Origin of the sequence: Flavobacterium succinicans (assembly GCF_001662485.1) — a bacterium.
Lineage (GTDB): Bacteria > Bacteroidota > Bacteroidia > Flavobacteriales > Flavobacteriaceae > Flavobacterium > Flavobacterium succinicans_A.
On the sequence record NZ_JMTM01000053.1, the window covers coordinates 230687 to 288357 of the forward strand.

General features: G+C 36.5%; 53 protein-coding genes (2 of these 53 running past the window's edge). 21 read left to right on the plus strand and 32 right to left on the minus strand.

Going from position 1 to position 57671, the window contains the following annotated elements; translation table 11 throughout:
* Positions 1 to 127, minus strand: the 5' portion of a protein-coding gene (locus FLB_RS09935; RefSeq protein ID WP_064715797.1) for a 2-hydroxyacid dehydrogenase. It extends 821 nt beyond the left edge of the window; 127 of the gene's 948 nt are visible here — the first part of the coding sequence; its start codon is at positions 125 to 127; its stop codon lies beyond the left edge, outside the window.
* A 208-nt stretch (positions 128 to 335) separates the two neighbouring features.
* Between FLB_RS09935 and nhaA the strand changes: the two genes are divergently transcribed.
* Both nhaA and FLB_RS09945 read left to right on the plus strand, forming a co-directional pair.
* Positions 336 to 1502 carry a Na+/H+ antiporter NhaA gene (nhaA, locus tag FLB_RS09940; protein WP_064715798.1) on the plus strand — a complete coding sequence of 389 codons (1167 nt, stop codon included), beginning with the start codon at positions 336 to 338 and terminating at the stop codon, positions 1500 to 1502.
* 55 nt (positions 1503 to 1557) lie between these two features.
* Positions 1558 to 2427: a DUF4349 domain-containing protein gene (locus FLB_RS09945; RefSeq protein ID WP_064715799.1), complete on the plus strand. Its 870-nt coding sequence runs from the start codon at positions 1558 to 1560 to the stop codon at positions 2425 to 2427.
* A 129-nt stretch (positions 2428 to 2556) separates the two neighbouring features.
* On the opposite strand, the gene proC is transcribed toward FLB_RS09945, so the two are convergent.
* From proC to FLB_RS09990, 10 genes are all read right to left on the minus strand, one after another.
* On the minus strand, positions 2557 to 3333 hold the full coding sequence (gene proC / locus FLB_RS09950) for a pyrroline-5-carboxylate reductase (RefSeq protein WP_064715800.1): 777 nt from the start codon (positions 3331 to 3333) through the stop codon (positions 2557 to 2559).
* Between the two features lie 77 nt (positions 3334 to 3410).
* Positions 3411 to 4763, minus strand: a complete 1353-nt coding sequence (gene mgtE / locus FLB_RS09955) for a magnesium transporter (RefSeq protein ID WP_064715801.1) — start codon at positions 4761 to 4763, stop codon at positions 3411 to 3413.
* A complete protein-coding gene (rsmA, locus tag FLB_RS09960; RefSeq protein ID WP_064715802.1) occupies positions 4753 to 5532 on the minus strand; it encodes a 16S rRNA (adenine(1518)-N(6)/adenine(1519)-N(6))-dimethyltransferase RsmA in 780 nt (259 codons plus the stop codon). Before rsmA ends, mgtE begins: the two co-directional genes overlap by 11 nt.
* Before the next feature lie 126 nt (positions 5533 to 5658).
* Positions 5659 to 5970 (minus strand): DUF4286 family protein, encoded by a 312-nt coding sequence (locus FLB_RS09965; protein ID WP_064715803.1) that lies wholly within the window; start codon positions 5968 to 5970, stop codon positions 5659 to 5661.
* A gap of 142 nt (positions 5971 to 6112) precedes the next feature.
* On the minus strand, positions 6113 to 7894 hold the full coding sequence (locus tag FLB_RS09970) for a tetratricopeptide repeat protein (RefSeq protein ID WP_064715804.1): 1782 nt from the start codon (positions 7892 to 7894) through the stop codon (positions 6113 to 6115).
* Between the two features lie 123 nt (positions 7895 to 8017).
* A complete protein-coding gene (gene serS, locus FLB_RS09975) occupies positions 8018 to 9289 on the minus strand; it encodes a serine--tRNA ligase (protein ID WP_064715873.1) in 1272 nt (423 codons plus the stop codon).
* A 171-nt stretch (positions 9290 to 9460) separates the two neighbouring features.
* Positions 9461 to 10591 carry a DUF664 domain-containing protein gene (locus tag FLB_RS09980; RefSeq protein ID WP_064715805.1) on the minus strand — a complete coding sequence of 377 codons (1131 nt, stop codon included), beginning with the start codon at positions 10589 to 10591 and terminating at the stop codon, positions 9461 to 9463.
* A 119-nt stretch (positions 10592 to 10710) separates the two neighbouring features.
* On the minus strand, positions 10711 to 11250 hold the full coding sequence (locus tag FLB_RS09985) for a hypothetical protein (RefSeq protein ID WP_064715806.1): 540 nt from the start codon (positions 11248 to 11250) through the stop codon (positions 10711 to 10713).
* 82 nt (positions 11251 to 11332) lie between these two features.
* A complete protein-coding gene (locus FLB_RS14390; RefSeq protein WP_197488954.1) occupies positions 11333 to 11503 on the minus strand; it encodes a hypothetical protein in 171 nt (56 codons plus the stop codon).
* Between the two features lie 21 nt (positions 11504 to 11524).
* Entirely contained in the window at positions 11525 to 11752 is a 228-nt protein-coding gene (locus FLB_RS09990; RefSeq protein ID WP_064715807.1) for a CDGSH iron-sulfur domain-containing protein, read from the minus strand.
* Positions 11753 to 11909: 157 nt separating this feature from the next.
* Between FLB_RS09990 and metG the strand changes: the two genes are divergently transcribed.
* Entirely contained in the window at positions 11910 to 13964 is a 2055-nt protein-coding gene (gene metG / locus FLB_RS09995) for a methionine--tRNA ligase (RefSeq protein WP_064715808.1), read from the plus strand.
* A 99-nt stretch (positions 13965 to 14063) separates the two neighbouring features.
* On the plus strand, positions 14064 to 14474 hold the full coding sequence (locus FLB_RS10000; RefSeq protein WP_064715809.1) for a BrxA/BrxB family bacilliredoxin: 411 nt from the start codon (positions 14064 to 14066) through the stop codon (positions 14472 to 14474).
* Positions 14475 to 14541: 67 nt separating this feature from the next.
* On the opposite strand, the gene FLB_RS10005 is transcribed toward FLB_RS10000, so the two are convergent.
* Genes FLB_RS10005 through FLB_RS10015 form a run of 3 tightly spaced genes read right to left on the minus strand, consistent with a single transcriptional unit; the run spans position 14542 to position 20202 of the window.
* Positions 14542 to 15912, minus strand: a complete 1371-nt coding sequence (locus FLB_RS10005) for an efflux transporter outer membrane subunit (RefSeq protein ID WP_064715810.1) — start codon at positions 15910 to 15912, stop codon at positions 14542 to 14544.
* Complete coding sequence (locus FLB_RS10010; RefSeq protein ID WP_064715811.1) at positions 15902 to 19060, minus strand: efflux RND transporter permease subunit; 3159 nt, start codon at positions 19058 to 19060, stop codon at positions 15902 to 15904. Before FLB_RS10010 ends, FLB_RS10005 begins: the two co-directional genes overlap by 11 nt.
* A gap of 2 nt (positions 19061 to 19062) precedes the next feature.
* The gene (locus tag FLB_RS10015; RefSeq protein ID WP_064715874.1) at positions 19063 to 20202 is read right to left on the minus strand and encodes an efflux RND transporter periplasmic adaptor subunit; all 1140 of its coding nucleotides are present in this window, start codon (positions 20200 to 20202) and stop codon (positions 19063 to 19065) included.
* 527 nt (positions 20203 to 20729) lie between these two features.
* On the opposite strand from FLB_RS10015, the gene FLB_RS10020 reads away from it, so the two are divergent.
* The 10 genes from FLB_RS10020 to FLB_RS10065 all read left to right on the plus strand — a co-directional run bounded on the left by FLB_RS10020 (position 20730) and on the right by FLB_RS10065 (position 31807).
* Positions 20730 to 22088: a rhodanese-related sulfurtransferase gene (locus tag FLB_RS10020; protein ID WP_064715812.1), complete on the plus strand. Its 1359-nt coding sequence runs from the start codon at positions 20730 to 20732 to the stop codon at positions 22086 to 22088.
* A gap of 143 nt (positions 22089 to 22231) precedes the next feature.
* A complete protein-coding gene (locus FLB_RS10025) occupies positions 22232 to 23473 on the plus strand; it encodes a peptidase U32 family protein (protein WP_064715813.1) in 1242 nt (413 codons plus the stop codon).
* A complete protein-coding gene (locus FLB_RS10030; RefSeq protein ID WP_024980634.1) occupies positions 23473 to 23703 on the plus strand; it encodes a ferredoxin in 231 nt (76 codons plus the stop codon). The genes FLB_RS10025 and FLB_RS10030 overlap by 1 nt, the downstream gene beginning before the upstream one ends.
* A 281-nt stretch (positions 23704 to 23984) precedes the next feature.
* Positions 23985 to 24461 carry an RDD family protein gene (locus FLB_RS10035; protein ID WP_064715814.1) on the plus strand — a complete coding sequence of 159 codons (477 nt, stop codon included), beginning with the start codon at positions 23985 to 23987 and terminating at the stop codon, positions 24459 to 24461.
* Between the two features lie 290 nt (positions 24462 to 24751).
* Positions 24752 to 25882, plus strand: coding sequence for an ATP-binding protein (locus tag FLB_RS10040; RefSeq protein WP_064715815.1), 1131 nt, complete (start codon positions 24752 to 24754; stop codon positions 25880 to 25882).
* 183 nt (positions 25883 to 26065) lie between these two features.
* Entirely contained in the window at positions 26066 to 27388 is a 1323-nt protein-coding gene (locus FLB_RS10045) for a stage 0 sporulation family protein (protein ID WP_064715816.1), read from the plus strand.
* Positions 27372 to 27851: a gliding motility lipoprotein GldH gene (locus FLB_RS10050; RefSeq protein WP_064715817.1), complete on the plus strand. Its 480-nt coding sequence runs from the start codon at positions 27372 to 27374 to the stop codon at positions 27849 to 27851. Before FLB_RS10045 ends, FLB_RS10050 begins: the two co-directional genes overlap by 17 nt.
* Before the next feature lie 4 nt (positions 27852 to 27855).
* The gene (locus FLB_RS10055) at positions 27856 to 30177 is read left to right on the plus strand and encodes a penicillin-binding protein 1A (RefSeq protein WP_064715818.1); all 2322 of its coding nucleotides are present in this window, start codon (positions 27856 to 27858) and stop codon (positions 30175 to 30177) included.
* Positions 30178 to 30322: 145 nt separating this feature from the next.
* Positions 30323 to 31021, plus strand: a complete 699-nt coding sequence (locus FLB_RS10060; RefSeq protein WP_064715819.1) for a CoA transferase subunit A — start codon at positions 30323 to 30325, stop codon at positions 31019 to 31021.
* A gap of 129 nt (positions 31022 to 31150) precedes the next feature.
* A complete protein-coding gene (locus FLB_RS10065) occupies positions 31151 to 31807 on the plus strand; it encodes a CoA transferase subunit B (RefSeq protein WP_064715820.1) in 657 nt (218 codons plus the stop codon).
* Positions 31808 to 31878: 71 nt separating this feature from the next.
* On the opposite strand, the gene FLB_RS10070 is transcribed toward FLB_RS10065, so the two are convergent.
* From FLB_RS10070 to hemB, 10 genes are all read right to left on the minus strand, one after another.
* Positions 31879 to 32901, minus strand: coding sequence for a phosphotransferase enzyme family protein (locus FLB_RS10070; RefSeq protein ID WP_064715821.1), 1023 nt, complete (start codon positions 32899 to 32901; stop codon positions 31879 to 31881).
* On the minus strand, positions 32898 to 33770 hold the full coding sequence (locus tag FLB_RS10075; RefSeq protein ID WP_064715822.1) for an NDP-sugar synthase: 873 nt from the start codon (positions 33768 to 33770) through the stop codon (positions 32898 to 32900). The genes FLB_RS10070 and FLB_RS10075 overlap by 4 nt, the downstream gene beginning before the upstream one ends.
* A gap of 65 nt (positions 33771 to 33835) precedes the next feature.
* Complete coding sequence (locus tag FLB_RS10080; protein WP_064715823.1) at positions 33836 to 35437, minus strand: fumarate hydratase; 1602 nt, start codon at positions 35435 to 35437, stop codon at positions 33836 to 33838.
* 201 nt (positions 35438 to 35638) lie between these two features.
* Positions 35639 to 37078 (minus strand): nucleoside recognition domain-containing protein, encoded by a 1440-nt coding sequence (locus FLB_RS10085; RefSeq protein ID WP_064715824.1) that lies wholly within the window; start codon positions 37076 to 37078, stop codon positions 35639 to 35641.
* Positions 37079 to 37081: 3 nt separating this feature from the next.
* Complete coding sequence (locus FLB_RS10090; RefSeq protein ID WP_064715825.1) at positions 37082 to 37516, minus strand: hypothetical protein; 435 nt, start codon at positions 37514 to 37516, stop codon at positions 37082 to 37084.
* A gap of 11 nt (positions 37517 to 37527) precedes the next feature.
* Positions 37528 to 38241 (minus strand): 3'-5' exonuclease, encoded by a 714-nt coding sequence (locus FLB_RS10095; protein ID WP_064715826.1) that lies wholly within the window; start codon positions 38239 to 38241, stop codon positions 37528 to 37530.
* Between the two features lie 66 nt (positions 38242 to 38307).
* A complete protein-coding gene (locus FLB_RS10100) occupies positions 38308 to 38778 on the minus strand; it encodes a methylated-DNA--[protein]-cysteine S-methyltransferase (RefSeq protein ID WP_064715827.1) in 471 nt (156 codons plus the stop codon).
* Positions 38779 to 38785: 7 nt separating this feature from the next.
* A complete protein-coding gene (locus tag FLB_RS10105) occupies positions 38786 to 40660 on the minus strand; it encodes a beta-N-acetylhexosaminidase (protein ID WP_064715828.1) in 1875 nt (624 codons plus the stop codon).
* A 330-nt stretch (positions 40661 to 40990) separates the two neighbouring features.
* A complete protein-coding gene (locus FLB_RS10110) occupies positions 40991 to 41383 on the minus strand; it encodes a c-type cytochrome (RefSeq protein WP_064715829.1) in 393 nt (130 codons plus the stop codon).
* 4 nt (positions 41384 to 41387) lie between these two features.
* Positions 41388 to 42398, minus strand: coding sequence for a porphobilinogen synthase (hemB, locus tag FLB_RS10115; protein ID WP_064715830.1), 1011 nt, complete (start codon positions 42396 to 42398; stop codon positions 41388 to 41390).
* A 191-nt stretch (positions 42399 to 42589) separates the two neighbouring features.
* Here hemB and FLB_RS10120 point away from each other — a divergent pair, with 191 nt between their 5' ends.
* Both FLB_RS10120 and FLB_RS10125 read left to right on the plus strand, forming a co-directional pair.
* Complete coding sequence (locus FLB_RS10120) at positions 42590 to 43222, plus strand: hypothetical protein (protein WP_064715831.1); 633 nt, start codon at positions 42590 to 42592, stop codon at positions 43220 to 43222.
* Between the two features lie 15 nt (positions 43223 to 43237).
* Positions 43238 to 45103 (plus strand): hypothetical protein, encoded by a 1866-nt coding sequence (locus FLB_RS10125; protein WP_064715832.1) that lies wholly within the window; start codon positions 43238 to 43240, stop codon positions 45101 to 45103.
* Between the two features lie 40 nt (positions 45104 to 45143).
* Here FLB_RS10125 and FLB_RS10130 read toward each other — a convergent pair whose 3' ends face one another.
* The 8 genes from FLB_RS10130 to hemA form a co-directional block, all read right to left on the minus strand.
* Positions 45144 to 46085 (minus strand): DUF4421 family protein, encoded by a 942-nt coding sequence (locus FLB_RS10130; RefSeq protein ID WP_064715833.1) that lies wholly within the window; start codon positions 46083 to 46085, stop codon positions 45144 to 45146.
* Positions 46076 to 46999, minus strand: coding sequence for an oxygen-dependent coproporphyrinogen oxidase (gene hemF / locus FLB_RS10135; protein ID WP_064715834.1), 924 nt, complete (start codon positions 46997 to 46999; stop codon positions 46076 to 46078). Before hemF ends, FLB_RS10130 begins: the two co-directional genes overlap by 10 nt.
* A 46-nt stretch (positions 47000 to 47045) precedes the next feature.
* Positions 47046 to 47438 (minus strand): hypothetical protein, encoded by a 393-nt coding sequence (locus FLB_RS10140; RefSeq protein WP_064715835.1) that lies wholly within the window; start codon positions 47436 to 47438, stop codon positions 47046 to 47048.
* 124 nt (positions 47439 to 47562) lie between these two features.
* The gene (gene hemE / locus FLB_RS10145) at positions 47563 to 48591 is read right to left on the minus strand and encodes a uroporphyrinogen decarboxylase (protein ID WP_064715836.1); all 1029 of its coding nucleotides are present in this window, start codon (positions 48589 to 48591) and stop codon (positions 47563 to 47565) included.
* Between the two features lie 108 nt (positions 48592 to 48699).
* Entirely contained in the window at positions 48700 to 49368 is a 669-nt protein-coding gene (locus FLB_RS10150) for a uroporphyrinogen-III synthase (RefSeq protein ID WP_064715837.1), read from the minus strand.
* Positions 49368 to 50294: a hydroxymethylbilane synthase gene (gene hemC / locus FLB_RS10155; RefSeq protein WP_064715838.1), complete on the minus strand. Its 927-nt coding sequence runs from the start codon at positions 50292 to 50294 to the stop codon at positions 49368 to 49370. Before hemC ends, FLB_RS10150 begins: the two co-directional genes overlap by 1 nt.
* Positions 50295 to 50429: 135 nt before the next feature.
* The gene (locus FLB_RS10160) at positions 50430 to 50855 is read right to left on the minus strand and encodes a GxxExxY protein (RefSeq protein ID WP_064715875.1); all 426 of its coding nucleotides are present in this window, start codon (positions 50853 to 50855) and stop codon (positions 50430 to 50432) included.
* A gap of 330 nt (positions 50856 to 51185) precedes the next feature.
* Complete coding sequence (gene hemA, locus FLB_RS10165) at positions 51186 to 52442, minus strand: glutamyl-tRNA reductase (protein ID WP_064715839.1); 1257 nt, start codon at positions 52440 to 52442, stop codon at positions 51186 to 51188.
* Positions 52443 to 52670: 228 nt separating this feature from the next.
* On the opposite strand from hemA, the gene FLB_RS10170 reads away from it, so the two are divergent.
* The 5 genes from FLB_RS10170 to FLB_RS10190 form a co-directional block, all read left to right on the plus strand.
* Entirely contained in the window at positions 52671 to 53543 is an 873-nt protein-coding gene (locus tag FLB_RS10170; RefSeq protein WP_064715840.1) for a helix-turn-helix domain-containing protein, read from the plus strand.
* A 154-nt stretch (positions 53544 to 53697) separates the two neighbouring features.
* The gene (hemH, locus tag FLB_RS10175; protein ID WP_064715841.1) at positions 53698 to 54714 is read left to right on the plus strand and encodes a ferrochelatase; all 1017 of its coding nucleotides are present in this window, start codon (positions 53698 to 53700) and stop codon (positions 54712 to 54714) included.
* Positions 54715 to 54775: 61 nt separating this feature from the next.
* A complete protein-coding gene (locus FLB_RS10180) occupies positions 54776 to 55324 on the plus strand; it encodes a CopD family protein (protein WP_064715842.1) in 549 nt (182 codons plus the stop codon).
* Between the two features lie 124 nt (positions 55325 to 55448).
* Positions 55449 to 56921 carry a sensor histidine kinase gene (locus FLB_RS10185; protein WP_231891072.1) on the plus strand — a complete coding sequence of 491 codons (1473 nt, stop codon included), beginning with the start codon at positions 55449 to 55451 and terminating at the stop codon, positions 56919 to 56921.
* 11 nt (positions 56922 to 56932) lie between these two features.
* A protein-coding gene (locus FLB_RS10190) for an enoyl-CoA hydratase/isomerase family protein (RefSeq protein ID WP_064715844.1) crosses the window boundary here: on the plus strand, positions 56933 to 57671 show its 5' portion. It continues 44 nt past the right edge of the window; the window shows 739 of its 783 coding nt (coding positions 1–739); the start codon lies at positions 56933 to 56935; the stop codon falls past the right edge of the window.

The following is a 57671-nucleotide window of genomic DNA, read 5'->3' on the forward strand; positions in this document are numbered from 1 at the left end:
GTTCGATTTTTTGTTCAATTTCTTCTATAGAAGAAGTAAAGTCTGCTTCATTATAATATCCTGCTTGTTCTAATTGATTCCAAAGTACAGGATGATTACTATCTATGTGAAGGATTTTGATTTCCATGAATTCTTAATTTAGCCTTCAAATTAACGAAAAAAATTACGGTTTATGTTTTCTTTAAAACAGTTCCTTCTAAAATAGTTTAATTTTGCAAAAATTTATCTTTGGATTTCATTTACGCTTAAGATCGCTCTTGACCTTTAAAATTTCGCTATATTTACGGCAATGGCAAAAAATAAATGAAAAAATCTACTACAACTATTAAATTCTTATGAAATTAACAAAAACATTTAAAGCCTTTTTTGAAAGTGAAAAATCAGGAGGACTGTTGCTTCTTTTTGTAACACTGCTTTCTTTATTTCTTGCTAATTCAAGCATACAAACTGATTACATCGCTTTTTGGAAAACTCCATTAGGACATCATTCTATTACCGATTGGATCAATGATGGCTTGATGGCTATTTTCTTTTTAATGATTGGATTAGAACTAGAACGTGAAATATATGATGGAGAATTAGCCAACATCAAAAATGCTGCCTTACCTATTTTTGGAGCCTTGGGTGGAATGGTTGTTCCTGCTGGGATTTTTTTAGCGCTAAATTTTGGTACAATTACTCAAAATGGAGCGGGTATTCCTATGGCTACAGATATTGCTTTTGCTATTGGAATTTTGTCGTTACTAGGCAATCGGGTTCCTGCTTCTTTAAAAATATTTTTAACGGCATTGGCTGTCATTGATGATTTAGGAGCCATTATCGTGATCGCTGTATTTTATACGGATTCGATTGCATTACTAAATTTGTTTTATGCTTTGGCGATTTGGGGTTTCTTATTCATCTTAAACAGAAGAAAAGTGCACAACCTAATTCCTTATTTATTAGGTGGTGCCGCAATGTGGTATTTTATGCTAAATTCAGGAATTCATGCTACGATTACCGGCGTTATTTTGGCCTTTGTAATTCCGTTTGGGGATGGTGGACCACAAAGTGCTTCCTACCGTTTGCAACACTTTTTACATAATCCTGTGGCATTTTTTATTCTGCCTTTATTTGCTATTGCCAATACTGGGATTCCTATCACGGGAGATTGGCATGAAGGATTATTGCATGATAATTCAATCGGGATTATTGCTGGATTGGTCATTGGGAAGCCTTTGGGTATTTGGTTGTTTTCGTTTTTGGCGGTGACTTTTGGCGTTTGTGCTTTGCCGAAAGAATTGCGTTGGAAAGATATTATTGGTGCTGGAATGTTAGGTGGAATTGGATTTACGATGTCGATTTTTATCACCTTATTGGCTTTTAAAAATGACGGAGAAGAAATCATCAATTATTCTAAAATTGCGATTCTAATTGCTTCGTTTTTGGCAGGAACCCTTGGTTTTATTTGGCTAAAAATCAATTTAAAAGCAAAGAAAACTAAAAAGAAAAAAGCGGTTTAGGTAGCTCAAAATAATTTATTTTTACATTTTAATCTTATAAATAAATCATCTGATAATGACTACTAGAATCTTCCTTTTAATTGTTGCTTTTCTGTTTTTAAGCTGTAAAAAGTCTGAAGCCTTTTCAGAAGGTATGAGTATACAAGCCATCAAACTTCCTGCAAAAGCTGACCAAGTAAAATTTGTAAAACCTGAAGTAGCCAATGCTGAAGAAACAAGTTATGAAGCAAATGAGTCAGATAAAAAGATTCCTGTAGAGCAAAAAATCATTAAAACGGGCTCCGTTCGTTTTGAAACCAATGACTTAGAGAAAACATATCAACAAATTATTCTTGCAGCAAAAAAGTATAAAAGCAGCCTGCAAAATGATAGCGAAGGAAAAGAATATGGTTCGATTTATAAACGAATGACTGTTCGTGTTCCTAGCCAAAATTTTGATTTATTTTTAAATGAAATTTCTCAAGGAGTTACTTTTTTTGATACTAAAGAAGTTGCTGCAGAGGATGTAACAGAACAATACATTGATATTGAAGCTCGACTCAATGCCAAAAAAAGACTTGAAAACCGTTATCTTGAGTTATTAAAGAAGGCAACTAAAGTTATAGAAATCCTAGAAATAGAAAAGCAACTTTCAGCTATTCGTGAAGAAATAGAAGCGAAACAAGGGCAACTGCTTTATTTGCAAAATCAGATTTCGATGAGTACAATTACCATCGAATTTTACAAAACTGTTGCTGAAAATGAAGGAGCTACCATTTCTTATGGTTCAAAAATTTGGAATGGAATTGTATCTGGTTTCAATTCATTTTCTGATTTCTTGATTAATTTAATTAGCGCATGGCCTTTCCTTATACTATTGGTAGCGGTTATATATTGGATTAAAAAGTGGTTAAAAAGAAGAGCACAAAACAAAAAGAATTCATGATTTTTACGCGTGAGGGATAGGAGCTAGCTACCGAAGTAGCGCGGATAGCCCGACACCCTAAAGCAAAGGGGCCGACTCACGACTAGCATGAGTTGGCCCCTTTGCTTTAGGGTGGCACGCCCAAATAACTTACCCTTTAATTTGTTTTAAGGACGTTTTGATACCTCGAATGAGTGAGGAACTGAAACCGTGCATTTCCATTTCGTTGAGTCCTGCGATGGTACAGCCTTGCGGTGTAGTTACGCGGTCGATTAATTGTTCGGGGTGGCCTTTTTCTTCAAGGAGCATTTCGGCGGCACCTTTTACGGTTTGTGCTGAAATGGCCAGAGCCGTTTGCCAATCGAATCCAATTTCGATACCCGCTTGCATAGACGCTCGGATGTAACGCAGTGCAAAAGCCGTTCCGCTGGCGGCCAAAACGGTGGCTGCGTCCATCAATTTTTCATCGATAATGGGTGCTGTTCCTAAGTCTTGAAACAATTGTACTACGGGTTGAGCCGCTTCTTTGTTTTTTTCGTTGAATGCTATACAAGTCGCTGATGCTCCAAATTGGGCAGCGATGTTGGGCATGATTCGGATGGCGCTGTGAGAAGCTCCTATTTTGTTTTGTAAATTTTCGATAGATAAACCACTAACGGCTGAAGCAATGGTTTTGTTCGTAATTACTGGAAGGATTTCGGTCAATACCATATCTACTTGATAAGGTTTGATGGTCAAGATAATTAAATCGGCTTCCTGAATAGCTAAGGTATTGTCTGTCGCAACGGTAATTCCTAGATCTTGTAAATATAAAATGCTAGCCGTGTTGCGTCTTGTGATGGTGATTTGATGGCCTTGTGAAAACTTGGCTAAACCTAGGGCAATAGAAACACCAAGGTTTCCGCCTCCAATAATGTGTACTTTCATGGTTTGGTTTTTTCCTCCCCCCAGCCCCCTCCAAAAGAGGGGGAGCCGATATGGGAATGTGTTATTTTTATTACTTATTAAAATCCTAACACCAATTTGGCAATAGAAAAATAAATCAAAATTCCGCAAATGTCATTACTAGTGGTAATAAATGGCCCTGTTGCTAATGCAGGGTCGATACCAAATTTGTCTAATAACAACGGGATAAAAGTACCAATTAATGAGGCAATAATTATCACGGAAACCAATGCAATTGTTACAATTACGCCAATAATTACCTCTACATTCAGCAGAAAATGGCTTCCCAAAAACAAGATACTGGCTAAGATTAATCCGTTTAAAAGGCTTAAAGAAATTTCTTTGACCAAACGATTGAACAGGGAACCACTTAAGGTATTATTTGCCAAACCTTGGACAATAATAGCTGAGGATTGCACCCCAACATTTCCAGCCATCGCAGCAATTAGGGGAGTGAAAAAGAATAATTTTCCGTGTTCGGCCATGGCACCTTCAAACAATCCAAGCACGCGAACGGTGATAAATCCACCTAATAGCGCCAAAACCAACCAAGGCAAACGCGCTTTGGTCAATTCCATAATACTATCATCGGCCTCTACGTCTTGGGAGATACCCGCTGCTAACTGGTAATCTTTGTCGGCTTCGTCCTTGATTACGTCTACGATATCATCGATGGTGATTCTGCCGACTAAACGCCCTAATTCATCAACTACAGGAATGGCTTCTAAGTCATATTTTTGCATGATACGAGCGACCTCGACATCTTCTGTATCTACGTTTACAAAATTTAACTTTCTTATGTACACATCGCTAATAGCGGTTCTTGTAGAAGTGGTTAATAAATCTTTAAGAGACAAACGTCCTTTGAGTCTTTCATCATCATCTACCACATAAATGGAGTGTACGCGTGATATATTTTCGGCCTGAATTCGCATTTCTTTGACACAAGTGAGCACGTTCCAGTTTTCGTTGACTTTCACTAACTCTTTGTGCATGATTCCCCCAGCGGTATCTTCGTCATAGCGCAACAATTCGACAATGTCTTTGGCGTGCTCAACGTCTTGTAATTCTGAGATTACTTCGGCTTTGATGTCTTGAGACAATTCTGCGATAATATCGGCCGCGTCATTGGTTTCTAATTCATCAAGCTCTTCAGCGATTTCTTTTGGGGATAATCGACTTAAGATATTTTCTCTCAAATCGTCTTCTAGCTCTAGAAGGATTTCGGCTGTTTTTTCGCTATCTAAAACTTTAAAAATATAGGTAGCCTCATCAAATTCTAGTTCGTCTAGAACCTCGGCAATATCAGCATGGTGCATGTCATTCAATAACAATTCCAATTTTACATCGTTCTTGCTTTGAATGAGTTGCTCTAACTCTTGAATGAGCTCTTTGCTGATTTTAAACTCCATCGGCTTCTATTTTTTGAGTTAAGGCAATAAATTCGTCTACACTTAATTGTTCTGGGCGAATATCAAATATTGGATCTTCTCTTAGTTTATCGGACAAATTTAAGGTTTTTAAACTGTTTCGCAAGGTTTTTCTACGCTGTTGAAAGGCCGTTTTTACCACAGTAAACAAGAGTTTCTCGCTACAAGGCAAGGTGTAATTTTCTTTGCGACGCATGCGCATCACACCCGATTTTACTTTTGGCGGCGGATTGAATACGTGTTCGTCAACCGTAAATAAATATTCGGTATCGTAGAATGCTTGTGCCAAAACCGAAAGTATGCCATAAGTTTTACTTCCTTTTTTCTCGCAAATGCGTTCGGCAACTTCTTTTTGAAACATACCCGAAAACTCCGGAATTTGATCTCTAAACTCCAAGGTTCTGAAAACAATTTGAGTCGAAATATTATAAGGAAAATTGCCAATAATAGCAAATTGTTTCCCTTCGAAAACGGAATTGATATTGTATTTTAAGAAATCTTCGGATATGATTTTATCCTTTAACTTTGGATAATTGGCATCCAAATACGCAACAGATTCCGTATCGATTTCTATAACATAGGTGTCGATAGGTTTTTCTAATAAATACTTGGTCAACACACCCATTCCTGGTCCAATTTCTAAGACATCGTTGTAACCATCTAAGCTCAAGGTGTCGGCAATGGCTTTGGCAATGCTTTCGTCTTTTAGAAAGTGTTGTCCGAGATGTTTTTTGGCTTTTACTTTTTCCATAATCATTTTTTTAACCGCAAAGGCAGGAAGGCGTTAGGGTATTTATGCGTTCTAAAATTCTTTTTTTATAACATTGTTAACGGTTTGAAATTCGTTGCTACAATATCATTCGTTCCTACGGAACTTTTAATGCTCCGAAATCACTTGTAATTCTGTTCTGAAAGCTAGCATTTTGTCTCCAAATAATTTTAAGCCTTCTTCTCTTAAAGCTGGAGCGTCTTCATCATAATACTTTTGAAGGGTAGCCTTACTGTCTGTCGTGTATTGCACCGAATAGGTAAGCCCACCCATTTCTTCTTCGACTAAAACGCGAACTAATCTAGCATTTATAAATTTGCCCGTAGCTAACATTTCTGGAATGTGCTTGTGCTGCATCCAAATCATCCATTTGTCGTGTACACTTTCGTGAATATTGATGGTAACGTTGTATATAATCATAATAAGCCCCCTAACCCCCGAAGGGGGAATCCTACTAAGGGGAAAGTAGGGTTAAAATTTCACTCTTTTTTATTCTTTATTATTCAATTTAGTTCAAAATCTTATTGTTTCGCTTACTCCCCCTTTGGGGGCTGGGGGGATTTTAGGGCGCTAATATATCGCCTCTTAATTGTCTGAATTTTTTCCTAGCCTCAACGAAGTAAATACTGTCTTGATGGTTAAAAATCATTTTTTCATAAAGCGGTTTTGCTTTTTCGGGGTCGTTTAGGTATTTCACGTACAGTTCTGCTGCAAAAAACAAGGCCTCGTCTATGTAAATGCCATCACTATGTTGGGCAATTATGGCCTGATATTGCTGTAATGCCTGAATATAATTACCAGTCGTCTCATACAATTTACCTAATCGTAAAAGAGTCACTGCCTCAATTTCTTGCCCCTTGAACTGCTGTAATATCTTTTGGAAATGAGCAATTGCTTCATCGTTGCGTTTTTGATACATCAAATAGTCGCCTTTGGCAAATTGCTTTAAAGCCGTTTGAGTAGAATCGGCAACGGTATTGTCATTAATTAATAAAAAATACTCCAAAGCATCATTGGCAATCAATTGCGTATTGGCAGATTTTAATTCTTTAAATTGCTTCAACGCCCAGTCAAAATCGGTTTTAAAATAACTTGTTTTTGCTGCTTTTAAACTGGCTTCATGCGCCATTACATCGTTCTTCAAATCCAATTCAATTTGAGAATAATACAGCAAAGCTTGATTGTATTTTTCTTCAAATAAAAAAATATCGGCCAGCTCCATTTTGGCATCGGCAATTTGGTAATCGTTTAGCGGAAGCGTCAATGCTTTAGTAATAATTGCCTTGGCTTCTTCTGGTTTTTTTAAACTAAAAGCCGTAAAATGTGCTTGAATTAATTGCAATTTCAGTGTAAAGGGATTGATTTCAAATTCTTGTAACAAGGTTTTTAGCTGCGTATCAATTGCGCCAAAATCAGCAGGTTTTGCTTTGGCCAATTTCATTTCGATTAAGTACGTATTGGCTTGTATCAACGTTTCTAAATCCTTGGTGTTTTCTAAAACAAAGCCCAAAATTTCGGTTGCTGCTTCGGTTTGGTCTTCCTCAATGGCCATTTGTCCCAAGCTTACAATTTCTGCTAAGGATTCTGGATTGCGTTTATAAATGGCTTTTTCTTGAATAAAGGCTTTACCAAACTCTTTTTGTTGCACATAAAACCAACTCAAATACTGATTCCAGAAAATGTCTTGGTCTTTTTGAGTACGCAAAATCAACGCTTTTTTTAAAGAATCAGAAAATGAGGTATCGCTCTCATCCGACATGTAGCGCGACAATTGATGCTGAATCAAATTCGAATTTTGCGGATTAATAAAGGCTTCATCCAAAAATGTGGTAATCATCAAATCGGTTTTACCCAATTGACCATAAAGTAACGCCATTTGATAATTGAAGTTAAAGGTCGCATCTATTTGAGCCGCGGTTTGGTAAGCTTTTACGGCATATTCTAAGATTACTTTTTTTTCAAAGGCATTGGCTATACCATAGACTTCGTTAGGATTTTTTCGAATACTTTCTAACGCTTGTTCATAATAACTTTTGGCTTTGGCTTCATTTTTTTGCAACTGCCAATTGTAGCCTATTTCGACTAATAAAAAAGCTTGCTTGTATTTAGCATAACGCGTTTGAATTGTTTTTTCTGCCAATTCAAATTGCTGTAATTGCTGGTAGCAATCGATTGTTCTGAGAAAATATTGGGAGTTTTGCGGGATACTTTTGAGCAGTTCTTCGTAGCCTACTTTGGCTTTTTCAAAATCTCCTTTTTCGTAAAAATATTGAGCTAATTGTTCGTTTTGCGAAAAACAAATCCATGAAAAAAACAGTGCGATATGTAAAAAGAGTTTTTTCATTATTCGATTTTCACTAAATATTAATTTCTCCTAGATAAACTATATAACCGCAAATTCGCAAATTATTCTATTATTACAATAAAAAAAAATTTGCGAATTTGTGGTTAAAATAAATTACCAGTACTAGTCAATTATGTCAAACCCACAATACGGACGTAACACTTCTGGGATTACGATTCCGTCTGGAGTTTGGTAGTTTTCTAAAATTCCGGCCAAAACTCTTGGCAAAGCCAAAGAACTTCCGTTCAAGGTATGCGCCAATTGATTTTTTCCGTCTTTGTCTTTGAAACGTAATTTCAAACGGTTGGCTTGGAAGGTTTCAAAATTAGACACAGATGAAATTTCTAACCAACGGTCTTGTGCAGTAGAAAACACCTCAAAATCATAGGTCAATGCCGAAGTGAATCCCATATCTCCTCCGCACAAACGCAAAATTCGGTACGGTAATTTTAGTTCCTGCAAAATATCTTTAACATGTTCTACCATACCATCCAAAGCTTCGTATGATTTCTCTGGATGTTCGATACGAACAATTTCTACTTTATCAAATTGGTGCAAACGGTTTAATCCACGTACGTGTGCTCCATAAGAACCTGCTTCACGACGGAAACAAGGGGTGTAAGCGGTACATAATATTGGCAATTCGTTTTCACTTACAATAACATCTCTAAACAAATTGGTTACAGGAACCTCAGCCGTTGGAATCAAATACAAATCATCAATAGTAGCGTGATACATTTGCCCTTCTTTGTCTGGCAATTGACCTGTTCCGTAGCCTGAAGCTTCGTTTACTAAATGAGGCACTTGCATTTCTTTGTAGCCCGAAGCTGTGTTTTTATCTAAAAAATAATTAATTAAAGCACGTTGTAAGCGAGCTCCTTTTCCTTTGTAAACAGGGAATCCAGCACCGGTGATTTTTACACCCAATTCAAAATCGATGATGTCGTATTTTTTTACCAATTCCCAATGTGGTAAAGCGCCTTCGTGCAACGTAGGAATGTCACCTTCTTGAAAAACGTTTAGGTTATCATCTGCCGATTTTCCGTTTGGAACAATATCCGCAGGAAGGTTAGGCAAAGTATATAATTTTTGAGTTAATTCTTCGGCCAAAGCGTCTGCTTTTTCTGCCAACTCTTTACTTTTTTCTTTTAAAGAAACAGTTTTTTCTTTAAGAATAGCGGCTTTTGCTTTCTCGCCACTTTTCATCAAATCACCAATATCTTTGGATAATTTATTAGATTCAGATAAAGTGTTGTCTAAAGCCACTTGAGTAGCGCGACGTTGTTCGTCTAATTGTATCACTTCGTTTACAATACTGTTAGCGTCAAGGTTTCTTTTGGCTAAAGCGTTGATTACTTTTTCTTGATTCTCTCTAATAAATGCGATTTGTAACATAATTTTGTTTTTAACTCTTATATTTAAGGCTATTTGCGCCCACAAATTTAAGGAAATGTTTGATAAGTACTAGACAAAGTTTTAGGAAAAGGTTTTTCGATTTGGTCTCATAAAAACCTCTCTTTGAATTATGCTCAAAGAAGGTTTTGTTCTTGAAGGACTGACTAAGATTTAATTTTTAATCTTCTGTTCCAAAATCACTTCTTTTTGAGGCGGGATTCGTTTTTTTAGAAACAAGATTTGTCCTAAATGACTGGATTGATGCTCCATCACATGAAACCAACAATAATGATTGGTTACTTCTTCTTTCATCACTTGTTGGTTGAACCAGGCATCATCTCTCTTTTTTAGTTCTGCAATTGTTTTATTTCGTACCTCATTATAAATGTCTAAGTAATATTGCATCTCATGTCCTTTCCATTCATCACGACCGCCTTTGTCTAAGTCTAAGGCAGTACTCCATTTTGCTTTCTCCTCAGGCGTAAATTCTCTATTTTCAAAAGTAAGCACTTGATAGTATTTTTCGGCAGCGGCCAAATGCATAATTAGCGAACCAATTCTATTGGCTTTTTCATCATGTAAATAATCCGTTTCGTATTGGTTCATGTTTTTCACAGTACGTTCGACTCTGTCTTTTAAATCCTCAAGCATCGAAATCATGGCGCCTATTTGAGGAGAAGCCCCTTCAACATTGCCTATTTTACCAGTTTCTTTAATTACAATTCCAGTGCCTTCAAGAAGCAAACTTGAATTTCCCGCTACTGCACTTTTATCTATAGAAACGGCATATTCTTTCACTTTTCTAACCTTTCCTTTTTCAACTCCAAATTCCCATTTTTGAATTTCTCCGTTTTTAAGCGCCATTTCAAAACCAGCATTCATGATTGCATAGGGTTCTAATACGCCTTTGGCATTTTCTATAAAAAGTTCGAACTTGTCAAAATAGAATTTACCGTTGTAAGAACAGATGCCTCCAAAATTTAAGGCTTTTGAATTTTCATCAATAGTTCCTTCTACCGTGTAGGCTTGCCAAGAATTGGATTTAATGGGTCTATCCTCCATGTTATCAAAAAAATCTACTCCTTCCGTTTTTTTATCAACTCTTGACCAAATACCAGCCCAAGCTTTTGGTTCGTTACTTTCGACTTTGACCGATGCCACCACTTTGAATTTCTTTTTTACTTTGGTTTGAACATCAATAGTTTGACGAAATGCCACCCAGTCATTAGATATTACTCTTTGATCTTGTGCATTTGTCGTGACCACACAAAATAAGAGGAATAAGTAGAATACTTTTTTCATTCGTATGTATTTCAAAATTAATATGATGATTTTAGTTTATTTAAAATTTTTAAGAGTAATTTCTAGTGGCTCAAATTTATTTATTTTAATCTTGATTAAGCAAAATTTGTATCTCCTTACTATTCCCTTTTGATCTCATGTCCTACAAATTCTTCCAAAGTAGCAAACATATCGTCTACCGAAAGCACTTCGAAATCTGGGTGGGATTTCAAAAAATTGGCATTTAAAGTCACTAAGTTTTCCTCTATTTCAAAAAAAGCATCGGTATTGAGTGCGTCTCGAACAGGATTAACGCCTTCTAATTTTCCTTTCAGAAATTTATTGAGTTTCACGCTACTCATCAGTTTTACCTTTTTGGTTTGTTGTTGAAATAATTCCAAGTGTTTTTGGGCACCAATCAATGCCAAACCTTCTTCGATTAACTCATTCAACTCTGCATTCCAACCCGAATGATGCACGAATTGCGCAAAATTCCCCATCAAATGTTGCGTGTAATAATAATCCAAATAATAGCTAGTCAAGGCATCTTCATGAATGAGTTCATCATCGACTCCTTCCTCGCGCATTAAATTGATTACCGAAATGTTAGAATGAATAACATCCTGAAGATTCTCACTATTAAAAGCTGTTTCTGAAACGATGATTCTACCGAATTCCATAGGTTTTTGTATTTGAAATTTAGCAACAAATTTCGTAGAAATAATTGAGTTGCCTTCGTTTTTAACCGCAAATTAGCATAGATCACTCTGAATCAGATTCGTTTGCTTTCTTTTGGGCGTTCATTTTGGCCACCAAAGCTTTTAATCGCAAGGCTTTTTCTCTTTTTTCTTCTTGCAATTTTGCTTTCTTCCGATTAAGTAATTTGGTGTGCAACGCCTTGTTTTTGGTGTTTTTTTCAGGTCCTTTTGCCATAACCTTTAGGTATTTATGAATCTAATTTTTCTTCATTGGAGGTAAATCAAATGCTTTCGATTCGCCTTCAAAAGTATTGCGGTGGGAACCATCACAAAAAGGCTTATTCGAAGACAAACCACATCGGCACAAGCCCAAGGCAGTTCTTCCCTCAAGTCCATAAACATTTCCGTCTTGATCTACTATTTCAAATTCTCCTTCAATTTTTATAGATCCGTTTTTGTTGATTGTTAGTTTCGTCTTGTTCATACTATGGTTTTGTTTAGAGCCCAAAGATTATGAAATTAAAATTGATATTTCGCTTTTCAAATCTTCTTTTTTACATAGAGTACAGACAAGTCACGACTTGTCCCTACGACCCTATCATAAAAAATCTTATTTTTGCAGGCAATAAAACAGAATAAAGATGCAGAATCCAAAAAGATATACCATTACAGCAGCATTACCTTATACCAACGGACCCATTCATATTGGGCATTTGGCGGGGGTTTACGTGCCTTCGGACATTTATTCACGTTATTTGCGTTTGCAAGGAAGGGATGTTGTGTTTGTTTGTGGAAGCGATGAACATGGAGTGGCTATTTCGATGAAAGCCAAAAAAGAAGGCATTACGCCGCAAGAAGTAATTGATAAATACGATGGAATCATTAGAAAATCATTTGCTGATTTCGGAATTTCATTTGATAATTATTCTAGAACTTCGGCGGAAATTCATCACAAAACGGCTTCTGAATTCTTCAAAAAATTATACGACAAAGGTGATTTTATCGAAGAAATTACCGAACAATTATACGATGCCAAAGCCAATCAGTTTTTGGCCGATCGTTTTGTAGTAGGTACTTGCCCAAAATGTGGTAACGAAGAAGCCTACGGTGATCAATGCGAAAAATGTGGCTCTACACTTAACGCCACTGACTTAATCAATCCTAAATCAACCATTACGGGAGAAACGCCTATTTTGAAGTCTACCAAACACTGGTTCTTGCCTCTAGATAGATACGATGCGTTTCTGAGAGAATGGATTTTGGAAGGTCATAAAAATGATTGGAAACCTAATGTATACGGTCAAGTAAAATCTTGGATTGACGGCGGATTAGAGCCTCGTGCCGTTACTCGTGATTTAGATTGGGGAATTGATGTTCCTGTTGAAGGTGCCGAAGGAAAAAAATTATACGTTTGGTTTGATGCGCCAATTGGTTACATTTCGTCTACCAAAGAATGGGCCGCCAGAGAAGGTAAAGATTGGGAACCGTACTGGAAAGATCAAGATACCAAATTGGTACATTTTATCGGAAAAGACAATATCGTTTTTCATTGTGTGATTTTCCCAGCGATGTTAAAAGCAGAAGGAAGCTACATTTTACCCGATAATGTTCCAGCAAACGAGTTCCTGAACTTAGAAGGGAATAAATTATCGACTTCGAAAAACTGGGCTGTTTGGTTGCACGAATATTTAGAAGAATTCCCAAATCAGCAGGATGTGTTGCGCTATGCCTTGACTTCGAATGCTCCAGAAACCAAAGACAACGATTTTACTTGGAAAGATTTTCAGGCTAGAAACAACAACGAATTGGTGGCCATTTTTGGAAATTTCATCAATCGTGTGGTGGTGCTAACGAATAAATATTACAACGGAATTGTTCCAACCCCAAATGAATTTTCTGAAGTAGATGAACAAACTTTAGAAGAATTGAAAGCTTATCCAGCGGTTATTTCTAGTTCTATCGAAAGATACCGATTTAGAGAAGCCTTGGGCGAAATGATGAATGTAGCGCGTTTAGGAAATAAATATTTGGCCGACGAAGAACCTTGGAAAATGGTCAAAACCGATCCGGAACGTACCAAAACCCAAATGTTTGTAGCCTTGCAAATTGCAGCTGCTTTGAGTTCACTTTGCGAGCCATTCTTACCGTTTACGTCACAAAAATTGTTACGAATGCTAAACATCGATGTCAATAATTGGAATTTAGATTTTGACAATTGGAATTTACTACCTGCAGGTCACCAAATTGGAGAAGCAGAATTGCTTTTCTCTAAAATTGAAGACGAAGCGATTCAAAAGCAAATCGACAAATTAGAAGCTACGAAAACGGCAAATAGCGCTGAAAATAAAAAAGCTGAACCACAGAAAGAGTTGATTCAGTTTGAAGATTTTGCCAAAATGGATATTCGCGTAGGAACTATTTTGGAAGCCGAAAAAATGCCAAAAGCAAATAAGTTATTGATTCTAAAAGTAGATACTGGAATTGACGTACGCACCATTGTTTCAGGAATTGCAGAAAGTTTTAAACCCGAAGATATTATTGGAAAACGAGTAACTGTTTTAGTAAACTTAGCACCAAGAAATTTACGTGGCGTAGAAAGCCAAGGCATGATTTTGATGACTTCTAATGCAGAAGGGAAATTGGTTTTCGTTAATCCAGATACGGAGGGTGTAAGTAATGGTGAAACGATAAATTAATTAGCAGTAACTATAACAAAACTTTATAATTCGTTCTTATAATTTTTTGGCAAACTTTGTAACTTTGCGCCTTAATTCAGTTAACTAAAAATAAAAAATATGTATCCACAAGATATGGTTTTACCGATGCAAGCAGAATTAACTGCTGCTGGTTTCCTAGATTTACATAATGCAGCAGAAGTAGATGCTGCTATAAAAGCAGAAGGAACAACATTAGTAGTTGTGAATTCTGTATGCGGATGTGCTGCAAGAAATGCACGTCCAGGAGCTAAAATGAGTTTAGATGGAGCAAAAAAACCAGACCATTTAATTACTGTTTTCGCTGGTGTTGACAAAGAAGCGGTTGATGCTGCAAGACAACACATGTTCCCTTTTCCTCCATCTTCGCCTTCAATGGCTTTGTTCAAAAACGGAGAATTAGTACATATGTTGGAACGTCATCACATTGAAGGTCGTCCAGCAGAAATGATTGCAGAAAACCTACAAGACGCTTTCAACGAATTTTGCTAGTTGTATTATTTTTACAGAGCATAAAAAAACATCCGAATACGGATGTTTTTTTATGCTCTCTATATTTTTAATTCCAACCACCTCCCAAGGATTTGTATAATTGAACCATAGCAACTAGTTGTCTTTGTGATAGTTGTGACAAACTAATTTCTGCATCAAATAACGAACGTTGTACATCCAATACTTCTAAATACGAAACATAACCATTATAATATCTCGCATAGGATAATTCATAATTCTTTTTTGCAGCAGCGACCTGACGGCTTCTTGCTTCATATTCCTCTTTTAAAGTGGAAGCATTTTGAATCGCATTTTCTACTTCGGCAATAGCAACTAAATACGTTTTCTCATAACTAATTTTAGATTGTTCTGCCAATTGTCTATTGATTTCGACACGTCTTTTATTTTTTCCAAATTGAAACAATGGCCCAGTTATACCAACAGAAGCATTATCTCTATAAGAACCATCATTAAACAAATCGCCAATTTTTGGAGTCGCTAATCCTGCGAAAGCTGCAATATTAAAAGATGGAAAACGCATCGCTTGCGCCACTCCAATTCTTTCATGAGCCGCAATGTATTGCAATTCTGCTCTTTTTACATCGGGACGATTTTGTAACAATGATGATGGAATGGCAGTAGGCAAATCGGTTACCATCAATTGATCTTTATTCATCTTACCTCGTTCAATCGGACCCGGTATTTGACCAATTAAAATAGAGATGGTGTTCTCTAATACCGTGATTTGTCTTTTAATATTAGGCAAAGCCGCCTCAGCAATGGCTACTTGTTGTTCGATTTGCACTTTATCCAATTCAGAAGTATACCCGCTCTTGAAACGATCTGAAATGATTACGTAAGAATCCTGACGTGTCTTTAGAGTTTGCTTTGTGATTTCTAACTGATTGTCTAAATCTCTTAATTGAAAATAAGCGGTGGCAATATCGCTAACAATTCCAGCCATAACCGTTTTTCGAGCTTCTTCAGTTGCCAACAATTCATTTTGAACGGCTCTATTTTCGTGGCGCAATTTACCCCAGAAATCAATTTCCCAGGACATATTCCCTATTAATGATGAATTTTGAATAAAGTTTTGAGCCGTATTAGCTCCAGCACTGTACTGAAAAGAAGGAAAAACATTGGCCTTAGTAAATCCTAAATTGGCTTTGGCTTGCTCTAAACGAGAAACCGCGGTTCTTAAATCAAAATTGTTTTCAATGCCTTTGTTAATCAAATTTTTTAGTACCTCATCATTAAAGATGTCAAACCATTTTACATTTAAAATAGTCTTGGTAGTATCTGCATTTTTTGCATATTGAAATTTGCTTGCTGCATTTTCCTGAAATTCGGGAGCTTTATATTTCGGACCCACCAAACAACTAGTAGGCAATAATGCCAATACCACAAGTAGGGCGCCAAATTTTAATTTATTCTTCATGACTGATAGATTTTGTAGATTCAACCGCATTTTCTTGATGTTTCTTTTTACCAACTCTTTCCACAAAAACGAATAAGACTGGAATAAAACATACCCCCATAATTGTAGCCACTAGCATTCCACTAAACACCGTCATTCCCATTACTTTTCTGGCCTGTGCCCCCGCTCCAGAAGCAGTCAACAAAGGAACAACACCTAAAATAAAGGCAAAAGCCGTCATCAAAATTGGTCGAAATCGCAACTTAGCAGCGGTCAAAGCAGCTTCCACCAATGGCACTCCTTTTTCGTATTCGGCTTTGGCGAACTCTACAATAAGAATAGCATTTTTGGCTGCTAATCCAATAAGCATTACCAATCCAATCTGAGCAAAAACATTGTTCACATAATCAGGACTAAATAACTTACAGAGATATAATCCCAAAAAGGCTCCAAAAACAGCAAAAGGTGTTCCTAACAATACACTAAAGGGTAATTTCCAGCTTTCGTATTGGGCTGCTAAGATCAAGAATACGAACAAAATAGCCATGATAAAAACGGTAGCACCTTTTCCCTCGGCTTGTTTTTCTTGATAACTCATAGCCGACCATTGATAGCCCATGTCGGTAGGTAGTACTTTTAAAGCCGTTTCTTCTAGCGCTACTCTAGCCTCAGAAGAGGTGTATCCTGGAGCAGGTGATCCACCAATTTCTGCAGATCTATACAAGTTAAAACGAGTCGTAAACTCAGGGCCACTCTCCTTTTTGATGGTAGCAATACTCGAAATAGGGATCATAATATTGTCTTTACTTCGAACAAATATTTTATTAATATCTTCGGGATTTAGTGTAAAACTTGGAGCAGCCTGAATCAATACAATATATTGACGCCCAAATCGGTTGAACTCATTGACATATTGCCCTCCTAAACTGGCTCCAATGGCTAAATTAACCTCTGAAAGAGACAAATTCAATTCGGTTACTTTGTCCCGATCAATATCCAAACTAATTTGAGGAACATAAGGATTAAAGGTCGTTCTCACGCTTCCAATTTCAGGTCGTTTTCTAGCCTCAGCCATAAAACGTTGGGCATTTTCAAACAAATACTGTGGTGTTTTCCCAGCTCTGTCTTGTAACATCATCGAAAAACCAGCTGCATTTCCGATACCACTAATTGGTGGTGGTCCAAACGCAAAAGCTGTCGCTTCTGGAACGGCATAAACCAACTTACCATTTATTTCTTGAATAATTTTAAAGACATCCTTGTCTCTTTTTTTCCATTCTTTTAAGGAAATGAAAAAGAAGCCGTTATTGGTAGCCATCGAATTTTTCAATAAACTATAGCCTGATACCGTAGTGTAATATTCGATCCCTTCAATTGAACCTAAAATACCTTCAATTTTTTTACAAACCGCTTCAGTTCTATGTAAAGAAGAGGCACCCGGTAATTCAACATTGACAAACAAATATCCTTGATCTTCTTCGGGTACAAATCCTGACGGAATTTTACTACCCAATATTGCAATAGCTCCTATCATTATTCCAATAAAAATAAAACTACGAACCGTTTTTTTGATTAAGAATGCGGTAAATCCAGTATATTTATTGGTAAATGATTCGAATTTTTGATTGAATGCCTTAAAGAATTTTCCTAACCATCCTTTTGGTTCTTGATTTGGCTTCAATAAAATAGAACACAAGGCAGGACTAAGCGTAAGTGCACTAATCGCAGAGAAAATTACTGATATTGCAATGGTTATTGCGAATTGTTGGTACAAACGCCCTGTAATCCCTGGAGTCATGGCAACAGGAATAAATACCGCGGTCAAAACCACTGCAATAGCAATTACTGGACCTGAAACTTCTTTCATGGCCTTGTTGGTCGCTTCTCGTGGAGACAACCCATGTTCGATATGATGCATCACTGCCTCTACCACTACAATGGCATCATCGACCACAATCCCGATGGCTAACACCAAACCTAAAAGCGATAAAACGTTGATTGAAAATCCGAGTAGCGGAAACAACATAAATACCCCAATTAAAGATACCGGTACGGTAAGCAAAGGAATAATAGTAGCTCTCCAGTTTTGTAAAAAGATAAAAACTACAATAATCACCAAAAATATCGCCTCTAAAAGCGTGTGCATGATTTCACTTATCCCTTCAGTAATCGCCAAAGTAGTATCCAATGAAGTGTGGTAAGTTAAATCTTGAGGGAATTTTTTACTCAATTCCTCCATTGTTTTCTTTGCCTCGGCAGCTACTTCAAGTGCATTAGATCCTGGCATTTGTTTGATACCAATGGTTCCAGCAGGTTTCCCATTTAAAGCGCCTTTTGAAGCATAACTTTCGGTTCCTAAAGCAACGGTCGCTACGTCTTTTAGTCGCACTTGTTGATTACCAATATTTGATTTTAGAATAATATTTTCAAAATCTTTAATATCAACCAAACGATCTTTTAGTGTTACGTTGTAGGTAAACTCGTTTCCATCTTCTGCGGGTGGCGCACCAAATTTTCCTCCGGGCGCAATCGAGTTTTGATCCTTAATCGCACTCATAATATCCGGGATGGTCAATTTGTATTTGGCCAAAATATCGGGCTTCACCCAAATACGCATCGCATAATTACTTCCTCCAAAAATTACTACTTCACCCACCCCTTTGATTCTAGATAAAGCATCTACGATATTGATATTGGCATAATTCGTTAAAAAGTCGGAACTATAGGTGTTATTTGGAGAAGAAAGTGAGAACAGAAGTAACGGCATCGACAGTGACTTTTTGGTCGTAACTCCCGTATTTTTAACATCAACTGGCAAAGTCGAGGTGGCTGAAGCCACACGGTTTTGGGTCAACATCGTAGCATTATCCAAATCGGTTCCCATGTCAAAGGTTACCGACAAAGACATACTTCCGTCACCTGTATTGGTAGACTGCATGTACAACATGTTTTCTACACCATTTACTTTTTGTTCGATTGGAGTGGCAACGGCTTGTTCTACGTTTAACGCGTTAGCACCTCGATAACTGGTTTGAATTTGAACCACTGGTGGCGCAATTTCAGGGTATTGTGCAATTGGGGTCTCTAGAATTGATAGCCCCCCAATTATTACCATAAAAATGGACAAAACTATGGCTACAATGGGCCTTCTTACAAAAAAATTATCCATGATTATTTCGCTTTTTTATCTACTGTTGCAAAAGGAACAGGAGTTACTACTGAGCCGGGCTGAATAAACATACTTCCTGTTATTGCTACTCTATCTCCTACATTGATACCTTTAGTGATTACCCAATCATCTCCTACTTTGGTGCCTACTTCCACAATACGAACTTGAATTTTATTTTCTTTATCAATAACTAATACTTGATAAATTCCTTGTAATTCGGTCACTGCTTTTTGAGGAATTGCAATGGCGTTTCGTTGGTTTTCTATTAAGGCTCTTACTTTGGAAAATTGTCCAGAACGCAAGTTATTTTCTGGATTAGAGAACGTCGTTTCGATAGTCATGGTTCCTGTTGTAGGATCGATTTTGGCATCCGAAAAATTCAAGACTCCTTTATAAGGATGCACACTTCCGTCTGAAAGTAACAGTTCAATATCATTGGTAGTATTATCTTTACTTAAATTTTTCTTCTTACGATATTCTAAATATTCTGCTTCACTGATGGTGAATCGTACTCTAACGTTATCTAAAAGAGAAACTGTATTTAATTTAGAAGAATTTCCTATTCTAGAAATATAATCTCCAACTCTGGCATTACTTATTCCTATGACTCCATTAATAGGTGACATTATATTACAATAACTACGCTCTAACTTTTGATTACGTAATGTGGCTTGAGTACTTTCATAGTTAGAACGAGCTGCTTTAGCTTTAGCAACAGCTGCATCCAATTCGCGCTGGCTAACCGCATTCATATCGGCTAAAGGACGAATCCTTTTCAATTCTTCCTCAGCATTAACGAGATTACTTTGTGATACAGCCACTTGTCCTTTTACCTGATCTACTTTAGTGTCATATTCTAAGGGATCTATCGTATACAGTAACTGTCCTTTTTTCACCTTCTGCCCTTCAATAAAGTGAATACCAGTCAAAATACCATCCACTCTAGCCGTCAAATCGATATCCAAATCTCCAAACGTTTGTGCTGCAAATTCTTTATAGATAGGAACATCTTTGGCTTCAACTGTTATAAAAGGAGCAGGGATTGGAGGTGGTGCCTGACTTTCTTTTTTATTACATGAAACAAGAAAAACAAATGAAAAAAACAGTACAATACTCTTCTTATAATTCTCAACTAAGCCCATTTTATGTTTTTTTAGGTTGATAGTAAATACAATTCTATCAAATTTAACTAAAAAATATACACTAAACATGGCGAAATGGTTAATTTGAAAAAAATTATGTGTCATTTATGTAAAATTTATGAATGAATACCAAGTCTTCTTTTATCTCATCTTAAATGCAATATTTTTTTAAATCACTGACTCAATATAGGTTAATAAAAACTCAGCTTCAGGATTTTACCAGATTTGAATTTTATATTTCCCTCAAAAAAAGTCTTTATAATTTGACTTTTTTTATCATTTATTTATAACGTTTATGTTTTTTATTATGTAAAAAAAATTGTATTAACTCCCATGGCATGAATGAGTAAAAATGGCTTTGGTTTCACCCTTATTTTATATACTATTATTCTTAATATCGTTCTTTAACATTCTAAATCATTAGCTTCAAGAGGATTTTTATCACTTTTATTTAAAAAAGCAATACCTTTGCGCCCGAATTCTTCCAATTAGAGTTCCTAATTTATTTCTCACTTAACGTTTATAGCATGCAACTGTACAACACCTTAAGCGCAGAAGAAAGAGCCGAGCTTATTGACCAAGCCGGAAAACAACGCCTCACGTTGTCTTTCTATGCGTATGCCAAAATTGAAGATCCTAAAAAATTTCGCGACGATTTGTTTATCGAATGGAATAAATTGGATGCACTAGGCAGAACCTATGTAGCCAAAGAAGGCATCAACGCCCAAATGTCTGTCCCTGCCGAAAATTTAGAAGCCTTCCGCGAAACGCTAGAAGCTTATGAATTTATGCGCAACATTCGTTTGAATGTAGCCGTAGAACACGATGATCATTCGTTTTTGAAACTTACCGTAAAAGTGCGCGACAAAATTGTGGCAGACGGATTAAACGACGATACCTTTGATGTCACCAATATTGGAGTGCATCTAAAAGCCAAGGAATTCAACGAAATATTAGAAGATCCCAATACGATTGTAGTTGATTTTAGAAACCATTACGAAAGTGAAATTGGACATTTTAAAGGCGCAATTACTCCTGATGTGGAAACGTTTCGCGAATCGTTGCCTATCATTAACGAACAATTACAGGATTTTAAAGAAGATAAAAATCTAGTGATGTATTGCACGGGTGGAATTCGTTGCGAAAAAGCTTCGGCTTACTTCAAACACCAAGGATTTAAAAATGTTTTCCAATTAGAAGGAGGCATCATCAATTACGCCAAGCAAATCAAAGAAGAGAATCTAGAAAGCAAATTTATCGGAAAGAATTTCGTTTTTGACCATCGTTTGGGTGAGCGCATCACAGACGATATTGTTTCGCAATGTCATCAATGCGGAAAACCTTGCGATAATCATACCAACTGCGAAAATGTAGGCTGTCATTTGTTGTTCATTCAATGTGACGAATGCAAAGAAGCCATGCAAAATTGTTGTTCTAACGAATGTTTAGACATCATCAACTTACCATTAGTAGAGCAAGTAAAATTGAGAAAAGGCATACAAGTCGGTAACAAAGTCTTCCGAAAAGGAAAATCGGATAAATTGCCTTTCAAGCATTCAGGCGAGCTTTCGGACACACCATTGGCAGTTGCCACGACTCCAACCAAAATTCGCCAAAGAATCAAAATCAAAAAAACACTTTTAGGCAAAGCCGAACATTATTTTGTAAAAGCGCAAGTTGCTCTTTTTGTTATTGAAAATAATGAACTACAAGTAGGAGACACCATTTTAATTTCGGGCCCGACTACAGGAAATGAACAACTTGTACTCGAAAAAATGTTAGTTAACGGCATCGAAAAAACAATCGCACAAGCAGGCGACAAAGTAACATTTGAAGTGCCTTTTAGAGTCCGTTTATCTGATACATTGTATAAAATTTTAAAATAGTTTTTCCAAACTTTCATCCATCACCTTTGTCAAAGTTCTAAACTTTGACAAAGGTTCACAAAATAAATTAGACACAGATTTCACAAATTCACACAGATTAATCTGTGGAAATCTGTGAAATCTGTGTCAAAACAATACACACAATGACAACAAACAACAAAATAGAATTAATGGCACCTGCTGGGAATTTCGAATCCTTGCAAGCCGCTTTAGACAATGGATGTGATTCCGTATATTTTGGAGTAGAACAGCTCAATATGCGTGCCCGCGCCTCGGTAAACTTCACTATGGATGATTTAGTCGAAATCGCCAAACGCTGCGAAGCCAAAAATGTACGCAGTTACTTGACCTTAAACACCATCATTTATGACCACGATTTATCTGTGGTCAAAACTTTAATCAACAAAGCTAAAGAAGCCAACATCACTGCAGTGATTGCTTCCGATCAAGCCGTAATTGCTATGGCTCGAAGCGTTGGAATGGAAGTTCACATTTCTACACAATTGAATGTGACCAATATCGAAACCATCAAATTCTACAGCCTTTTTGCCGATACTATGGTATTGAGTCGCGAATTGAGTTTGCGTCAAGTAAAAAAAATCACCGAACAAATCGAAAAAGAACAAATCAAAGGCCCTAACGGGAATTTGGTCGAGATCGAAATCTTTGGTCACGGCGCTTTGTGTATGGCCGTTTCGGGTAAATGCTATTTGAGTCTGCACTCGAATAACTCCTCAGCCAACCGTGGAGCTTGCAAACAAAACTGTCGTAAAAAATATACCGTAATCGACCAAGAAACCGGTTTCGAAATCGAATTGGACAACGAGTATATGATGTCCCCCAAAGATTTATGCACCCTAGATTTCCTAGACCAAGTCATCGATTCAGGCATTCAAGTCCTCAAAATAGAAGGGCGTGGCCGTGCTCCAGAATATGTAGCCACCGTAATCAAAACCTACCGCGAAGCGATTGACGCCTACTATGACGGCACGTTCTCCAAAGACAAAATCGCCGTTTGGATGGAGGCTTTGAATACCGTATACAACCGCGGATTTTGGTCGGGTTATTATTTAGGACAAGAATTGGGCGAATGGAGCGATGTTTCCGGTTCTGTAGCTACGCAAAAGAAAGTCTATGTAGGCAAAGGCACCCATTTCTTTCCCAAAGCCGAAATTGGTCAATTCAAAATCGAAGCCTATGACATCAAAGTGGGCGATAAAATTTTGGTAACGGGTCCAAGCACGGGCGCACAAGAAATGATTATCGAAGAAATGTTTGTCAATGATACCTCGGCAGAGCGTGCTACCAAAGGAGACGATTGCACCCTCAAACTGCCGTTCAGAATCCGTATGTCCGACAAATTATACAAAATAGTAGAAGCCTAATGGTCATCATCACCTTACAAAGAGACAAATGCATCGGTTGCAATTACTGCGTAGAAATGGCGCCCGTACAATTTCAAATGTCCAAAAAAGACGGTAAATCGGTACTCATCAAAAGTGTCAATGCCAAAGGTTTTTACACCCTAAAATCACCCGACCACACCATCGTAGAAAGTTGCGAACTCGCCGCAAAGGCTTGTCCCGTAAAAATTATTTCGGTCAAAGAAACCTAGAAACTAATTCTCTTTAGGAGCAGAAAAAATAGGCATTTTTAAGAAACAATGGTCCCGCTATCCGTTTCAATCTTTGCGGGCTGAACCCCAGCCCACAAAGGATTTCCACTACTATCGGGGCTAAAGAGCCACAATTGGCATCTTTAGTAACAATCATAAATGAAATAACCTAAACCATCACAATCTCTTTTGTGGTGGTTTTTTTGTTTTAATTTGTAAGAAATAAAACAATATATTTGATTATCATTTCAAAAAAGCAATCTTAATAAATACTAACAAATATGAATATAGAAAAAAATCTTGCAGAGAGAGGCAAAAGATTCGGAGCCTATCTAATTGATATAATTCCAATTATTTTAATGGTTTTTTTTATTTTCTATCTGTTTTTAGATTTTGATAAGACTTTAACTAATTATCTTAATCGAGGTAGCGAAATAGAACCAAGAATCCAGTTTTTAAAAGAAAGGAATTGGATTAGAGAAACTTCATTCATAATTTGGATTTTATATTGTATCATAATGGAAAGTTCAAAATATCAAGGAACTTTCGGAAAACACATAATGGGGATTAAAGTTATTGATGAGAATGGTACTAGGTTGAGTTTTTCAAAATCAACAGCCAGAAACATTAGCAAAATTGTTTCCTATTTGATTTTAGCATTAGGTTTTTTATGGATCCTATTTGATAAGAAAAAACAAGGATGGCATGATAAGCTTAGTAAGACGTTTGTCGTTAATAAAGAGTTTCAAAATATTTAGAATTAATAATTAAACAGATAAACTATCGGGGCTAAAGAGCCACAATTGGCATCTTTAGTAACAATCATAAATGAAATAACCTAAACCATCACAATCCTTTTTGTGGTGGTTTTTATTTTTAACCCAAACTTATATGTCCTAAAATGCCATAAATGGTTCAAAAAACATAATTATTTTGGAATCAATTCCAAAATAAACATAATAATTTTGGAATCAATTCCAAAATAAACATAATAATTTTGGAATTTTAATCAAAAAAACTACATTTGTTTCTTTAAAATCAATGCTTTATGGTTACAAGAGCACAAACTGATTACGCAAAAGCCCGTTTATTCAAAGGGAAGGCCTTACTTATTTTTGGTCCAAGACAAGTGGGCAAGACAACTTTTGTACAACATCTAGTGGCAGACCTGGACAAAAAAACACTTTTCTTAAACGGAGACGAATCGGATGTGCTTACTTTATTCGAAAATCCTAACGTAACCAAACTCAAAAATATAATTGGCGACAATGAGATTTTAGTGATTGACGAAGCACAACGTGTGACAAACATTGGTATTGTTCTCAAAATAATCGTAGATCAAATCAAATCTGTACAAGTTATTGCTACGGGCTCCTCGAGTTTTGAATTGGCCAACAAACTCAACGAGCCCCTAACAGGTAGAAAATATGAAATGTATTTATTCCCTATTGTCTTCTCAGAAATGGTTACCCACAATGGACTCTTAGAAGAAAAAAGAAATATAGAACAACGACTAATCTACGGTAATTACCCAGAAATCATAAGCAACCCAGTTGATGCAAAAGAACACATCAAACTCATCGCGAATAGTTATTTATACAAAGATTTATTTCTATTGGATCAAATAGCAAAACCTGTAGTGCTCCAGAAAATAGTAAAAGCATTGGCACTACAAGTAGGCAGCGAGGTAAATTACAATGAATTGAGCAAACTGATACAAATTGATAATAAAACCGTTGAAAAATACATTGACCTATTAGAAAAGGCTTTTGTGATATTCAAACTACCGGCTTTTGCTAACAATGTCCGAAATGAAATTAAAAAAGGAAAGAAAATATATTTTTATGACAATGGTATTATCAATGCAGTTACAGGTAATTTCAATGGAATAAACCAAAGAAACGACATAGGAAACTTATGGGAAAACTATATCATCAGCGAACGCATAAAATATTTAAATATCCAACAAGAAGAAGCAGATTGCCATTTTTGGAGAACTACACAACAGCAAGAAATTGATTATATCGAAAAAAGAAATGACCAACTTTTAGCTTGTGAAATCAAATGGAATAGTGCTGCAAAATATAAAATTCCAAGTACTTTTTTAGACAATTATAGCAATGTAACGACAACAATAGTCAACCCAACTAACTACGAAGAATTTTTATTAACCAAGTAATAAATCTAAAATTGATTGATCTCATTCAAAAAAATCACAATTAAAACTCCAATTATTTTAGTATAATTTTAAGACGCATCCTTATTTTTTACCGTTGTAACATACAATTAAAAAATACTATCTTTACCGATTAAATTTAAGTAAGAACTCAAGTTGCTTTTTTGGCAACACTACAATATAATTATGGCTTGTACAAGTTGTTCAACTTCCGATGGTGGCGCACCAAAGGGGTGTAAAAATAATGGGACTTGCGGCACCGATAGCTGCAACAAATTAACCGTTTTTGATTGGCTTTCGAACATGAGTTTACCCAATGGCGAAGCGCCTTTTGACTGTGTCGAAGTACGTTTCAAAAACGGAAGAAAAGAATTTTACCGCAATACCGAAAAACTAACCTTAAGTATGGGAGACATCGTGGCAACGGTAGCTTCACCTGGTCACGATATCGGAATTGTTACCCTAACTGGCGAGTTGGTAAAAATTCAAATGAAGAAAAAAGGAGTCAACCACAACAGCAACGAAATCCCAAAAATATACCGAAAAGCCTCTCAAAAAGACATCGATATTTGGTCTGCCGCTCGAGATAAAGAAGAACCCATGAAAGTTCGTGCACGTGAATTGGCAATTCAACACAAATTAGAAATGAAAATTTCGGATATCGAATTTCAAGGTGATGGTTCCAAAGCAACTTTTTACTATACCGCCAACGACCGTGTAGATTTTAGAATGTTGATTAAGGATTTTGCCAAAGAATTCAGCACAAGAGTCGAAATGAAACAAGTAGGTTTCCGTCAAGAAGCCGCTCGTTTAGGAGGAATCGGTTCTTGCGGAAGAGAACTATGTTGCTCGACTTGGTTGACCGATTTTAGAAGTGTGAATACTTCTGCAGCACGTTACCAACAGTTGTCATTGAATCCACAAAAATTGGCGGGACAATGCGGGAAATTAAAATGTTGTTTGAATTATGAGTTAGACACCTACATGGATGCTTTGAAGCATTTTCCAAATTTCGACACCAAATTAGTGACCGAAAAAGGAGATGCTATCTGCCAAAAACAAGATATTTTCAAAGGCTTAATGTGGTTTGCTTACACGAATAACTTTGCCAATTGGCACGTGCTTAAAATTGAACAAGTACACGAAATCATTGCCGAGAACAAACTAAAAAACAAAGTTTCGTCTTTAGAAGACTATGCTATAGAAGTGGTAGCCGAACCAGAGAAAAACTTTAATAACGCTATGGGGCAAGAGAGTTTAACTCGTTTTGACCAGCCCAAAGCTAAAAAAAGACCTTCGAAAAAACGCAAAACAAATGCTGGAGCAACGGCAAATGCAGCTACCGCACCAGCTATAGCTCCTAACAAACCTGCTGCTCAAAATGGCAACAAAAAAAGACCTCACAACAACAAAAATAGAGGCAATGCTAATGAAAAAAAGCCTAACCCTAATACACCCAATGAACCTAGAAAACCTATAATTATTACTAAAAATGGGGATAAAAAATAGTTGTATCTTATTTGCTGTAGTCTTACTTTTTTTGGCCTGCGACAAAAAAAGAGTTTTTGACGAATACAAAACAGTAGGCAGCGGTTGGAACAAAGACAGCATTGTTTCCTTCGATTTGCCTGCATTGGACTCCACGCAACAATACAATTTGTTTGTGAATTTGAGAGCCAATGACGATTATAAATTCAATAATATCTTTTTGATTGTGGCTATGGAACAAAAAAATGGCTTCACCAAAGTAGATACTTTAGAATACCAAATGGCCAACCCTGACGGAACTTTGTTAGGCAATGGCTTTACGGATTTAAAAGAAAGCAAACTTTTTTACAAAGAAAAAGTTAGATTTAAAGGACAATTCAAAGTATACATCAAACAAGCTTTGAGAGAAAACGGCAAAGTACCCGGTGTATCCGTTTTGGATGGCATTACCGACGTAGGTTTTAGAATAGAAACAATAGAGTAAAATTATGGCAGTTAGAAAAAATAACACATCGTCTAAAGCAATTGATAAAGACATCAATTACTATAAAAAGAAGTTCTGGAAAATCTACTTTTATGGTTTGGGCATTTTGGCTCTTTTCTTCCTTTTTGCCTCCTGGGGACTGTTTGGTTCTATGCCTTCTTTTGAAGATTTAGAAAATCCAGACTCTAATTTGGCTACCGAAATCATTTCGTCAGATGGAGTAGTTTTAGGAAAATATTTTCAAAAGAATCGTTCGCAACTCAAGTATTCTGATTTACCGAAAAACTTGGTAGATGCCTTAGTGGCTACCGAAGATGCGCGTTTTTATGAGCATTCAGGAATTGATGGTAGAGGAACTTTGAGAGCGATTGTAAGTTTAGGAACTAGTGGTGGCGCCAGTACACTTACCCAACAATTGGCTAAGCAATTATTTCACGGAGAAGGTTCTAAATTTTTACCTTTCCGTATCGTTCAAAAAATGAAAGAATGGATTATCGCCATTCGTTTGGAACGTCAATACACCAAAAACGAAATTATTGCCATGTATTGCAATGTCTATGATTTTGGGAACAACTCCGTTGGCGTTAGCTCGGCAGCAAAAACCTATTTTTCCAAAGCACCAAAAGATTTAACCATAGATGAGTCGGCTATTTTAGTAGGAATGTTCAAAAACTCAGGACTCTACAATCCTATTCGCAATCCAGAAGGAGTAAAAAACCGTCGAAATGTAGTGTTGCACCAAATGGAAAAAGCCAAGATTATCACCGAGCAACAAAAATTACAATTACAAAGTTTACCCATAAAACTTAACTTCAAACTAGAAACTCATAAAGATGGTATTGCTACTTATTTCAGAGAATACCTAAGAGATTACATGAAAAAATGGGTAGAGGAAAATAAAAAACCAGACGGTACAGATTATGATATCTACAAAGATGGTTTAAAGATTTATACGACCATCGATTCTAGAATGCAAACCTATGCAGAGGAAGCTGTTAACGCACATATGACTAACATGCAAGAAGAATTCTTTTTGCAACAAAAAGGCAATAAAAATGCGCCTTTCGTAAACATTACCGAAGCTGAAACACAACGTATCATGAACCAAGCCATGAAATCCTCTAACCGATGGAATGTCATGAAAGCTATGGAAAAAAGTGAAGACGAAATTATTGCTTCCTTCAAAGTAAAAACAAAAATGAAGATTTTCTCTTGGAAAGGAGAAATTGACACCGTAATGACTCCAATGGATTCTATTCGTTATTACAAGCACTTTTTACAATCAGGCTTAATGGCAATGGAGCCTCAAACTGGAAACATCAAAGCTTGGGTGGGCGGCATCAACTACAAGTATTTTCAATACGATCACGTAGGTCAAGGTGCGCGACAAGTGGGATCTACCTTCAAGCCCTTTGTATATGCCACGGTTATCGAACAGCTCAACATGTCGCCTTGTGATTCTATCATTGATTCTCCTTTTATGATTCACAAAGGACGCCATCATGTTACTGAAGATTGGGAACCTAGAAACTCCGACAACAAATACCGAGGAATGGTTACATTGAAACAAGCTTTGGCCCATTCGATCAACACTATTTCAGCCAAATTGATTGACAAAGTTGGACCCGAAGCGGTTATCGAATTGACCCATAAATTAGGTGTAAAATCAGAAATCATTAATCAACCTTCAATTGCCTTAGGAGCTGTTGAAATTACGGTAGAAGATATGGTGGCTGCTTACAGTACATTTGCCAATCAAGGTGTCTATGTCAAACCACAGTTTTTGACCAAAATCGAAGACAAAAGCGGAGTGGTAATTTACGAACCAATCCCCGAATCACATGATGTTTTGAATAAAGACATTGCTTTTGCAGTCATTAAATTATTAGAAGGAGTAACCGAAAGTGGTTCTGGAGCAAGATTAAGAACCGAAGGCGGAGGAGCCGGAGACCATCGATGGACAGGCTATCCGTATATGTTTAGAAATCCAATTGCAGGAAAAACAGGAACTTCACAAAATCAATCCGATGGATGGTTTATGGGTATGGTACCAAATTTAGTTACCGGAGTTTGGGTAGGTTGCGAAGATCGTTCTGCTCGATTCAAAAGTTTAACCTACGGACAAGGCGCTGCCTCTGCACTACCGGTTTGGGGGTATTTTATGAAAAAATGTTATGAAGATCCCACTTTGCAAGTCTCCAAAGAACCTTTCGAGCGACCCGCAAACCTTAAGATTAAAGTAGACTGTTACACGCCCCGAAAAGCAACAGTTGTCGACACCACTGCGGTAGAAAACCAACAAACAACAGACGAATTCGAACAATAAAAACTACAACGGCAGTTCTTCAGCAGAACTGTCGTTTTTGTATTTAACAAATGAATCGATTATCTGTAAAAAATGCTCTCTAATTTTTTTTTCGAAATCGATTTCGAACTACATTTGCCTAAAAAAATTTCTAAAATAGAACTCCATGATAAATAAAACCGTTTCAACTGTTGATGATGCGCTACAAGGCATCGAAAACGGAATGACGCTGATGTTAGGTGGCTTTGGCCTTTGTGGAATACCCGAAAATTCCATTACAGCTTTAGTTGAAAAAGGCGTAAATGAATTAACTTGTATTTCAAACAACGCTGGTGTAGATGATTTTGGACTTGGTTTGCTTTTACAAAAAAAACAAATCAAAAAAATGATTTCTTCTTATGTAGGAGAAAATGCTGAGTTTGAACGCCAAATGCTTTCTGGGGAACTCGAAGTAGATTTGATTCCTCAGGGTACTTTAGCTGAACGTTGTCGTGCGGCTCAAGCTGGAATCCCCGCTTTTTTTACACCTGCGGGTTATGGAACTGAAGTTGCCAAAGGCAAAGAAGTACGAGAATTTAATGGAAAAATGCACATTATGGAAGAAGCTTTCAAAGCTGATTTTGCCATTGTAAAAGCTTGGAAAGGCGATACTGCAGGGAATTTAATCTTCAAAGGAACGGCTAGAAATTTTAATCCATGTATGTGTGGTGCCGCAAAAATCACCATTGCCGAAGTCGAAGAATTAGTCGAAGCAGGAACTTTAGATCCAAATCAAATTCACATTCCTGGAATACTAGTACAACGTATTTTTCAAGGTGAAAAATATGAAAAACGAATTGAACAAAGAACAGTTAGGAAAAGATAGTGTTCAGTGGTCAGTTTATTAGTATTCAGTCTGAAGCTAAAACTTAAATGACCTTAATTGCCTTATATGGTTTTAAAAAATATCTAAGATTCAGTTAAAAATAACTTATATGTTTCAAAAAAGAAAAGTATGTTAACAAAAGAAGATATCGCTAAACGCATTGCAAAAGAAGTACAAGACGGTTACTTTGTGAACCTTGGCATCGGGATTCCAACCTTGGTAGCCAATTATGTAAGAGAAGATATCTCAGTTGAATTTCAAAGCGAAAACGGGGTGTTAGGCATGGGACCTTTCCCATTTGAAGGGGAAGAAGACGCCGATTTGATTAATGCTGGAAAACAAACCATTACCACCTTGCCGGGCGCTAGTTTCTTTGATTCGGCCACAAGTTTCGGAATGATTAGAGGACAACATGTGGATTTAACCATCCTAGGCGCTATGGAAGTCGCTGAAAACGGAGACATTGCCAACTGGAAAATTCCAGGAAAAATGGTCAAAGGAATGGGAGGCGCCATGGATTTAGTGGCATCAGCAGATAATATTATCGTGGCCATGATGCACGTGAACAAAGCTGGTGAAAGTAAAATCCTGAAAAAATGCACCTTACCTTTAACTGGAGTAGGTTGCGTAAAAAAAGTAGTGACCGAATTGGCAGTTATGGAAATCACTCCCAAAGGATTTAAGCTTTTGGAAAGAGCTCCAGGCGTATCGGTAGAACATATCATTGCTTCTACGGAGGCCAACTTACTCATTGAAGGCGAAATTCCAGAAATGGTGATTGACTAGAAAAACAAGAAACCCACATAAGTACCATTACTGCTGTGGGTTTTTTTATAATAAAAAATTCATAGCCTGAACTATAAATTGAAATAACTACAAACTTGTGCTAACAAATGAATTTGAGTTTTAGCTCTTATTAAATTTTGTTCTTCATAAGATGTTGTATAATATTGATCGTTATCTAAGTAGTCTGCAAGAAAACGGCAAGCTTGCTCAAAAAGCAATAAAGGTAAGCTTAAATGAATTGCTTCGGCTTCTTTGGGTGTCATAAAAGAAAGCGCTTCCTGTGTGTATCCTTTCATAAAAGCTTCGTAGATTTTAGTATCAAAATTTACTTTGTTCAGCTCTTTTTCTTCCTCAGTGGCGGTATTCGTTCCTGTTCTTAAAGCATCGCCCACATCATGAAGAATACTTCCTGGCATGATCGTATCATAATCAATAATGCAAATAATATTGCCTTTTTCATCAAAAAGCATATTGCCAATTTTGGTGTCATTATGCACAACACGCAACGGAATTATACCTTCTTGAATAGCTAAAGCCACTGGTGCTACTTTAGCATAATAAAAGTTGAGTTGCTCTATTTCATCACTGGCATTGAACAAACGTTCTTTTGAAGCGCCCGTTAACTTATCCTTAAAATCATTATATCTTTTGGGCGTGTTATGAAAATCCGGAAGGGTATATTCCAATTCAGCAATTGGAAAATCTAGCAAGGCTTTATGAAATTGCGCCAAGAAAAATCCTGCTTTTTCAGCCATAATTGGCGATTCTATTTTTTCTTTGACAATTGAAGGAACATAAGCAGACAATTGCCAAATATCTTCTCCTTCTTGGGTATAAAACAAACCCTCTGCTGTGGAGTGAAACGTTATAGTAGGAAAACTAATTTGCTGTAAATACTTAGTAATCTTTATTTTATTATTCAAAAGAGCATGAATCTTAGGGAAAACGGTTTGATTCATTTTTTGTAAAACAAAATCGCCCTTTGAAGTCGATACTTTATACGTACTATTGATTAAGCCACTTTGCAGCACCACTACATCGTCGATAACTACATCTCCAAAAAAATTAGTTACTACTTTTGCAATTGCCATCATACTTTTTCGCTATACACTCCAGAATCGTGTAGTTTTTTTATCTGCTCAGCCGCTTTTTGTTTATCTTCTTGATACGTAATACCAATCCACTCTTCGTTGGTAGGAATCACCGAAATTTGATAAATACTAGCTTCAATCATAGCGGTAACCACATTTGGTAACTGATATTCTATCCCCAGATTGGCTTGCCATTTTTGAATAAAAGCATCCAAATCCTTTTCTAAGAAATCAAAAATAGCTGGTGTAAAACCCCACATATTCATAGAAACTAAAGTATTTTCGGCTAATGCTACCAGTTCTCCATTTGAAGTAGGATAAAAAATACCCTCCTTGGTTTTGCTAATTTTTTCTCTTTCGATAGAATCTTTCAGCAACCCATTTTCAACGTGAACTTCGGCTCGATTTACAGTGCCATTTTCGGATAAGGTCTTTAAAATTGGGAACACGATGGCACACGGATTTTCATATTGAGATAAATGCTTATAAGCTAAAGCAAAGGAATTTTGACCATAAAAATCATCAGCATTAATCAACAAAAAATTACCCTGAATAGCATTTTTAGCACACCATAAAGCATGAGCTGTTCCCCAAGGTTTGGCATTTTCGTGAACGATATTATTTCTTTCAATTTTTTTATCCTGAATCACAAAAGAAACGGGCAATTGTTGCTGCACCAAATAGCGCTCCGTAAGTACCGGAATCATTGGTTCTTGTACGATCAAAACCACGTTCCCAAAGCCTGCTTTTAAAGCATCATGAATGGAATAGTCCATAATGATTTGCCCCTGAGGCCCTAATCCGTCTAATTGTTTTAGTCCTCCATAACGAGAACCTAAACCTGCTGCTAAAACTAATAATGTGGGTTTCAAATAAAAATAGGATTACTAAAAAAGACTGTCTCATTAGAGACAGTCTTTTTAAAATGATTATAAAATTATAAATTTTCAAAAAAGTCATTTCCTTTATCATCTGTAATAATAAAAGCTGGGAAATCTTTAATGGTGATTTTGCGAACGGCCTCCATGCCTAATTCTTCAAAATCCACTACCTCAACAGAAAGAATATTCTCTTTTGCCAAAATAGCAGCTGGCCCACCGATAGATCCCAAATAGAATCCTCCATAGGTTTTACAAGCGTTCCTTACGTCTTTGGTTCGGTTACCTTTGGCAAGCATTACCATACTTCCGCCATTTTTTTGGAATTCTTCTACATACACATCCATACGACCTGCAGTTGTGGGTCCAAAACTTCCCGAAGGCATTCCTTCTGGTGTTTTGGCTGGTCCAGCATAATAAATAGGGTGGTTTTTAAAATATTCCGGCATCGGCTTTCCGGCATCTAACAACTCTTTTATTTTCGCATGTGCAATATCACGAGCTACAATCAAGGTTCCGTTTAGTTTTAATCGTGTTTTGATAGGATATTTAGACAACTCCGCCAAAATTTCTGGCATGGGTCGGTTCAAATCAATCTCGACAGCCGCTTCCAAATGAGGAGGTGTTTCTGGCAACAATCGTTTTGGATTTACTTCCAATTGTTCTACAAAAATACCGTCTTTCGTAATTTTCCCTTTGATATTTCTATCCGCAGAACAAGAAACTCCTAATCCCACTGGACAAGAAGCAGCATGGCGCGGCAAACGAATGACACGAACATCGTGTGTGAAATATTTACCTCCAAATTGTGCTCCAATCTGGCTTTCTTGGCAAATGATTTGTACTCTTTTCTCCCACTCCAAATCACGGAAAGCTTGTCCTGCCATATTTCCAGAAGTAGGTAAATGATCAAAATAACCTGCAGAAGCTTTTTTTACAGCGGCCAAATTAGCTTCGGCAGAAGTTCCTCCAATCACCAAAGCCAAGTGGTAAGGTGGGCAAGCAGATGTCCCCAAATCCATGATCTTAGCACGAATAAAAGCATCTAAAGATTTCTCATTTAATAATGATTTCGTTTGTTGGTATAAATACGTTTTATTTGCTGAGCCTCCACCTTTAGCTAAAAACAGAAATTCATATGAAGCTCCTTTTTTAGCATAAATATCAATTTGAGCCGGAAGGTTTGATCCTGAATTTTTTTCTTCAAACATGCTAATGGGTACAATTTGAGAATAACGAAGGTTTTTTTCTTGATAAGTATTAAAAATCCCTTTTGACAAATACTCAGCATCATCAACGCCGGTGTATACATTCTCTCCTTTTTTGGCCATCACAATAGCGGTTCCCGTATCTTGGCAAGAAGGCAATTCGCCATCGATAGCTACTACGGCATTTTGCAATAAATTATACGCTACAAAACGATCATTATCGGTCGCTTCGGGGTCATCCAAAATGGCTCTTAACTTTTCTAAATGCGAAGTACGCAACATAAAAGAAACGTCTCTCATCGCTTCTTGAGCCAATAATTCCAACCCTTTCGGGTCTACGTTTAAAATCTCACGTTCCCCTAATTGTTCAACTTTTACAAAATCGGAAGTAATTTTTCGGTATTGGGTTTCGTCTTTTAAAATAGGATAAGGATCCTGGTATATAAAGTCCATATTGTATTGTTTTTTGGAAGGTAAAGATAAGAATTGTTGAAATACTTACTATTGATTTTTGCTAGCTCTTCTTTTAGAATGGGTATAAATTAAAACATCATTATTATAGAATTGTTTTTTATTCCCTAATAGTTGCAATATTGACATTCACCAAACGGATTGAAATCCGTTGGGAGCGTATCATTATTTTATTACAATCATCTAAAAAAACCAGCTAGCCACGAAAATAGCCGTAATCACACAAATCACGTCTACCAACAACATCGTTCCTAAAGCATAACGGGTATTTTTGATATTTACCGAACCAAAATAAACCGCAATTACATAAAAAGTACTTTCGGCGCTGCATTGAAAAATACTACTGAGTCTTCCGGTCATCGAATCGGCTCCAAACGTATTCATGGAATCGATCAAAAAGCCGCGTGATCCTGCCGAGCTAAACGGTCTAAGCAAAGCTACTGGCAATGCATCGGTGATTTGTTTGTTAACTCCCATATTAGAAAAGGCAAAAGCAACCCAATTGCTCACAATTTCGAATAAACCACTATTTCGGAACAAAGAAATAGCGACCAACATACCCAAAACGTAGGGAAAAATCGTTACTCCTGTTTTCACTCCATTATTGGCTCCCGTTACAAAAGCTTCGTAAACGGTGGTGCCTGCCTCTGTAAATTTCTTTTCTTTTACAAAAGACAAAATCAGTGTAAAAGCAATAATGGCTACTAAAATTAAAGCTGAAAGATTAGAAGTAAAGTAATTTTTACCTATTAAATCCAAGTGATTCACATACATCAATAAACCTACAATAGCGGCGATTAAAACCATTAATCCTAGCACTAATGAAGCACTTTTGAAATTGATTTTTTGTTTTACGCCCACAATCAAGAAAGCCGCAATGGTTCCGATGAAAGAAGTGATAATACAAGGCAACATTACATCGGCTGGATTGCTAGCTCCTGCTGCAGCACGATAACCAATGATAGAAGTAGCAATCAATGTAAGTCCCGATGCGTGCAAACACATGAACATGATCTGCGCATCACTGGCTTTATCTTTTTCGGGATTGATGGTTTGCAAGCTTTCCATCGCTTTTAATCCAAATGGCGTGGCTGCGGAATCTAACCCTAAGAAATTTGCAGCAAAATTCAAGGTCATATAGGAAATCGAAGGATGATTTTTAGGAATACTAGGAAATACTTTTACGAACACTGGGCTCAATACTTTAGCTAGTTTTTCGGAAGCCCCTGAAATGATTAACAATTCCATCAGTCCACAGAAAAAAGCTAGGTAAGCCATCAATGGCAAGATCAAATCGAGCAACGTACTTTTACATGTTGGCAAAAGCCCATCAGATTTTTGAACGCCGCTAAATACTTTTACCACTTTGTTTTTATACACATAAGTAGTGTCAGCGTTTAGGGTGTCTCGGTTGATGACCATGGTTTGATCGGGTGCCTTTTTAAGACTGTCTTTGATAAAAACAGGCATTTGCTCTAGATAGTGTTCTGATAGTAAAATAGGATCGTCTTTTTTGCCATTCAAAACATGATCGATAGTATAACTATTGCCCGAAAACAAACTCACTACAACAAAAAGGATGGAAGAAATAAATATAACCAACCAAAATCTACTCAATACCATAATTTATAATTTTTGTAAATGTAATATTTTGTTTTTTGATAAAATAGTAAGAACCAAAAGAACACTTTGTTGAAGAAAAATTATGTAATAACCGTAACCTAAACTATCATAGGAATTGTAAAGAGAAATAATCATCAATCCTAATGTTAAAACAATCAACAACAAACTAATTTTTTTTCTATTATAAAAAAGAAATAGAGGCGTAATCACAAGTGAAAAAATTATTAAGATAAACGCTAAAAATTCAAAAACATCTAAAAAAGTAATAGATTGGAAAGTAAAAAAATCAACCAAATACTTAATAAAAGGATCATAATAATAGTCCGTAGAGCCACCACCATCCAAAGCACAACTGATGATAATAACTTTATTAAAAGGCAGAAATAATGAAACAAATCCAACAAGACTAAAAATTACAAAAAAAGCTTTTTTATACATTTAGCGTTAATTTACACGTGAATAATCTCTTCGTCAATCAGTAGATCTTCTCTGCGAAGGCGAAGGAAAATCTGCGCCACGGCAATAGTATCTTTTTCGCAATAGGTTACGATGCGATCGATGTCTTTCTCTACATAAAAAACATGTCCGACTTGGCTGCCATCGATATCGCCTTTTGGCGAAGGAATTCCGAGTACTTTGCATAGTAACTTCAAGGAAGTAAAATGCTTGTAATCGCCAAATTTCCATAATTCTAAGGTGTCCAAATGCGGAATCTCCCAAGGTTTTTTGCCAAATAAATTGAGTTTATCAGGAATAGGCATTTGGTTGATGATCATTCTTCTTGCTAAAAACGGAATGTCAAATTCTTTGGCATTATGACCACACAAAACATGTTGCGGCTGATTAAAATGATTGTTGATTAGATTACTAAAATCCTTCAATAGCTGTTTTTCTTCACCAAAAAAAGAGGTGACTCTAAAATTACGAATGTCCCCTTTGATGATAAAATAGCCTACCGAAATGCATACAATTTTTCCAAACTCGGCCCAAATTCCAGCGCGATCATAAAATTCTTCCGGTGTAAAATCGTCTTTGCGTTGGTATAGTGTTTTGTGATCCCAAAGCGCTTTCATTTCGTCATCCAAAGTGTTGAAGTTTTCTACTTCGGGAACGGTTTCTATGTCTAGGAAAAGAATGTTGTTGAGGTTTATTTTTTCGATCATTTGTAAGTGATTTATTCACGAATTTAAATAATTGAAAATAAAATTCGGAAATTTGTAGCTAAAATTTTAGAAAAGTGTTTGTTGACCGGATGGACTTTCGTGTTCCAATAGCCATTTTTTGCGCCACAATCCTCCAGCATAGCCCGTTAGTGAGCCATCGGTGCCAATGACTCTGTGACAGGGCACTACGATCCATAGCGGATTTTTTCCGTTGGCCGAAGCGACGGCTCGAATGGCTTTGACATCGCCTAGTTTTTTGGACAAATCCATATAACTACAGGTTTTTCCGAAGGGAATTTCGAGTAGGGCTTGCCACACTTTTTGTTGGAATTCGGTTCCTTTGGGATTAAGTTTGAAATCAAAATGGGTGCGATTGCCTTGAAAATAGTCACTAAGTTGGGTAACGGCTTCTTGCAAAACAGTTGGTATTTCAGTGGAAACTTCTCCCTCATCGATAACGGAAATTTTAGCAATGCCGTTGGTATCTCCTATTATTTGGGCGATTCCTAGTGGGGTATTGATAGCAGCGGTTTCCATTTATATTTTACTGTTCAAGTCTTTTTTTTAGTAATTCTTTACTAATGGTTAACATTCTGCCTATTTGGATTCCATTTCTATAAGCTACTACTCGAAAAATGATTTCTCCGTTTGGAATCTCAAAAGGTTTAGTGTATTTTGGGGAATATTTCGCTGGGAAAGAGCCATCTATGGTATAATACAAATCTACATTAGATAATTCGCTAGAAAGCGTACAAATCATTTTATTACCTTCGTTTTTTGTTTCAACAATAGGGTCATAAACTGCCTTACAAATTGGTTTTTCTATACCATCAAATCTTTTGAAATGTTGCTCTACCCTTTTAGAAAAATCATCCCAATTTTTATTTTTTGATGGGCTCCAAACCGATTCACTTATTGCGAAAGCTCTTGGATATGTCATATAAAATGCATGTTGAATCGTTGGCACATTTTCCGTCCATAGATTTGCTTGCCCTCCCAAAATATATTTTGGATCTACTTCAGCGGGAGCAGGCTCAAACTCATACGCTTTTTTCAAGGAAAGGCTTGCATAAATGGGTACTTCAACAGAACTATCTCCTTGAATATAATCTAAATAAGCATGTTTAGTTGGCGACATAACGACTTCGTGTCCCATTTTGGCCGCCTTTATCCCGCTTTCAATGCTTCTCCAACTCATTACCGCAACGCCATCTGCCAAACCACCTTCTAAAATCTCGTCCCAACCGATCACTTTCTTTCCTTTGGAGCTGATAATTTTTTCTATTTTTTTTATGAAATAACTTTGCAATTCTTTGGAATTCTTCAAGTTTTCTTTTTTCATCAATGCTTGGCAATTGGCATCTTTCTCCCAATAACCATGATAGCATTCATCTCCGCCTAAGTGAATGTATTGTCCTGGAAATAAAGAAGCTATTTCGCCAAATATGGTATCGAGTAAGGCATAGACTCTTTCGTCTGATGGATTTAAAGAATTTTCAATGGTCATTGTAAAAGTTCCGTCACCATGCCATTCTGAAAATTTAGAACCCGGGTTAACCATCTTAGGCTCTTTTTTAGTAGACAATTCAGGATAAGCCGCCAATAATGCCATACTGTGTCCTGGCACGTCAATTTCGGGTAAAATTGAAATTTTTCTTTCGGAGGCATATTTTATGACATCCTTTATTTCATCTTGAGTATAAAATCCTCCATAAGGAGTTTTTTCTGCTTGATTTGGAGCTTCTCGTTCACCAAATAAGCCAAATCTTTCTACTCTCCAGGCTCCAATTTCGGTAAGTTTTGGCAAGGCTTTGATTTGGATTCTCCAACCGTTATCATCTGTGAGATGCCAATGCAAAACATTGAATTTATATTTAGACATCCAATCGATGTATTCTTTCACTTCGCTTATTGAAAAGAAATGCCTGCTCACATCGAGCATTAATCCTCTCCAACCAAAACGAGGGTAATCTTTAATTTTACATGCAGGAATAGAAATACTTTCTTTACTTAATTCTTCAACTGGAAATAATTGATCAAAAGTTTGCAAGGCATAAAATAAACCTGTGATTGTATTCGCTTTTAATTCAATTGTTTTTTCGTTAGCATCCAAAGTGTACCCTTCCTTTCCGACAGAAGCGTCTTGGGTTTTGTTTATTTCTAAAGAAATATAATTGGAATTACTCTTTGGCTTTTCTGAAGAAACCATAACTCCTGCCCCAAAAAAAGACCTGAAATGCAAATCGATAATTTGACGTAGTTCTGAATTACTGCTTATTAAATAAACTTTTGTTTTAGGAGTAAAAACAAAAATTCCTTTTTGAGCAATATAATTTACTGGAGTTGGAATGATAGAGTGTTGAGCAAGTAAAGTATAACCTATTAAAAAAAATAATGCGCTTGTAATTTTAATTTTCATCTTAATGGTTTTCTATGTTTTCAAATATAATGATTAAAAAAAAACCATCTCAATTGAAATGGCTTTTGTTTAATTTTTTTGTGAAATTGAGGTTTATACCAGAATTAGAAATCTAGTACAACTAAAGTACTTTACTGTTTTTTATATTTTTTAGCGGAGTTCCATGAATCAATTCATTTGTTTTTACTATTGTTGTTTGGATCAAATGTAATCTTCGATGTCTTCTTCAAAACCATGAATTTTTTTTACGCGTTTGCATTTCTAGTGGAGTTCAAGCTACGCTCCGCTTGGTTCTTCCATTTTTTTATTCAAAAAGATTAGCTCCTTGGTTTATTTCAAATGCGAATTAACATAGGCTTCTATTGCTTTTAATTCTTCCTCAGACATGGCTTTGGTGATGGCGAGGTTTGCTTTCATCACTTCATATTGAGCTGGATCCATAATGGGTTTTGCTTCTTCTTTGAGGAAAGCGATGATGTTTCCGTTTTGTTCTTTATAGGTTTTTGCCATTTCTTGAACGCTTGGCCCAATTAACTTGGCATCTACTCTATGGCAGGCAATGCAGGCTCCTTTATTTTCAAACAGCTCTTTTCCTAATGCCTCGGGCGTTAGAGTTGCTTCTGATTTTATATCGGTAGTTGTTGAAGTACCAAAAGGTTCGGCGCTTTCTTTTTTACAAGAAAAAACAAGAAAAGCAATGGCAATTAGTGCTAATTTTTTCATTTTTTTATCGATTTAAAAGTATCGCAGCTTCTTTAGCAAAATAAGTCGAGATTAAACTCGCTCCTGCTCGCTTGATACACATTAATTGTTCCATCATAATTTTGTCATGATCGAGCCAACCTCGTTCTGCTGCGGCTTTAATCATAGCATATTCGCCCGAAACATGGAAAACCGTTACAGGTACATTCACGGTATTTTTTACCTCACGCACGATATCCAAATAGGCGATTCCGGGTTTTACCATTACCATATCGGCACCTTCTTCCACATCAGACAAGGCCTCTTTGATGGCTTCGATGCGATTGGCATAATCCATTTGATAGGTTTTTTTGTCTTTTGGTACTTCGACAGGCTCAGTATCGATTTCGGCTGGTTTTGGGGCACTGTCTAGCGCATCGCGAAATGGCCCATAAAATGCCGAAGCATACTTGGCCGAATAACTCATAATCCCCACATGATGATAGCCTGCAGCATCCAATCCTTGACGCAAACGCAATACGCGTCCGTCCATCATATCGCTTGGCGCTACAAAATCAGCTCCTGCCTCAGCATGCGAAACGGCCATTTTTACCAAAGCATCGTTGGTGGAGTCATTTTCTACATCGCCATTGGCAATGATTCCGTCGTGACCATAAATAGAATAAGGGTCTAAAGCCACATCGGGCATAACAATCATTTCTGGGCAAGCCGCTTTGATGGCACGAATGGCTTGTTGCATTAATCCGTTGGGATTCCAAGCTTCTTTACCGGTATTGTCTTTTAGCGCTTCGCTAACTTTTACATAAATATTGACCGCACGAATGCCTAATGCATAAATTTCTTTGACCTCTGCAACTGTTAAATCAATGGAACGGCGGTAGATTCCTGGCATGGAAGGAATTTCGACTTGTACATTTTCGCCCTCTGCTATAAACATGGGAAACATAAAATCGGTAGGACTTAAAGTGGTTTCTCTAACTAAGCTTCGGATGGATTCGTTCACTCGTAAGCGACGGTTTCTGTGTAGTGGAAACATGTAGGTGTGTTTTATATTTTGATCACAATTCAACTTTTTGAATCGAAAGTGTAAAATTACAGAAAATAGGCGAAAATAAAGAACGCTAAGACATTATAAATAGTAGTTTTTCACTTCTTTTCACTTGAATATAGCTCATTTATTTTAGTAAAACATACTTTGACTCAGTATATTTCGTTTAAATTTGCCTGATGAAGAAAATTCTTGTCTTATGTTGCTGTTGGCTCTTAACTAGTTGTTTTGAAATTACAGAAAAAATAAAGCACCACGACAATCAAAGTGGTGACTATACACTTATTGTAGATTTTTCTAAATCTTGGTTCAAAACCAAATCGGCTATGTGGTTAGAAGAAGTCGATGGCGTCAAAATTCCAAATGAAGAAGAAATTACTCAAAAATTACTCGACTTTAAACGAACCGCTTCAAAAATTGAAGGTATTACTAACCTAAGCACGAAAACTGACTTTGAACACTATATTTTTACAATTCAATTCACTTACCAAAATCTCAAAGCCTTGAATGCAGTGGTGAATGTGATTAATAAACAAAAAAACCAAGTACATTTCAACAGCAATGGCAAAACCTTCGAGCGTATTGCTTCTTATCCTGTTCCTGAAAAACTGGTAAAAGACCCCAAAAAGAAGACCGACTTAGAACAAGCCAATATTATCGCCGTTTACACTTTTGACAAAGACATAACAGGCGCAACAAACGGTAACAGTAAAATCGCTAAAAACAAAAAAACGGTCTTCTTGAAACAAAGCATGTATAATGTACTCAAGAAATCTTCATTAATGAACAATACTATTCTACTGAATCCCTAAATCTAAACTTCTCACATGAAATCGTTATTGACCTATCTCTTTTTATTAATAAGCTACATTGGTTTTTGTCAACAACCCTCCAAAAATTATGACTATTTTGTGCAATACAACGGAGCTCAGTTCACTAAAAAAGTCAAAATAGAGCAACTCACCAATCATCCGCTATTGAATAAGTTGCAAAAAGAAAATGCTGACTTTCATACGAATGAGTTTACCGCTCTATTTGATTTAGAAAAAAATGCAAGTGTTGTGGGTAATTTTACCGATAGTATCACCTACTATCAAGCCACAATTCCCATTAGAAACAAGGAAAAATTAAAAGCTTTTTTGACCAAAAGAAATGAAAAAAAAGCCAATTCTGATTCGATAACGAAATTCGAAATTCAGGAATTTGGCAACTATGCGATGCTAAATTCGACTGACCAAAAGTTTACCATAGCTTGGAATGATTCCTATTTAGTGTTTTTTGAATTGACCAAAAAATATAGTGATATTGCTCCAAAACGAGACGTAATTGTAGATTCGGTTGCTGCGCCAACAGTAACAGGTGAAACCTATGGCGACCCAGCCGAAACCTCTCCCGTAGAAGAAATACAAGAAGAAGTTGTGGTTGATGTTGCGCCTCCTGCTGATGCTCCGGTTGAATACGAAACGAATGATGCTACAACAGAAGACACCTATTCCAACGACACTTATTACGCAGCCTACGAAACCCAAAGAATTGCTTTTGATAGCATTCAAAAAATAAAACAAATCAATTTTACAAAATCACTTTTCGAGAAAGGTTTTGTTGCCCCAACTTCATCCAAAATAAACCCAACCGCCGATATTTCGTCGTGGGTAAATTATGGCGGATTCCTAACCAATTTGAGTTCTTCCTTTTCTACTTTAACTCAGTTAGGTGCCTACGGTAAATATTTGCCTTTGCAAAAAGGAATTGACACGTTTATCAAAGGGATGAATTTTGATTTTTATTTTGACAATGACAATGCTCGTATAGAAGAAACCATCGAATACTCAAAGCCAATTGCGGATATGATGGGAAAAATAAACGACCGAAAAATAAACAAAAAAATCTTTGCTTACTTCCCTGAACAAGAACCCCTAGGCTATTTTTCGTATCATTTTAATTCGAAAGCTTTGCTAGAAAATATGCCCCATATGATTGGTGAAATTTTTTTGAACACTGTCTTTATGAACGAAGATTTTAGTTTTGTAACCGATTTGATTACCACCTTAGTCGATGAAAAAGCAACCGCCACCTTATTTGATGGTGATATTAGTTTGTTTCTTCACGAAGTGAAATCGAAGGAAGTAAAAACCAAAACGTTTGAATACGACGAAAACTACGAATCCGTTGAAGTTGAAAAAATGGTAACCAAAACGATTCCTGAGTTTACAATGATTTTTACCGCTACCCATGCTACATTTTATGATAAATTGATTGATTTGGGAGTTCGCAAAAAAATGTTGTTGTCTAAAAACGGTTTTTATGAAATAGTTGGCACAAGCGAATTTGGTACCGTTTATATCGTAAAAAATCAAGATGTGCTTGTGGTAACCAACCTTTTGGAACAAACCCAAACCAACGAGGGGAATTTTAAAAATGGTATTCAAAAAAGTCTAAAGCAAAACACCATTTCGGCTGCATTTGATATTCAGAAAATGGCGGATACTTATTTGAAAACCGAAAAAAATAACACAAAAGATAAAAAGTACTTGAACGCTTTTGCTTCAAAATTCAAAACCATTAGCATGGAATCTCCTAAAAAAGTAACGGATAATAAATTAAAAGTTGACCTTCGATTGAATACAGTAAAAGGAGACAAAAACATTATGCTCCAAACGCTAGACCTGATTGATGAGATCAGTCAGAAATAACAGAAAAAAGGCGATTTCTACCATTGAAATCGCCTTTTTTTTATAACCCAATAGCCTTAGCGCCTTTATCGTATAGTTGTTTTACTTTTTTAGGTGGATCAAATCGATAGCCTGCGGTCACTCTTAAAGTGCTAATATCTTCATTAAAATTAAAAAGACTATCATTATCTTGAACGAAGACAGAATAATTAAGAGTTACGAAGGAAAAAAAAGAATCAGAATTGTACCCGAGTTTGAAATTCAACGTAGATTCTAGTACACTTGAAAAATCTCCATCAATTATATTAAAACCAGCACCAAGTGCAATCCCAGACGACACCAAAACACGTTTGCTAATTACCCAATTGTAGTAATAAGAAGGCGACAATGTGGCCAACCAAATATTGCTTTTATTATCACCATTCCCATCATTCAAATTAAGAGAGGTATTATAAATCGACAAGGTTGGTATAAAACTACCCGAACTCGTGGTTTGCCATTGGTTTTGATTGGCAATGGTTTTGAAAGAAAATTTAGGATTAAAAATATACGACGTGGTTCCTCCTATTTTGACAGAACGCATTTTCGGAAATGAAGACTTAAATTCACTATCTTCTGCATAAAATCCTTTTTGATTGGAATATAACAACGTCTGCATCCATTGTTTGACGATAAAGCGTGTCCCAAAATTGACCAAACTAGAATTGGAATTATCTTTGTTTACATCAAAAAAACGCGGAGAAATACCGTAACTAATATCTATAAGTTTATAACTCAAACTTAATCCAATTTGCTCTCTCCTATTGGGAATCAAATTCAAATAATTAGTCACTCCATCAGTCTTTGAAGCAAATTGAAAACTATTAGAAGTATCAAGATAATAAACACTCGTAATTACTTTATCATCATACGATTTAAAATAATCATGTTGCTCAGATGGCTCTTGTGCTTTGCAACACAAAAGCCCAACAAGCCAAAAAAGTACTATTTTTTTTAAACCCATTCTTTTGGTTGCATTAAAGTAGTAATCAATTTTTCTTCTTCGCTTCCTGCAACTGGATGATGGTCATACACCCATTGCACGTGAGGTGGTAAAGACATCAAAATACTCTCAATTCTTCCGTTGGTTTTTAAACCAAACAAAGTGCCTTTGTCGTGCACCAAATTGAATTCAACATAACGTCCTCGACGGATTTCCTGCCAAGTGCGTTGTTCCTGATTGTAGGGCAAATTTTTTCTTCGTTCTACAATGGGAACGTAAGCTTGAAGGAAACTATTGCCTACTTCGGTTACGAAATTGTACCAATCTTCCATACTCATCGCTTCAGAAGCTTTGCAATAATCAAAGAATAAGCCACCAATGCCTCGAGCCTCGTTGCGATGTGCATTCCAGAAATAGGCGTCGCACTGTTTTTTATATTTAGGATAAAACTCAGAATTATGCTTGTCGCATGCCGTTTTACAAGTTTGATGAAAATGAACAGCATCTTCTTCAAACAAATAATAAGGCGTTAAATCCTGTCCTCCTCCAAACCATTGCTGAATAACTTTTCTTGAACCTGTCCCGAGCGAAGTCGAGGGATCATACATTTCAAAATAACGCCAATTGGCGTGTACTGTGGGAACCATCGGATTTTTGGGATGCAACACCAAACTCAAGCCGCAGGCAAAAAAATCAGCTTCACCAACGTTGAACAATTTTTGCATACTGTCTGGTAGTTTGCCGTGTACTGCCGAAATATTGACACCGCCTTTTTCGAAAACAGCACCGTTCTCGATTACACGTGTTCTTCCGCCTCCACCTTCTGGACGATTCCAAAGGTCTTCTTTGAATTTGGCCTGACCATCAACCGCTTCTAATCCGGCTACGATTTGGTCTTGAAGGTTTTGTATGTAAGTGTAAAATTTATTTTTCATAAGCCTCACCCCTAACCCCTCTCCAAAGGAAAGGGGAACTAGGAATTTATTTTGTGTTAGTATTGATGTCCGTTAAAGCCGCTATTTTAGCATTGATTCCAAACGAAAACACCTTACTTTCTTTTTGGATAAAACGATAAATAGCAAGTGCTTTTTCTGAAAAAGAAAAGGGACTTACTGCAGAAAACGCTATTAAAAAATCGGCAAAGGATTCCATTTGGTTCCAATCAAAATGAAGGCGTTGCAAATGAACCATCAAATCCTCTGGTGAAAAAACGTTCAGACTTTCCAAATCCATTGCGAAGTCTTTCAGCTCCCCTTCGAGTGCGGCTTTTCGGTCTAAATTCCAATCCAAAGGTGGCAATACTAAAGAATGCAACTGCTTTAGACAATGATCTATTCGGGTACTTTCTTTATCTCGCAATCCTTTGCTTAGCATTTTAATTATTTTGTGTTATCTTGCAAGGTCATTTTCTAGACCTTGTAGGTATTCCTTTTTTAGCTAGACTTTCAAACATACCTACAAGGTTAAAAAAAACCTTGCAGGATAAGATATGAGCTAACTATTTCTTTCTATATTCCTTTACCGCATCAACAAATGCCTTGGCGTGGTCTACAGGAATATTAGGTAAAATGCCGTGTCCTAAATTGGCGATGTATTTATCGGTACCAAATTCGTCTATCATTTCATGGACCATTTTCTTGATGGTTGGAATAGGTGACAATAATCTTGAAGGATCGAAATTTCCTTGCAAAGTAATATTTCCACCAGATAAATAACGCGCATTTCTTGGTGTACAAGTCCAATCTACTCCAAGAGCAGAAGCTTTGCTTTTTCCCATTTCGTTCAAAGCAAACCAGCATCCTTTTCCGAAAACAATTACTGGCGTTACCTCAGCCAAAGCCTCAACGATTTGGTTGATGTATTTCCAAGAGAATTCTTGGTAATCCACAGGTGACAACATTCCACCCCAAGAATCAAAAATTTGAACGGCATTTACTCCAGCTTTTACTTTTTCTTTCAAGTATAAAATAGTGGTGTCGGTGATTTTTTGCAATAAGGTATGGGCCGCCACTGGGTTAGAGAAGCAAAAACCTTTGGCCGTGTCAAAACTTTTAGAACCTTTTCCTTCTACTGCATAGCAGAAAATTGTCCAAGGCGAACCTGCAAAACCAATTAAAGGCACCTCATCATTTAGCATTTCTTTGGTCAATTTCACCGCATCCATTACGTAACCTAAGGTTTCTTCGATATTTGGAACAATCACTTGATTGACTTGCTCCATAGTGCGAATAGGATTTGGAATTATGGGACCTAAATTGTCTTTCAATTCAACGTGAATTCCCATAGCACGTGGCACTACCAAAATATCCGAAAACAAAATCGCTGCATCTGGTCCTACGATACGAATAGGTTGCACGGTAATTTCAGCAGCTAATTCTGGCGTTTCGCAACGCGTGAAGAAATCATATTTGTCACGCAAAGCACGAAATTCTGGTAAATATCTTCCGGCTTGACGCATCATCCAAACTGGTGGACGTTCTACGGTTTCTCCTTTTAATGCTTTTAAAAATAGGTCGTTCTTTAACATAGTTTTCGGTTTTCAGTGTGCTGTTTTCGGTGGTGTTCCGTAAAAAGACAGGTGCTATTATTTATTTTATTTTATATCTGAACCCTTTCAACGTGAAGGGGTTTTTGTTTATTCATATTCTGCAATTACATCGTCTATGACTGATTCAATAGTGGGCTCATCAGCTACGATGATGTTTTTAATCTTGTGTTTTTCTAAAGCCTCGGCAGTGGTTTCGCCTATGCAAAAACAAATTTCGTTTTTTATCACATTGTTTTTCAAGTAACTCTCCACTCCCGATGGGCTGAAAAAAAGGATTCCATCCAGTTTCTCAAGAATTTTGCATGGAGTTAATATAGTTTCGTAAACTTGAATCTCATTGAATTGCACTCCAGCTTCTTTTAAAGCGTCTGGTAGGGTTTCTTTGCGCAAATTACCGCTAAAAAAAGTATAACTTTCATGACCATAAATCAAAGTGATAATTTCAGCTAAGTCCGAAGCATAACCCGTATAAGCAACGACATTAAATCCAGCTTCAGATAACAGAATTTTTGTTTTTAGTCCAACACAAAATACATTTTTGGTCTTTAAATTGTCGATATTGGCGTTTTCTAGAATGCGCTGTGCGGCATTTTGACTGGTGAAAATCAAATTGTCGTTGACGTTATTCAACTCGTATTCTTGTTTTTTTGTAGCAATAAAATCCTCCTCAAATAGCTCAAAACCTGCTGCTAGTATTTTTTGACGCTGCGCATCCGAAAGGGTTTTGGTTGATAAAATAACTGCTTTTGAATTCATTATTTCTTTAGTTTTTCTTTTATCGTTTTCATCAACTCGGTGCCGCCATTATTGAGGATTTCTTCGGCTGAATGGTAGCCTAGATTTTTCCACTCTTCGATGGGTACGACTTTGTTGATGGCTATTTTTTGTTGGCCGTCGATGGAAAAAAGGACGCCTTCGAAATGAATGGTGTCTTCTTCCTCGTTATATGTTGCCAAAGCTCCGATGGGTGCGGTACAACCTCCTTCGAGACGGCGCAAAAATTGACGCTCGATGTGGGTACACACCTCGGTTTCGATATCGTTCAATTCGGATACGGCTTCGCGACAAAACTCGTCCTCGGCCATGGCAACTACTACCATTGCTCCTTGCGCTGGTGCGGGAATCATCCAATCCAGATTGATAAAATCCGTTGGTTTTAAATTGATGCGCTCTAATCCTGCGGCGGCAAAAACGGCTCCATTCCAGTCACTGTCTTGCAATTTTTGCATACGAGTATTAACATTTCCACGAAGGTCTACCACTTGATGATTGGGAAATTTGTGTAACCATTGCGCTTGGCGACGCAAACTTCCGGTGGCGATGGTCCCGCTACCTTGAAGAAAATCAAGATTGCCTTTGTGTACCAAAATATCCAGGGTGTTTGCGCGCTCTAAAACGGCGGCTTGCACAATGCCTTGTGGCAATGCGGTGGGCACATCTTTCATAGAATGTACCGCAATATCGACTTGACCGCTAATCATAGCAACATCAAGGGTTTTGGTGAAAATTCCGGTGATTCCTAATTCGTATAGCGGTTTGTCCAAAATGATATCGCCTTCTGATTTCACTGCGATAATCTCTGTTTTATATCCTAAGTCGTTTAGTTTTTTCTCGACCGTGTGGGCTTGCCAAAGCGCGAGTTCGCTATCGCGAGTTCCTATACGTATTGTTTTTTCTGCCATTTTTCATTTTTTTACCATTAAGGTATTAAGGGACATTAAGCTTTGTGTTGTATATAAGAAAATTAAGTTTTAAAACTTTTAGACTTAATTTTTTAATCACTTAATGGTTCAATTTCTTTACGATACTATTTATATTTAATCTATTAATCTTGCAAAATACTCATTCACAATAGGTTTCATTGATTTTGTTATATTCAAAGTATTAAAATTAATTAATAATCCTTGAGGTCTTTGTAATAATTTCATGTATGTGAGTAGTTGTGCTTCGTGAATTGGTAAAAGGTTTTCTATTGCTTTTAATTCAACAACTACACAATCATTCACAAGTAAATCAATTCTTAAATCAGATTCTAACTCAAGATCGTAATAATCTATTTTGACAACTAATTGCTGTTTAACATCGTATCCGTTTTGTTCTAATTCATACTTAAGACATTGCTCATAAATACTTTCTAAAAGTCCAGGTCCTAAAGCTTTATGCACTTTTATGGCAAAACCTGTGATTTCATACGCTAATTGAGTAACCTCTTTTTTTGTTGTATATTTTTTTGTTTTTACCATTAGGATATTAAGGTAATTAAGTTTTTGTAAATTATATTTTTTAAATACTTTGCTTAATTCTCTTAATGGTAAAATTGTTTCTAAGCCAAGGCTTTGTTTTATTTTTACCATTAAGAGATTAAGGTAATTAAGTTTTTGTAAATTATATTTTTTAAATGCTTTGCTTAATTCTCTTAATGCCTTAATGGTAAAATTGTTTTTTTTAAGCCAAGGCTTTGTTTTGTTTTTACCCTTAAGATTTTATGGGACATTAAGATTTGCGTTGAATGTAAGTTAATTAAGTTTTAAAACGTATAACCTTAATTTTCATAATCTCTTAATGGTTAAATCTTATTTCGCATTAGTTTCTATTTGAAATATTTTTTCGATCCATTCAATGCTTTCATCTACCATGGTGTCTTCATCTTTCAGGTGATTGGCAAAATGGGTCGTGATTTTTTGAATGATGCGGTTGCTGATGATTTCGGCTTGTTCTTCGTTGAAATCGGCTAACTTTTTACTTTGAAAATTTAGCTCAGCCGTTTTGATAGCATTCAACTTTTCTTTTAAAGCATGAATCGTTGGGGCAAATTTTCTTGATTTTGTCCAAACCAAAAATTCATTTTTAATGGTTTCAATGATTTCTTCTGCTGCGGGAATATGCAATTTCCTGTTCTCTAAGGTTTCATCAGTCATTTGAGATAAGTGATCCAGATGAATCAACGTCACGCCTTCTATTTCAGTTACATTTTCGTGTACGTTTTTTGGAATAGACAAATCCAGAATCAGCATGGGTTTTTTCAGATTCAAAATCGCTTTGTCAACCGTAGGTTTTTGAGCGCCTGTGGCCACTACAACCACATCGGCTTTTTGCAATTCGAGATGCAATTCGGAATGATCTTTTACAATCAAATTGAGTTTTCCTGCTAATTTCTCCGCTTTATCTTTGGTTCTATTGATCAATGTAATGTGCTCGTTTTTGGTGTGTTTTACCAAATTTTCGCAAGTATTACGGCCAATTTTACCCGTACCAAAAAGTAAAATATTCTTGTTCCCGATGTCTGGAACGTTTTTCATGATGTATTGTACAGAGGCAAAAGAAACCGATGTGGCTCCAGAACTTATCTCCGTATCGGTCTTAATTTTTTTACTGGCCTGAATTACAGAATTAATCAATCGCTCCATAAAAGCATTGGTTAATTCCATCGCTTTCGACTCAACAAAGCCATTTTTAAGCTGACTGATGATTTCGAAATCGCCTAAAATTTGACTATCTAATCCCGTTCCTACTCTAAAAATATGATTAATAGCGTCTTGATTTTTGAAAACGTAAGCTACTTTTTGAAATTCTTCAACGGTGCCTTGGCTGTTCTCGCACAACAATTTGATGAGTTGAAAAGGGTGCTCTGCGTAGCCGTAAATTTCGGTACGATTGCAGGTTGAAGTAACGATTAAAGCTGGAATTCCCTCGTTTTTTGCTTGTTGAAGCAAATTGGTTTTGGCCAATGCATCCAAACTAAATTTACCCCTAATAGCAGCATCGGCTTTTTTATAGCTTAAGCCAACTGAGTAAAAATAGTGGTGCTTAGCGCCTTGATTTTTTTCCATAAATACAGTTCCTGTAAAAGTGAAACAAAGCTAGAACTATAGCTTGTATAAAAACAACGCTAAAAGTTCTTTTTGTGTCGCTCAATGTTTTTTTGGATTTATTTCGTTATTTAATAGCAAAATCGTTTATTTTTGTAGCAAATACAAGGCTTAATGATTGAATTATTTAGAGTGATTCTAAATAAATAACATTCATGGAAATCTTTTTTTTATTAAAAAAATGTCGCTATGGGTTCACAAGAAATTATAAAAATAGAAGAAGATTTCACCTTATTGCGTTTTCAAAATGATGGCATAACTCCTTTTCACACGCATCATGAAGTAAGCAATGGATTGATTCAATTTCATTTTGGATTAAAAGGAAAAGCAAAATTTTTATTCAATCAAGGCAGCTATACCTTAGAAATGAATGAAGAAAAATCCTATTTGTTCTACAATCCGCAAAAAGAATTACCGCTTAATCTAGAATTAGCGCCCAACACTTGGGTGATTACTATTTTGATTTCGATACAAAAATTTCACGGGCTTTTTTCTAATGAAGCCAGTCACATTCCATTTTTGAGCGATGACAACAAGGATAAAAAGTATTATAAAGAAGGCGACATTAGTCCCTCAATGGCCATCGTATTAACCCAGTTGTTTCATTACAATTTAAACCCTTCGATCAAAAACTTGTATTATAAAGGCAAAGGCTATGAGCTATTGAGCTTGTACTTCAACCGTTCCGAAGACCCAAATGCGGAACAATGTCCTTTTTTAATAGACGAAGATAATGTGATGAAAATCAAAAAAGCCAAAGAAATTATCATTGCCAATATGGCTGAACCACCAGGCTTACAAGAACTAGCCGATACCATTGGATTAAATTTGAAAAAGTTAAAAATGGGATTCAAACAAATTTATGGCGATACGGTTTACGGATTTTTATTTGATTACAAAATGGATTATGCCCGTCAATTATTAGACAGTGGTTCTTATAATGTAAACGAAGTAGGTTTGAAAATTGGCTACAGTACCGGAAGTCATTTCATAGCCGCTTTCAAAAAGAAATTTGGCACCACGCCCAAAAAATATTTGATGTCGATAAATCCGAATACGTAGTTTCAATAAAAACCGTATATCAAGCAATCGATAAAAAAAAACAGAAACGCAAAATAGTAAAAAAGAAGATTAATTACTTTTACAAAATGAAAAATACAACCCTCGTAGGATTTTGAAACCGACAAGGGTTAAATAAAAAAATAAAACAAAAAACATGAAAGGTGTATTATTAGTCAACTTAGGTTCTCCAGAAAGTCCAACTGCAAAGGACGTTAAACCATATTTAGATGAATTTTTAATGGACAAATATGTAATCGATGTTCCTTATCTATTGCGTGCGTTACTCGTTCGAGGCATTATTTTACAAACCCGTCCTAAAAAATCGGCAGAAGCTTATGCGAGAATTTGGACCAGTGAAGGTTCTCCTTTGATTGTACTTTCGAAAAAAATGCATCAAAAAGTGAAACAATTGGTAGATGTACCTGTGGCTTTAGCGATGCGTTATGGAACGATGACCATTCAAAAAGGCTTACAAGAATTGAAAGATCAAGGCGTAACCGAAGTAATGCTTTTGCCTTTGTATCCGCAACACGCCATGGCTTCAACCACTACTATTGTGGTTTTGGCTGAAGAACTACGTCAAAAGTATTTCCCAGAAATGACATTTACGAATGTTCCTGCCTTTTACAACAAACCCGATTATATTCAAGCATTGTCTAATTCTATCAAAAAACATTTGGAAGGATTCGATTATGACCATTTATTGTTCTCGTATCATGGTATTCCAAAACGTCATATTCGTAAAACCGATGTAACGAATTCTCATTGTAAAATTGATGGTTCTTGCTGTAACACGCCTTCGCCAGCTCATGAGTTTTGCTACCGTCACCAATGTTATGAAACGACCAAACAAGTGGTAAAATTATTAGGGATTCCAGAAGGTAAATATAGCCAAACCTTCCAATCGCGCTTGGCCGGAGACAAATGGCTTACTCCTTACACCGATGTAGAAATCAATAAAATGCCAGAGCAAGGGATTAAGAAATTAGCGGTTGTAACCCCAGCTTTTGTGGCCGATTGTTTAGAAACACTAGAAGAAATTGCCATGGAAGCCAATGAACAGTTCCTACATCATGGTGGGGAAGAATTTATGGCCGTTCCTTGTATGAATGACGAGGACGAATGGTGTGGTGTGGTAGCGAATTGGATTACCGAATTCAAGAAAGTGTAAATTTGTTTAAGGTTTGAGGTTGCTATAATACCTTCAAACCTTGAAATTAAAATCAAAATAAATGGAACTCTACAACTACCTCAAATCCTTACACATTATTTTTGTAGTCACTTGGTTTGCAGGACTTTTTTATATTGTACGCTTGTTTGTGTACCAAATTGAAGCTGCCGACAAACCCTCGCCCGAGAAAGAAATTTTGCAAAAACAATACAACCTTATGGCCTACCGTTTGTGGTATATCATCACTTGGCCCTCGGCAGTTATTACTTTTTTTATTGCTTTTTGGTTGTTACTTTTTACCGATTTAGGCAAAAGTTGGTTGCAAATGCCTTGGATGCATGTTAAACTAGGTTTTGTATTTTTATTGTATTTGTATCATTTTAGATGCCATCAAATTTTTAAACAGTTGCAACGCAATGAAGTAAAATACACTACCAATTATATGCGTATTTGGAACGAAGGAGCAACGCTTATTTTATTTGCGGTGGTGTTTTTGGTAGTACTCAAAAATGCCTTCAACTGGGTGTATGGCGTGATTGGTATTTTTTTATTTTCAGTTATTATTATGTTGGGTTTTCGTTTTTACAAAAGAATAAGAGAAAGGAAATAGTGGTCAGGGGTCAGTTTTTAGTGATCAGTTTTCAATCTTTGCCTATTTGTAAGTTTAAACTCCGAGTTATACGTTTGCAAACTAACTGAACACTAACAGTCTGAATACTGAACACTAAAAAATTATGCTAAACAATTTCAATATATCGATGCTTTCCTTGCGCACTAGGATTTTCCTATCGATGATTGTTGTTATTGTTGTTTCTAGCGTTTTGCTGGCTTCTATCTCTATTTTACAGTTTAAAAGTGAAGCCCGTGATTACCATCAAGAACGATTAGAACGAAAAGAGACAGCGATTAAAGAACATATTAATTATGTGCTGTCCACTACCACATATCCGTTAACACCGAAAAATTTAGATTTAATTTTTAAAGATAAAATTCACGAATTATCCCAAATTCACAACATCGAAATTAATATTTACAGTTTAGACGGACATCTTTTAAAATCATCTAAAGAATCATTTTCTATTGATAAGTTATCTCCACCTATTCCAAAATACATTCTGAAACTGGTTCGTTCCTCCATTGATAAACGGTTTGTAGACATCAAAACTGTCGACGGAGTCAAAAATCGTTCGTCGTACAGCCAAATCAAAGACGATAAATTCAAACCCCTTGGCGTATTGAATTTACCTTACGTTGAAGATGATAGTTTTTATCAAAAAGAGTTGAATAGTTTCTTGATAAGATTAGGACAAGTCTATTCTTTCATGTTGATAGTCGCTTTTGCCTTGGCGTATTTCTTGGCTACTTACATCACCAAATCATTGAAAACCATCGCCGACAAAATGAGCGAAACCAATATTGAGCAGAAAAACGAAAAAATTGTTTTGGACGCCAATAGTCTGGAAATTAATTTATTGATTCGTTCTTACAACGAAATGGTTGATAAATTAGAGAAAAGTGCCCTAAAATTAGCTCAAAGTGAACGAGAAGGTGCTTGGCGCGAAATGGCCAAACAAGTCGCGCACGAGATTAAAAATCCACTAACACCCATGCGATTAACGGTACAAAGTTTTCAAAGAAAATTTGATCCAAACGCTGTAGATGTCAAACAAAAGCTCAACGAATATTCCGAAACTTTAATTCAGCAAATCGATATTATGAGTGCTGTAGCTTCGGCTTTTTCCAACTTTGCCTCTATGCCAGCCCAACAAAACGAAACACTAAATGTGGTGGAAGTAGTCGAACTGGCTTTGGATATTTTCAATGAAGATTATATTGTTTTTGAAAGTCAGTATCCTTCCATTATTTCGAGTATGGACCGCTCTCAACTTATTCGTGTGATTACCAATTTGGTCAAAAATGCCATACAAGCCATCCCAGAAAATCAGGAAGAAAAAGCCATCAAAGTTGCCGTAAAAAGAGAACACAACCAAGTCATCATTTTGGTCCAAGACAACGGCGTAGGAATCGCAGAGCAAACAGTTCCCAAAATATTCGAACCCAAATTTACTACCAAAACCAGCGGAATGGGCCTCGGTCTAGGAATTATCAAAAACATTATAGAAAATTACAACGGAACAATTACCTTTGATACACAATTAGGAAAAGGCACTACTTTTAAAGTCACTTTACCTATTATCCAATCTTAAAAAATAGCGTTATGAACTACGAAAATATTTTAATCGAATTAGAAAACAATATTGCAATCCTTACCATTAACAGGCCTTCAAAGTTAAATGCTTTGAATATTGACACCATAAATGACCTGCACAAAGCCATAAAAACATTGGGGAAAAATAAAGAAATTCAGGTGATACTAATTACAGGAAGTGGTGAAAAAGCATTTGTTGCTGGCGCCGATATTTCTGAATTTGCTCATTTTACCATTGCAGAAGGTGCCCAACTGGCTAGCGAAGGACAAGAAAAATTATTCGATTTAATCGAAAATTTAAAAACACCAGTTATTGCTGCTATTAATGGTTTTGCTTTAGGAGGTGGATTAGAATTGGCGATGGCTTGCCACTTCAGAATTGCCTCAGACAATGCCAAAATGGGACTTCCTGAAGTTTCCTTAGGGGTAATTCCAGGGTACGGAGGGACACAACGTTTGCCACAACTCATTGGGAAAGGTCGTGCTATGGAATTGATTATGACTGCTAGCATGATTGACGCCGAAACTGCCAAAAACTATGGCTTGGTAAATCATGTAGTACCTCAAGCAGATTTATTAAATTTCACCAAAGGTATCGCTCAAAAAATCATGAAAAACTCTCCTTTTGCCATTGGTCGAGCTATAAAAGCCATCAACGCCAATTATAAAGATGGTAAAAATGGTTTTGAAATCGAAATCAAAAACTTTGGAAAATGTTTCGGAACAGCTGATTTTAAAGAAGGAACTA

What these genes read in the sequence shown, in the direction of transcription:
- nhaA (WP_064715798.1), top strand. Translation starts at nt 336, where the DNA reads ATGAAATTAACAAAAACATTTAAAGCCTTTTTTGAAAGTGAAAAATCA.
- FLB_RS09945 (WP_064715799.1), top strand. Translation starts at nt 1,558, where the DNA reads ATGACTACTAGAATCTTCCTTTTAATTGTTGCTTTTCTGTTTTTAAGC.
- proC (WP_064715800.1), bottom strand. Translation starts at nt 3,333, where the DNA reads ATGAAAGTACACATTATTGGAGGCGGAAACCTTGGTGTTTCTATTGCC.
- mgtE (WP_064715801.1), bottom strand. Translation starts at nt 4,763, where the DNA reads ATGGAGTTTAAAATCAGCAAAGAGCTCATTCAAGAGTTAGAGCAACTC.
- rsmA (WP_064715802.1), bottom strand. Translation starts at nt 5,532, where the DNA reads ATGGAAAAAGTAAAAGCCAAAAAACATCTCGGACAACACTTTCTAAAA.
- FLB_RS09965 (WP_064715803.1), bottom strand. Translation starts at nt 5,970, where the DNA reads ATGATTATATACAACGTTACCATCAATATTCACGAAAGTGTACACGAC.
- FLB_RS09970 (WP_064715804.1), bottom strand. Translation starts at nt 7,894, where the DNA reads ATGAAAAAACTCTTTTTACATATCGCACTGTTTTTTTCATGGATTTGT.
- serS (WP_064715873.1), bottom strand. Translation starts at nt 9,289, where the DNA reads ATGTTACAAATCGCATTTATTAGAGAGAATCAAGAAAAAGTAATCAAC.
- FLB_RS09980 (WP_064715805.1), bottom strand. Translation starts at nt 10,591, where the DNA reads ATGAAAAAAGTATTCTACTTATTCCTCTTATTTTGTGTGGTCACGACA.
- FLB_RS09985 (WP_064715806.1), bottom strand. Translation starts at nt 11,250, where the DNA reads ATGGAATTCGGTAGAATCATCGTTTCAGAAACAGCTTTTAATAGTGAG.
- FLB_RS14390 (WP_197488954.1), bottom strand. Translation starts at nt 11,503, where the DNA reads ATGGCAAAAGGACCTGAAAAAAACACCAAAAACAAGGCGTTGCACACC.
- FLB_RS09990 (WP_064715807.1), bottom strand. Translation starts at nt 11,752, where the DNA reads ATGAACAAGACGAAACTAACAATCAACAAAAACGGATCTATAAAAATT.
- metG (WP_064715808.1), top strand. Translation starts at nt 11,910, where the DNA reads ATGCAGAATCCAAAAAGATATACCATTACAGCAGCATTACCTTATACC.
- FLB_RS10000 (WP_064715809.1), top strand. Translation starts at nt 14,064, where the DNA reads ATGTATCCACAAGATATGGTTTTACCGATGCAAGCAGAATTAACTGCT.
- FLB_RS10005 (WP_064715810.1), bottom strand. Translation starts at nt 15,912, where the DNA reads ATGAAGAATAAATTAAAATTTGGCGCCCTACTTGTGGTATTGGCATTA.
- FLB_RS10010 (WP_064715811.1), bottom strand. Translation starts at nt 19,060, where the DNA reads ATGGATAATTTTTTTGTAAGAAGGCCCATTGTAGCCATAGTTTTGTCC.
- FLB_RS10015 (WP_064715874.1), bottom strand. Translation starts at nt 20,202, where the DNA reads ATGGGCTTAGTTGAGAATTATAAGAAGAGTATTGTACTGTTTTTTTCA.
- FLB_RS10020 (WP_064715812.1), top strand. Translation starts at nt 20,730, where the DNA reads ATGCAACTGTACAACACCTTAAGCGCAGAAGAAAGAGCCGAGCTTATT.
- FLB_RS10025 (WP_064715813.1), top strand. Translation starts at nt 22,232, where the DNA reads ATGACAACAAACAACAAAATAGAATTAATGGCACCTGCTGGGAATTTC.
- FLB_RS10030 (WP_024980634.1), top strand. Translation starts at nt 23,473, where the DNA reads ATGGTCATCATCACCTTACAAAGAGACAAATGCATCGGTTGCAATTAC.
- FLB_RS10035 (WP_064715814.1), top strand. Translation starts at nt 23,985, where the DNA reads ATGAATATAGAAAAAAATCTTGCAGAGAGAGGCAAAAGATTCGGAGCC.
- FLB_RS10040 (WP_064715815.1), top strand. Translation starts at nt 24,752, where the DNA reads ATGGTTACAAGAGCACAAACTGATTACGCAAAAGCCCGTTTATTCAAA.
- FLB_RS10045 (WP_064715816.1), top strand. Translation starts at nt 26,066, where the DNA reads ATGGCTTGTACAAGTTGTTCAACTTCCGATGGTGGCGCACCAAAGGGG.
- FLB_RS10050 (WP_064715817.1), top strand. Translation starts at nt 27,372, where the DNA reads ATGGGGATAAAAAATAGTTGTATCTTATTTGCTGTAGTCTTACTTTTT.
- FLB_RS10055 (WP_064715818.1), top strand. Translation starts at nt 27,856, where the DNA reads ATGGCAGTTAGAAAAAATAACACATCGTCTAAAGCAATTGATAAAGAC.
- FLB_RS10060 (WP_064715819.1), top strand. Translation starts at nt 30,323, where the DNA reads ATGATAAATAAAACCGTTTCAACTGTTGATGATGCGCTACAAGGCATC.
- FLB_RS10065 (WP_064715820.1), top strand. Translation starts at nt 31,151, where the DNA reads ATGTTAACAAAAGAAGATATCGCTAAACGCATTGCAAAAGAAGTACAA.
- FLB_RS10070 (WP_064715821.1), bottom strand. Translation starts at nt 32,901, where the DNA reads ATGATGGCAATTGCAAAAGTAGTAACTAATTTTTTTGGAGATGTAGTT.
- FLB_RS10080 (WP_064715823.1), bottom strand. Translation starts at nt 35,437, where the DNA reads ATGGACTTTATATACCAGGATCCTTATCCTATTTTAAAAGACGAAACC.
- FLB_RS10085 (WP_064715824.1), bottom strand. Translation starts at nt 37,078, where the DNA reads ATGGTATTGAGTAGATTTTGGTTGGTTATATTTATTTCTTCCATCCTT.
- FLB_RS10090 (WP_064715825.1), bottom strand. Translation starts at nt 37,516, where the DNA reads ATGTATAAAAAAGCTTTTTTTGTAATTTTTAGTCTTGTTGGATTTGTT.
- FLB_RS10095 (WP_064715826.1), bottom strand. Translation starts at nt 38,241, where the DNA reads ATGATCGAAAAAATAAACCTCAACAACATTCTTTTCCTAGACATAGAA.
- FLB_RS10100 (WP_064715827.1), bottom strand. Translation starts at nt 38,778, where the DNA reads ATGGAAACCGCTGCTATCAATACCCCACTAGGAATCGCCCAAATAATA.
- FLB_RS10105 (WP_064715828.1), bottom strand. Translation starts at nt 40,660, where the DNA reads ATGAAAATTAAAATTACAAGCGCATTATTTTTTTTAATAGGTTATACT.
- FLB_RS10110 (WP_064715829.1), bottom strand. Translation starts at nt 41,383, where the DNA reads ATGAAAAAATTAGCACTAATTGCCATTGCTTTTCTTGTTTTTTCTTGT.
- hemB (WP_064715830.1), bottom strand. Translation starts at nt 42,398, where the DNA reads ATGTTTCCACTACACAGAAACCGTCGCTTACGAGTGAACGAATCCATC.
- FLB_RS10120 (WP_064715831.1), top strand. Translation starts at nt 42,590, where the DNA reads ATGAAGAAAATTCTTGTCTTATGTTGCTGTTGGCTCTTAACTAGTTGT.
- FLB_RS10125 (WP_064715832.1), top strand. Translation starts at nt 43,238, where the DNA reads ATGAAATCGTTATTGACCTATCTCTTTTTATTAATAAGCTACATTGGT.
- FLB_RS10130 (WP_064715833.1), bottom strand. Translation starts at nt 46,085, where the DNA reads ATGGGTTTAAAAAAAATAGTACTTTTTTGGCTTGTTGGGCTTTTGTGT.
- hemF (WP_064715834.1), bottom strand. Translation starts at nt 46,999, where the DNA reads ATGAAAAATAAATTTTACACTTACATACAAAACCTTCAAGACCAAATC.
- FLB_RS10140 (WP_064715835.1), bottom strand. Translation starts at nt 47,438, where the DNA reads ATGCTAAGCAAAGGATTGCGAGATAAAGAAAGTACCCGAATAGATCAT.
- hemE (WP_064715836.1), bottom strand. Translation starts at nt 48,591, where the DNA reads ATGTTAAAGAACGACCTATTTTTAAAAGCATTAAAAGGAGAAACCGTA.
- FLB_RS10150 (WP_064715837.1), bottom strand. Translation starts at nt 49,368, where the DNA reads ATGAATTCAAAAGCAGTTATTTTATCAACCAAAACCCTTTCGGATGCG.
- hemC (WP_064715838.1), bottom strand. Translation starts at nt 50,294, where the DNA reads ATGGCAGAAAAAACAATACGTATAGGAACTCGCGATAGCGAACTCGCG.
- FLB_RS10160 (WP_064715875.1), bottom strand. Translation starts at nt 50,855, where the DNA reads ATGGTAAAAACAAAAAAATATACAACAAAAAAAGAGGTTACTCAATTA.
- hemA (WP_064715839.1), bottom strand. Translation starts at nt 52,442, where the DNA reads ATGGAAAAAAATCAAGGCGCTAAGCACCACTATTTTTACTCAGTTGGC.
- FLB_RS10170 (WP_064715840.1), top strand. Translation starts at nt 52,671, where the DNA reads ATGGGTTCACAAGAAATTATAAAAATAGAAGAAGATTTCACCTTATTG.
- hemH (WP_064715841.1), top strand. Translation starts at nt 53,698, where the DNA reads ATGAAAGGTGTATTATTAGTCAACTTAGGTTCTCCAGAAAGTCCAACT.
- FLB_RS10180 (WP_064715842.1), top strand. Translation starts at nt 54,776, where the DNA reads ATGGAACTCTACAACTACCTCAAATCCTTACACATTATTTTTGTAGTC.
- FLB_RS10185 (WP_231891072.1), top strand. Translation starts at nt 55,449, where the DNA reads ATGCTAAACAATTTCAATATATCGATGCTTTCCTTGCGCACTAGGATT.